Source organism: Roseococcus sp. SYP-B2431, from assembly GCF_004336745.1.
In the GTDB taxonomy this organism is placed as follows: domain Bacteria; phylum Pseudomonadota; class Alphaproteobacteria; order Acetobacterales; family Acetobacteraceae; genus Roseococcus.
Genome location: NZ_SJXD01000011.1, coordinates 56,188 through 111,650, shown reverse-complemented (window position 1 = coordinate 111,650; position 55,463 = coordinate 56,188). Strand labels below are relative to the sequence as shown.

Here is a 55,463-nt window from a genome sequence, read left to right as displayed (position 1 = left end):
CGCTCGATCACGACGTCGAAGGCGTCCATCACGGTGCCCATCGCTCCGGCGCCGAGGCGACCGCGTATCTCGTACTTGCCGACCTGCTCCGCCATGAACCCCGCCACCTCCCGGTTGCCGCGCAGACTACAGGCGATGGCGCGGCTTGCCAGCAGGGAAACTCGGCCTTCCGGGAGGCCGCGTCAGAACAGCGCCTCGAGTTCGCGACGCAGCGCGGGCGCCTCCGCCGGCGTCGCATGGGCGCAGAGCAGGCCGACGAATTCCGGCGCGGTGGCAGCCTGGGCGGCGGCCTTCTGCACGAGGATCTTCGCCAAAGGCCCGACCACATAGGCCAGCGCCTGGACGGCCGCGGCTCGGGTCGCCGGCGAAAGCTCGAAGCCGGGCGCCGCGGCGGAGGCCGAGCTGCGGGTCGGGATGCTTGTCGGCGGCGACGTGCGGGCCGCCGTTGCCGTTGCTGCCGCGGGAGGCGGAGGTGGCGCGGGCGCGGCGGCGTGCAGCCTGAGGAAGGCCATGCGCTCCTCCGCGGATTCGATCATGGCCGAACAGGCGCGCAGCAATTCCTCCTCGCTCGCCGAAGTCGCGACGGCGCGGCGCAGCAGCGTGACGGCGAGCGGGCCGAGCCGGCTCGCCAGGTCCACGCGCAGGCGATCGATCAGCCCGGGATCGAAGACGGCCAACGGCGGCGCCGTTGGGGCCAGCACGCGCGTGGCCTCGTCCGGCAGCACGCCGTCGGCCAGCGCCGTGCCCAGCGCCCCGGCGAAATCCGCGGCGGAGGCGAAGCGGAAGTCGCGGTCCTTCGCGAGGCCGCGTGCGAGCACCGCGCCGAGCGTCGTTCCCGCCAGGACGCCGAGCTCGGCCGGCTCGGGCGCGGTCAGGCGCAGCAGGGTCTCGGCGAGGCTGGGCGCCGCGAAGGGCGGTCGTCCCAGCTGGATCTCGTAAAGCATGGCGGCCACGGCGAAGAGGTCGATGCGGTGGTCCACCGGATGACCCATGGCCTGCTCGGGCGCCATGTAGCTGGGCGTGCCGACCACGCCGCCGGCCGCCGTCAGCGCCGAGAGCCCGAGCCGGGCGATGCCGAAATCGGCGATCTTCGGCAGGCCCTGCGGCGTCACCATGATGTTGCCGGGCTTGATGTCGCGATGGACCACCCCCAGCGCATGCGCGGCGCCGAGCCCGTCCAGCACCTGGAGCATGGCCCGGGTCAGGGTCGGCAGGGCGGCGCCGCGGCCCGAGGGATTGCCGCGCAGCTCCCGCAGGATGGCGGAGAGCGCCCGCCCCTGCACGAACTCCATCACGATATAGGGCGGGTCGGCGTCGTCGGCGAAGTCGTAGACGCCGACGATGGCGGGATGCGCGCAGCGGCCGGCGGCGCGCACCTCGGTGCGGAAGCGCTCCAGAAATTCCGGCCGGTCCTCCGGCTCCAGCAGGTCGGCGCGGATGGTCTTCACCGCGACCGTGCGGTCGATCAGCGGGTCGTGCGCCCTGTAGACGCGGCCCATGGCGCCCGCGCCCAGCTCCTCCACCGCCAGGTACCGGCCGAAGCGGGCCGGCGGCGCGGTCCCTCCGGTCATGCGCTCAGTCGCCCAGCATCTTCACGGCCTGGTCGAGGCTGCGCCGCATGCGGGTGAAGGCCCGGCCAAGCTCGGAAATCTCGTCCTTGCCGGTCGACTCGAAGCTGTCCCCCTCGCCGGCCTGGCCCAGGCTGACGGCCGTCGCCGCGCGGGACATGCGCGTGACGGGCCGGATCACGACCATGTGCAGCAGCGCGTTGAGCACGACCATCATGCTGAGGAAGGTGCCGAAGAGGATGGCCATGGCGCTGTGCAGGTTCCGACGGGCATTGCCGAGGGCGAGGTTCATCGGCACGGAGACGAGCTGGGCGCCGATGGTCTCGTTCATCCGCCAGCCGAAGCCGTTGGCGGTGCCGTAGACCTGGATCATCCGCGGCGGCGCGGCCTCCGGCGTGGAATGGCAGGTGAGGCAGGCCTCGTCGCGGATGGTGATGGGCCGCGACAGGGTCAGCACGCGGCCGGTCGGCGTCTCGCGCTCGCCGATCATCTCGGTCAGGCCGGGCGTGTTCCGGAAGGTGTTGATGAAGTCCGCCTCCCAGTCGAGCGCGCGGTCGTTCAGGTTGGTCGGGTTCAGCGCCGCTTCCTTGTAGGTGTAGTCGGGATGCTCGCCGCGAATGGTGCGGAGGTTCGTCTGCGCGGCATAGGATGGCACGGTCAGCGGGGCGATCCAGCCGGGATTGTTGCGCGTGACGATCGGTACGACGTCGCGCACGGTGTATTCCCGCACGGCGTTGGCGGCGCTCAGCATGATGCGCGCGTTCTGCAGCACCTCGTTGCGGGCCGTCGCGACGAATTGCCGGTCCAGGAAGACCCAGGCGGTGGCGAAGGCGAGGGCGAAGACCGCCAGCAGGCCGAGATTGAACTTCGTGCGAATCCCCATGGCGGGATCATGTCCTTCTCCGCGATCCATGCAAGCCAGGGAAAACCTCTAGTTCCCCCGTGGCGCGATGCGTGGGCGGGGCGTTGCCGCCGTGCCGCATGGGAAGATCGCCCGCCGTTCCTTGGGGAACAGGTACCGGCTCGGAATCCGGCCGAGGATGGGCTAGCGTCCTTTCGCAAAAGGGTGAGGTTCCGCCATGTCGTTCGCCGTCCAGACGTTCCGGGCCGCCGCCCTTGCCGGAGGGCTGGGGCTGCTCGCCGCCTGCGTGCCGCCCGCCCCGCCCGGCTCCCTCCGCTCCTCGCCGCTCGCCGCCGATCCGGGCGACCCCTGCGGGCCGCAGGTGGTGGTCTTCGTCTCGGCCGGCGACCTCTTCGGCGAGCCGCCGCGGCGCGCGGCCCCGCCCAGCCAGGAGGAGCTGGAGGCCGAGCTGGCGCGCGAGAACGTTGCGCTCGAACGGCTGCAGATCGCCTTCGACGCCCTGCTCTACTGCCGGTGGACCGAGGTGCGCCTGATCCGGGCCGATGCCGAATCCGGCACGATCCCGCCTGCCGAGGCGCCGCGCCGTCTCGCGACGGCCGAAGGCCGGCTCCGCCGCGATGTGGCCCAGGGCGGGCAGATCCGCGACAGCCTCGCGGCGCGGAGCGCGCGAATCGAGGCGGCGGTCGAGCGGGTCTCGCCCGGCACCCGGGCGGCGGTCGCGGCCGCCCGCGCCGGCGCGGGCGCCCTGCCGCGGGCGGTGGTCTCGGCACCCATCGTGCTGCGGCTGCGGCCAGACGCCGTCTCCCCGATCGTGGCTCGGCTGCCCGCCGGGGCCCAGGCGACGCTCCGGCCGGGACCCAACGGCTTCTCCTTCGCCGATTCCGGCCCGCAGGCGCGGGGCTATGCGTCGAGCTCGGCCTTCACCGTGATCCCCCAGGTGCGGGTGTCGAGCGGCTCGGCGGCGGCCGACCGGCTGCGCAGCCTGGCGGCGACCAACATCGCCCGCCGCGAGGCCTTCTCGCAGAGCATCGCCCTGGCCGACCGGTCGGGTCTCGAAGGAAGGTTCGAGCCGGCCAGCTGAGCCCGCGCGGTCGAGGGCCGCTCAGGCCGCCGTGGCGAGCTGAGCGGCAGAAAGATCCAGGCGCGCCTTCAGCGGCAGGTGGTCGGAGGCCAGCCGCGCGAGCGGCGTGCTGTGCGCCTCCACCGCCGAGACGATCCCCTGCGTCCCCAGGATGCGGTCCAGCGCCAGGAAGGGCAGCCGGGACGGGAAGCTCGGAGCGCCGCCGACCAGGGGGCCGAAGGCCTCCTCCAGCGCGACCAGGGAGGAGGGCACGCCCGGCCGCCATTCGTTGAGGTCGCCCATCAGGAGCGTGGGCATGGGCGTATGGGCCCGGGCATCGCCCTCGGCGATGGCGGCCAGCAGCGTCGCGGCCTGCATGGCCCGGTGGCGCCGCATGAGGCCGAGATGCGTCGCGATCACCCGGATGCGCCCGGCCGGCAGCTTGAGCTCGGCGATCAGGGCGCCGCGCGGCTCGGCGCCGGGGAGGTCGATCCGGCGCAGGCGCAGCAGCCGGCCCTCGCGGACCAGCAGGGCGTTGCCGTGCCAGCCATGGCCGCCCGGCGTGTCGGCCACCGGCAGCACGGTAAGGCCGGTGCGCTTCTCCAGCGAGGCGGCGTCGAGCAGGCCGGTGCGCTGGCCGAAGCGGCGATCGGCCTCCTGCAGGGCCAGGATGTCGGCGTTCAGCTCGGCGATGACGCCGATGATGCGGTTGGGATCAAAGCGCTTGTCCACGCCCACGCATTTGTGGACGTTGTAGGAGGCGGCGATCACGCAGCCCTCCGGCCGGGCCTCGGCCGGGTGATGGTTCACGGTGCCGCGCCGCCGCGCCAGCGCCCCCTGGAGCTGGCGAAGGGCGCCGTGGACCTCGATGGGGAAGCCGGTTCGGGGCGAACGGGGCGGAGCGGTCATCCAGTCTCTCTCGGTCCAGTCTCTACAGTATGGCCGCCTCTCGCGATGGCCGCCTCTTCGCTATGGCCGTGGCGTGGATTCGGTCACGGAGAATGGGCATCCGGGCGGCTCCTGCCAACCGGATTCCGGGGTTGAACGCCCGGAGGCGGCGAGGTTTTCATGTGCCGTCCATCCGGGCCGGCCCTTGCATCGGCTTCCGGTTCGCGACGATGCTATCCCCACAAGCTTTCCGGATGCCTCGCCATGCCCATGATCCTCGCCGCCAATGCCAATGCCCAGGGAAGCCATGTCGGCGAATGGCGACACCCGACTGCCTGGGACAAGCCCGCCGCCAATCTGGAGAACGCCGTCCGCCTCGCGCAGATCGCCGAGGCGGGCAAGATGGACCTGCTTTTCCTGGCCGACGGCAACGGCGTGCGGAACCTGGACAAGCCGGACCTCTTCGCCGCCACCGCCCCCTCCGATCGCCCCGGCATCTTCGAGCCGGTGACGCTGCTCTCCGCCCTTTCCATGGTGACGCGGCATATCGGCCTCGTGGCCACCGCCACCACGACTTATGACGAGCCCTTTGGCGTGGCCCGCCGCTTCGCCTCGCTGGACCATCTCAGCAAGGGCCGCGCGGGCTGGAACCTCGTCACCACCTCTAATCCGGGCGACGCGCTGAATTTCTCGCATGACGAGCACGTGGCGCGCGCCGACCGCTACGAGCGCGCGGGCGAGTTCGCGGAGATCGTGAAGGGGCTGTGGGATTCCTGGGCGGACGACGCCTTCCCGCAGGACAAGGCCTCGGGAAAATACCTCGATCCGAAGAAGGTCCATGCGCTCAACCACAAGGGCAAGCACTTCCGGGTCGCCGGCCCGCTCAACGCGCCCCGGCCGCCGCAAGGGCATCCCCTGATCTTCTCGGCCGGGCAGTCGGATGCGGGCAAGGAGCTCTCGGCCTCGACCGCCGATTGCGTCTTCGCCATCGAGGGCACGATCGAGAACGCGCAGAAGCTCTACGCCGACCTGAAGGGCCGGATGGCGAAATACGGCCGCCGGCCCGACGAGATGAAGATCCTGGCCGGGACCACCATCGTCGTCGGCGAGACCGAGGCGGAGGCCGAGCGCATCCTGCAGGAGCTGGAGGAGCTGGTCCCGGTCCCCGTCGGCCTCGACTACCTGTCGAAGATGGTCGGCGTGCGCATGGCCGACTACCCGCTCGACGGGCCCATGCCGGAGCTGTCAGGCGAGCATATCGGGCCCACGGCCATCGGCCACTCGATCGTGGCGATGGCCCGCGCCAAGGGGCTGACGGTGCGCGAGACCTACAAGACGGTCCTGCCGCAGATGGCCGGCAACATCTTCCGGGGCGATCCGGTCCAGGTCGCCGACAAGCTGGAGGCCTGGTACCGCGGCAAGGCCTGCGACGGCTTCATGATCGCCGCCCCCGTGGTGCCGACCGGCATGGAGCGCTTCACGCAGCTCGTGATCCCGATCCTGCAGAAGCGCGGGCTCTTCCGCACCGAATACGAGGGCCGCACGCTGCGCGAGAATCTCGGCCTCGCGCGGCCCGAAAACCGCTTCTTCGTGCCGGCGGGGACGGAGGCTATGGCGAAGTAGCGCCGTCGAGACCGAGGCGGCGGCAGAGCATGACCGCCGCCTCATAGGCCCTTGCCGCTGGTGCTCCATCCCTGGCGAAGCGTCTTCCGGTCCCAGGCGCTGGAGGGGATGGACCGTGCGGGCATCGCCTGGCGCGCCGCCTTCACCAGCGCCAGCATCGGGGGCATGCGCGCGGCCGTGGCGGCCGGCTTCGGGGTGGCGCTGCTCTCGGAGGGCAATCTCGGGGACGAGCTGCACGCCATCTGCCCGAGGCCGGCCTGCCGGCGATCGAGGATTCCGAGGTCGCGCTGTATGTGGTGGGCCGCCGCCCCTCGCCCAGCGCGAGGCTGCTGGCGGCAATGATCCTCGAACGCGCGGCAGCGGCCAGCACAAGACTTGAACGAATAGCTTCCCCTGCTAGCGTCAGCCATCCTGTGAGAGACGAGACATGACCCTTCCGATGCTGCCGCGCCGCGCCCTCCTCGGCACCCTCGCCGCCCCGGCCCTGGCCGGCCCGGCGGCCGCGCAGGCCTGGCCCGCCCGCCCGATCCGCGTGATTGTGCCCTTCGCCGCCGGCGGCACGACCGACCTGATGACGCGCCTCGTCGCCGAGCGGCTGGGCGGGCCGCTCGGCCAACAGGTGGTCGTGGAGAATCGGGGCGGCGCCTTCGGCATGCTGGGCGCCGACGCCGTCGCGAAGGCGCCGGCGGACGGCTACACGCTGCTCGGCGGCAGCCCGGGCCCGATGGTCGTGAACGGCTACGTCTACAAGTCGCTCCCCTATGACCCCGAGCGCGACCTCTGCGGCGTCTGCATGGTCGCCTCCGTGCCCTATGTGATGGCGGTGCCCACCTCGCTCGGCATCAATTCGGTGCAGGAGCTGATCGCGCGGGCGCGGGCCCAGCCGAACAGCATCAACTTCGCGACCTCCGGCATGGCCTCCCGCCTGACGGTCGAGCTGTTCCGCGCGCTGGCCGGCGGCGTGCCGATGGAGATGGTGCAGTATCGCGGGGGCACGCCCGCGCGGACGGACCTGCTGGCCGGCCGCGTGCAGCTCGTCATCGAGCAGGCACCCGCCTTCCTGGAGGATTTCCGCGCCGGCACGCTCAAGCCGCTGGCCGTGGGCGGCCGCCAGCGCTTCCGCCTGCTGCCCGACGTGCCGACCCTGCAGGAGGTCGGCATCGCGGGCTACGAGGCCGAGGCCTGGATGGGCTATGGCGCGCCGGCCGGCACGCCCATGGCGGTGCGACAGCGGCTGGCCGCCGAGATCGACCGCATCGTGAAGACGCCGGAGGTGACGGAGCGCCTGCTGTCCTGGGGCTCGGAGCCCGTCGGCGGCACGGTCGAGGACATGGAGCGCATCCTGGCCAGCGAGCGGCGCCGGTGGAGCGAGGTGGTTCGGATCGCGGGGATCGAGAAGGAATAGTTCCAGGCGGGCGCCGCACCCGGCCGCAAGGCGGCCGGAGGCCGTGCCCGGGGCCGGGCCGGAGGGCGCCAGCTACTTCAGGATCACCCGCTCCACATACCGCATGAAGTGCGAGGCGGGCGGCGTCTCCAGCCCCTTCACCTTCGCCTGCTCGTCGAAGCGGCGGAGCTGCACCGCCTCCCGGTGCTGCGGCACCGCCTCGAATTCCGCGATCTCGCCGGGCGACATCGGTCCGCCCTGGAGGCTCAGGCTCTGGACCGAATCCCGGGAAAGCCGGGCGAAGTAGTCCGGCTCCACCGCGCAGAGATAGCGCTTGGCGGCGACGTGCAGCCGGACGGGCTCCGTCACCTCCGGGCCGAACATGGAGGCGAGGAAGGCGTGGCCGAGCTCCTCATGCCTGTCGTCCACCCCGTCCTCGGCGGGATTGTCGCCGAGGTCGTGGACCATGTGGCCGATGTCGTGCAGCAGCGCCGCCGCGATCAGGCTCTCGGGGCAGCCCTGCCGCTCGGCCAGCCAGGCCGATTGCAGCGCGTGCTGGCGCTGGTTGATCTCGGCCAGGCCATACTGCCCGCCCGCCTTGAGCTCGATCAGCTCGGCGATTTGGGCGAGCCGCGGATCGCTCATCGGGGGCACCCCTGCTTCTGGAGGGCTCATCCTTACGGGCGAGTCCGCGCCCACTCAATCATCGCGACGATGACATTCAGGCGACAGGCATGGTCCGCGCCAGCGCGGGCATGGCCAGGACCTTGGCGTACCAGGCCTCGAGTTTCGGGCGCCCCGCGCGCCAGGGCTCGTTCGCGTAGCGGAAGTCGAGATAGCCGAGCGCGCAGGCGACGGTGATCTCGCCGATCGTCGTCAGCGAGCCGAACTGGCCGGCCTCGGCCTCCAGCTTGTCCAGCGCCCGCTCGACCTTGCCGCGCTGGGTCGCGATATACTCCTTGCGGCCGTCATCCTGCGGCAGCGCGATCTCGCGGCGGCGGGGCTGGCTGGCATCCATGATGCCGTCGCCGAGCGCCTGGAGCTGCAGTGCCTTCCAGCGCGCGGGTCCGGCTTCCGGGAAGAGCTTCGGCGCGAAGCCGATGCTGTCGAGATACTCGCAGATCACCGGGCTGTCGTAGAGCGCCACGCCCTCGGCCGTGACGAGGGTGGGGATCTTCCCCAGCGGGTTCAGGGCGGCGAGGCCGGCATCCGCCGTCTTGAGGCCCAGGTCGGAGAGCTGCCCGTCGATGCCGCGGAGGATCGCGCAGGCCATGGCCTTCCGCACGTAGGGGCTGGCGCCGGAGAAGGAGAGCTTCATGAGGGACGTTTCCACGGTTGTTGGCCGCGGAACTCTCCGCGCCGCGGCGCGATCCGGCAAGACGGCGATCTTCAGAAGATGCCGAGCGCCAGGCCGGCCGCCATGGCGGCGCCGAGGTCGCGGCAGGGTGCGAGCTGCGCGTCGGAGAGGCGCTTGGGCGCGAGGATGACCCCCGGCGTCTGCGCGCCGGTGAGGACGAGCACGGGCTCGGCCACCTCGCGCAGGCGCCAGCCCGTGGCGATGCGGCGCATCTGGCGGATGGCGCCCTGCCCATCCGTGCCGGCGCAGACCATCAGCGCGAAGGCCCGCCCCTGGATGCAGTCGAGCAGCGGGTAGTAGCAGCGGTCGAAGAGGTCCTTCATCGGGCCGGAGAGGGAGCCCAGGTTTTCCGGCGCCGCGAAGATATAGCCCTGGGCCGCGAGCAGATCGTCGGGGCCGGCCTCCTCCGCCTTCAGCAGCCGCGTCTCCGACTCGGACGCGGCGGCCTCGCAGGCGGCCTCCGCCATGGCTGCCGTGCCGCCGGTGCGCGAGTGGTGAAGGATCAGCAGCCGCGCGGCATGGGGGTGCAAGCTTGGTCCGACGGTCGTGCTCAAGCTCATCTCGCCCCTGGGGCGGCACCGCCCCCATCGCGGATACCACGACATGCGCCGGCGATCGCTGCCACGGTCGAGGGGCAAGGCCCCTCGCCCGGTCCCTCTACTGGATTTCCCGTCGCACGATCGCGGCCCCTTCGGCCATCGCCTTGAGCTTCCCGAAGGCGCGCTCACGCGGGAGATACTTCATCCCGCAATCCGGCGCGGCCACGATGCGCTCGGCCGGCAGCACCTTCAACGCCCGCCGCAGCCGCTCGGCGACGATCTCCGGCGTCTCCACCTCGGGCGAGCTGAGGTCGAGCACGCCGACCAGCACGGTCTTGTTCAGCTCCCGCAGCACGCCCAGGTCGAGATTGGGCTGGGCCGCCTCGATGGAGACCTGCTGCGCGATGGTCTCCGAGAGCTCCGGCAGGAAGGAGTAGCCGCTCGGCTTGCCGTCCACCATGGCCGCATAGCCGAAGCACATGTGCACGATGGTGGTGCCGGGGACGTCCTTCAGCGCGCGGTTGATGGCGGCAACGGCGAAGCGGCGCGCCTCCTCGGGGAAGGCCTGCATCCAGGGCTCGTCGAGCTGGATCACGTCCACGCCGGCGGCCTTGAGCTCCAGGATCTCCTCGTTGAGCGCGGCCGCGTAGTCCATCGCGAGGTCGGCCTCGTCCTTGTAGAACTCGTTCTTCGCCTGCCGCGTCATGGTGAAGGCGCCGGGCAGCGTGATCTTGAGCTGCCGGTCGGTGTTCGCGCGCGCGAACCTGATGTCCTCCACCTCGACGGCATGCGCGCGCTTCACGCGGCCGACGACGCGGGGAACGAGCGTCGGCTTGCCGGTGCGGCCGATGACCTCGCCCGGATTGGCCGCGTCGATGCCCTCAAGCGAATTCGCGAAGTGGTTGGAGTAGCTCTCCCGCCGGATCTCGCCGTCGGTGATGATGTCGATGCCGGCGCGCTCCATGTCGCGCATGGCGAGCAGGGTGGCGTCGTCCTGCGCGGCGTGCAGCCGCTCCTCAGGCACGCGCCAGATCTCGGGCGCGCGGACGCGGGGCACGAGCCGCTGGCGCAGCGCCTCCTGGTCCACCAGCCAGGCCGGCTGCGGATAGCTCCCCACCACGGTCGTGGGCAGGAGCGGAAGGGTGTCGGCCATGGGATGCGGTCCTATCGGTGGTCAGATGGCGGGCGCCGCGCGGCGCGGTACGGCCGAGGGGCGATGACGGGTGGCGGCATGCTCCAGCAGGCGCATCCCGAGGTCCAGCAGGACGCCGAGCAGCAGCACGAGCAGGATGCCGACATAGACGCGCGGGCTGTCCAGCACCGTGCGGTAGGAGGTGATGAGATAGCCGATGCCGGCCGAGGAGGTCAGCATCTCGGAGACCACCACGCCCACGATGACCAGCGCGCCGCCGAGTCGCAGGCTGGCGATGACGGTGGGGATGGCGGCGGGCAGCACGACGTGCCGCAGGCGCTGGGACAGGGTCGCGCCCATGCTGCGCGCGGTCACCAGCAGCTGCGCGTCGATCGTCTGGATGCCGGCGGCCGTGCCGAGGAGCGTCGGGAAGAAGCCGTAGAGGGAGGCGAAGGCGATCTTCGACTGCGCGCCGATGCCGAACCAGGCGGTGAAGACCGGATAGAGCACCACCAGCGGCACCGCATAGAGGCTGGAGACGACCGGCAGCAGCAGCCCGCGCAGCCGCGCGACGCTCCCCAGCAACGCCCCGGCCAGGATGCCGCCCCCGCAGGCGAAGACGAGCGCGACCGCCGCCTCGCTGAGCGTCACCGCCAGGGCCTCGGCGAAGATGCGCCAGTCGGCGATTGCGACAGCGATGGTCTGGCTGAGCGCCGGCAGGAAGAGCTGCGGCACCAGCCCCGCGCGCGGCAGCACCTCCCACAGCACCAGCAGGATTCCGCCGATCAGCCAGCGGATGGCGGAAGGGCTCACGCGGGATTTCCGGGCTGGGGGCTCCGGATCTGCCGCCAGATGCGGTCGCGCAGCTGGCCGAAGGTGGCGGTGGCCATCATCTCGTAGGTGCGCGGCCGCGGCAGCTCCACCTCGATGCGGTCGATGATGCGGCCGGGATGGGCCGACATGACCAGGACCTCGTCGGCCAGGTAGACGGCCTCGCTCAGGCTGTGCGTGACGAAGACCACCGTCTTGGAGGTCTGGGACCAGATGCGCAGCAGTTCCTCGCCCATCGTCATGCGGGTCTGCTCGTCCAGCGCGGCGAAGGGCTCGTCCATCAGCAGCACCGGCGGGTCCTGCACGAGGCCGCGCGCGATGGAGACGCGCTGCTTCATGCCGCCCGAGAGCTCGGAGGGGTAGCGCGCGCCGGCATGGCCGAGGCCCACGAGCTCCAGCATCGCGGAGGCCCGGTCAAGCCGCTCGGACCTGCCCAGGCCGCGCAGCATGAGCGGGAAGGCCACGTTGTCGATCGCGCTCAGCCAGGGGAAGAGGTTCGCGTCCTGGAAGACGACGCCCACGCGGTCCGGGTCCGGATCCAGCATGGGCCTGCCGTCCACGAGGATGGTGCCCTCGGTCTGCCGGCGCAGCCCCGCCATCATCATGAGCAGCGAGGACTTGCCGCAGCCGCTCGGCCCCACGATCACGGTGAAGCGCCCGGCCTGCACCGTCAGCGCGATGTCCTCCAGCGCGCGCGAGGCGACGCCGCGCGATTCATAGGTGTGGCCGAGGCCGATGACCTCGATCATCGGCCGCTCCGTCACCGCCCGCTCGCTCAGAGCTTGCTTCATTCGCATCCGCTCACAATCCGCGCTCTGAGATTTTGCCGAGAGCGTGATTCAGACTTTTCGGCCGGAGCGGCCTCAAGTCATCACGCTCTAGCTGCGCCAGTGGCTGCATCGGTTCTCGATCCATCGGATGAACTCGTTGATCACGATCGCCGTCACCGAGACGATCAACACGCCGGCGAAGAGCTGGCGCATCATGAAGCTTTCGCCCCAGCTCGCGATCTGCTGGCCGATGCCGCTGCGCGAGGCGTACATCTCCGCCAGGACCACGGCGGTGGTGGAGAAGATCACGGCCAGCCGCAGCGCCTCGAGCAGCACCGGCAGCATGCTCGGCAGGTAGACGTGGCGCGTGATCTGCGCGCGGGTCGCGCCGTAGGAGCGCGCCGTCAGCACATGCTCCTCGCGCACCGAGCGCACGGCGGCGGTCGCGCTCATCAGCACGATGAGAATGGTCGAGAAGCAGCCGAAGGCGACCTTCTGCCAGAAGCTGATGCCGAGGGTGAGGATGAAGAGCGGCAGGAAGATCGACTTCGGCACGCTGAAGAGGAAGTAGAGCAGCGGCTCGCAGACCTGGGCGAGCCGCTTGTTCTCCGCCAGCAGGATGCCAAGCAGGACGCCCGTCGGCACGGAGATGATCAGCGCCGCGCCGAGCTGCAGCCCGGTGGTCACGAGATCGCCATGGATCGCCGGGCGCTGCAGCAGCTGCAGCGCCGTGACGAAGACGGCGCTGAACGGCGGCAGGATCTCATCGTCCACCCAGCCGAGCCGCGGCAGCGCCTCCCAGAGTCCGAGCGCCAGCGCCAGCAGCAGCAGCCGCGCCGCCAGCATGGACGCGCGTGACATCAGCGGGTCGGAACCGGGCGGAAGCGCGTCGTGAAGACCTCCTCGACCGGGGCCAGGTCGGTCATGCCGATCATGCGCGCGAGCTCGAGCGAATAGGCCACCTGCGCCTGCTCGATCACGCCGTCGACCGAGAGCTTGAGGATGGTCTCCTGGTACTCGATCGTCGCGATCTCGGGCGGGATCTCGTTGTTGGTGGAGATGAGCTCGACCGCCGGGCCGCGATTCGCGCGCAGCCAGCCCAGGCCGCCATAGATCGCGTTCACGCCGCCCTGCACGGCCTGGGGCGTGTCGCGGATGATGCGGTCGCTGGCGATCCAGCCGGCGGTGGTGTGCTGCGGGATCGCCGTGCCGAAATCGATGAGGCTGCGCGCCTGGTTGGCCCGCAGGAGCTGGAAGCTCAGCGGCGAGTAGATCACCGCGGCGTCGATGTTGCGCGAGCGCAGGTTCGGCACGAGCCCGCCGCCGCCCACCGGCACGCGGTTGGTCGTGACCCGGCGGTCCACCTCGGTCCATTGCGCCAGCAGGTCCGAGCCCGAGCCGCGCGAGGTGATGCCGAGCTTCTTGCCCGCGAGTTCCGAGACCTCGCGGATGGGCGAATCCGTCCGCACCATCAGATGCCAGCCGAAATAGGCGAGCGCGCCGGAGGTCACGAGCTTGGAGCCGAAGCCGCGCCTGATGCCGGCCGCGACGAGCGAGGGCGGATCGAGGATCAGGTCCGCCGCGCCGGCGGCCAGCGCCTCGAAGCACTCCGCGCCGCCGCGGTAGATGGTGGTCTCGACGGCAAGACCTTCCTTTTCGAAGAATTTCTGCTGCTCGGCCGCGGTGGCGATGATGGTCGGCCAATAGGCCTTGGTCGGCACGCCGACGCGAAGGCGGGGGCGGGCCTGGGCCAGCGCCGGCTTTGCCAGGCCTGCGCCGGCAACTCCTGCGGCCAGCGCGCGGCGCGACAAAGCGAAGCCAGGCCGTGAGGCGGCGTGATCGGTCATCTCATTCTCCTTGCCCAGGGCACCCCGCCTGGTCGTGATGGGTCGTTCGGATGGCAGGTCTCCTGGCTCGCGGGTCGTCGATGCAGGCCCGGCCTTCCCGCGGCTTTCGCCGCAGTGGCCCGCCGCGCATCGCGCACGGCGGAAGGGCCAGCGTCTCGCCGCTGACAGTTGCGGGGGCAGCTGCCGACTTGTTCCGAGGAACTCACGGCATTCCCTTTTGACCCGCTTGCGCGGGACCATCCGGGGCCGTCGATATCGTCCCCGGCCGGAAGAGGCAAGGCGCCATCGGGACGGGCGGGCACGGACGGCGGCTGGCGCGCGACGGAGCGCATGATGTTTCCCCCAAGGGCCCCACGTCATGGAGGCTTGCGGGCAGGACCGTATCGTCAACCGATCCGTGCGGACAAGGGCACGGAATCCGTTACGGAAAGCCGACGAACACGTAGCCGAAGGTCCGCACCGCCTGGATGGCGACGAAGTCGCTCGCCTCCGGCTCGATCTTGCGCCGCAGGTTCTTCACGATCGTGTCCACGGCGCGGTCGCCGACGCGGAAGGGCCGGCCGAAGACCTGCCGGCACAGCTCGGCCCGGCTGACGGGATTTCCCTTCGCCGCATGCAGCATCTGCAGCGTCTCGAACTCCGCATTGGTCAGCGCGCAGACCGCGCCGCCCGGCTGCCTCAGCACCCGCCGCTCGGTGTCGAGATGCCAGCTCGGCCGCGCGGGCTCGACGGCCGGGGCGTCGCCCTCGCGGCGGCGGCGGCGCAGGACGGAACGGATGCGAGCCAGCATCTCGCGCGGCGTGATGGTCTTCTCCATCTCGTCATCCGCGCCGATCTCGAGGTTGACGATGCGGTCCATCGTCTCGGAAGCGCCGGTGACGATGATGCAGGGCACATCGGAGACGGCGCGGAGCCCGCGCAGAACGTCCGTGCCGGAGACATGGCCCAGCCGCTGGTCGAGCAGCACCAGGTCGGGCGCGAAGGTCGTGACGGCGGATTGCAGTTGCGGCTCGTCCTGCGCGGCCTGGACCGTGCAGCCGTGCAGGCCGAGATAGTCGCCGAGCAGTTGGGCGAAGTCCGGATCGTCGTCGACGACGAGGATGCGAGGAGGGCTGGAGGTCATCATGTTCATCATCCGATAGGCCTCAGTTCGGCTCGGCTTCGGGCAATAGGCGCGGGCGGAGCCTGTATCTCGGGCTCGGGCGGCGCGGTCTCGGCCGGAGCGGCGAGCCGCAGGCGGATGGCCACCTCGGCGCCGCCGCCCGGCCGGTTGCCGAGCGTGATCTCGCCGCCGAAGGCCAGGATCGTTCCATAGGCGATCGAGAGGCCGAGGCCGGTGCCCTGGCCCGGCGGCTTGGTGGTGAAGAAGGGCTCGAAGGCGTGCTGGACGATGCCCTCCGGCAGGCCGTGCCCCTGGTCGCGGACGAAGATCGACAGCCAGTCGGCGCCGCGCGGCCGCTCGACGGAGATGGTCACGATGCGCTGTCCGGCCGGCAGGTGGGCCATCGCGTCCCGCGCATTGACGAGAAGATTGACCAGCACCTGCTCCAGCGGGATGAGCCGCCCCTGCACGGGCGGCAGGTCCCGAAGATCGGGAACCTCCACCACCACCCCGTCCTTGCGCAGCGAGGCGCCCGCCACCTCCAGCGCGCCGCGGACCACCGCCTCGAGCGGGATGTCGTCGAGCGGCCCGTCGTCGGTCCGGGAGAAGGTGCGCAGGTGGCTGGCGATGTCACGCATCCGCTCCACCTGCCGGAGGATGTTCTCGATGTAGCGCTGCGCCTTCGAGAGGTCGCCCGGCTCTTCCAGATGCGCGAGGCTGATCTCGGCCGCGATGGAGATGGCCGAAAGCGGCTGGCTGATCTCGTGCGCGATGCTCGCCGCCATCTGCCCGAGCACGGTGAGGCGGGCGCCGGCCTCGGTCTGGGCCCTCATCTGCCGCTCCTCCTCGATATCGGTCACGACGCCGACCACCTCGGCCTCGGTGGACGAGAGCTGGGTCGCCACCCGGCAGCGCTCGCGGATCCAGAGCCCCGAGCCGTCCGGCATGCGCAGGCGGTACTCGCGGACATGCTCGCCGAACTCCGCCACCCGCCGGAAGAAGGCGCGCCGGGCCGCGGGACCGCCGGGCATGACGGGCAGGTCCGGCCCGCCGGTGATCCGGGGCATCTCCGGGCCGACCTCGTGATCGTAGAACCAGCCCTCGGCATCGACAGTGCCGCGATAGGTCGCGCTCGGCTGGGGGTCGAAGGTCAGGAGCAGGCGGGTGTGCTCGGCCTCGTCGCGCTCCAGGCTTTCCTGGACGCGGCTGCGCTCGGCCGAGCGAACGCGGCGGTCCAGGACGACGGCCGCGGCGGCGAAGGCGGCCATCATGGCGGCCAAGCCGACCGCGAGCGTCCAGAGCACCATCCGCTGCCGCTTCGCGGCCTGGGCGACCTGGGGCGCCGGGTCGATTCCGACCGTGACGACCATGGGCGTCCCCGGGATGCGGCGCCAGGCGGAATGCAGGGGCCGGCTGTCGATCGGGCTGAGGCCGCGGCGAAGCCCCTGCGGCTCCTGCATCGCTTCCATGGCCCTTGGCGGGAAGACCGCTCCGACATGCAGGCGCGGATTCTCGCTGCGGGCGAGGATGGCCCCGTCGCCGCGGAGGAGCGTGGTGACGCCGGGGTTTTCGCCCTGGGCCTCCCGCAGCCGCATCGAGAGCTGCTCGGCGTCGAAGACGACCGCGGCGTATCCGGCCAGCTCGCCCGCCGGGCTCCAGAGCGCGCGGCGGAGACAGATGACGGGCTGCTGCAGCGGCGCCGCACGGCGCGGCCGGCCGATCTGGATGCCGTCCGGGCCGCCGAGATGGTCCCAACAGGCGGTCACGGTGCCGCGGGCCTGCGATCCGGCGGCGGCGCCGGCGGACCAGACCGGCGCGCCGGCCGCGTCGAAGAGCATGAGATCGGTGAATTCGGGACGGCTCGGCAACATCTCCCGCAAATGGCTGTCGAGCGTCGCGCTCGGCACGGCCAGCCGGCGTGTGCGGGAGACGAGCAGGGACTGCGCCAGCGCCTGGAAATCCAGGACCGCCGCCAGGGCGCTCTCAGCCTGGATCGAGGCGCCCGCCTGGGCGACGCGCGCCAGGGCATCCACCCGCTCGAGGGCCAGCCGGTCGCTGGACGCGAGGGCGCGCCAGGCCATGGCCACCGCGATGCCGGAGCAGAGGACGAAGAGCCCAAGCAGCACGAGATAGGTGGCGGCCCTGTCCGTCAGCCGCGGGCCGCGCCGGAAGACCGCAGCCATCATGGCCGCATATCCTCGCGGGCCCCGTCGACCTCATTCCCGGTCACACGCCATCCCCCTCTCGTTCCCGGTGCGGAGCAGCGCATGCGGTTGCCGACTGGCGACACGCACATGCAGAAATTCTGCCGGCGGGCTGCTCGCATAGGTTGTATTCCTGCGCATAGGAAGATCTTTGTCGACTTCACGCTTACGCGATAGGTTAACTTGGCATGCTTTGAAGTCAACAAGCATTCGACTGCCTACGGTTGTAACGTAACATCCCAGGCCACAGTCGTGCGGAACGCAAAAAATTTGCTCGGGCGGTTAAACCGAATACCGAAAACGCAATCCGGACTGCAAAAGAATCCCATAACCAACTGGAATTCTTAGCAATGAAGATTCCCCAGCAGGGTCATTCCGGACCCTCCACAAAATCCGACATATCCCCCTTTGCACAACCTTTGCGGGCATTTCATTCCTTCACATACGAAAAACGGTAGGCCCTCCCCGGCGCCCGGAAGCTCTCCGGCGGTCGACAGGACGGACCGCGCCGCCCGACGCCGTTGCCCGGGGTCGAAGAGGAAAGGAGTTCCGGCCATGACCGCCAAGAAGCTTCGCGAGCCTCCCGTCAGCGCCGACGCGGCCGACCTCGCGCTGGGGGTCCGGCTGCGACAGATCCGCGAGGCGCGACGGATCTCGCGGCGGATCGTGGCAGCCGGCCTAGGTGTCTCGCCCCAGCAGGTCGAGAAGTACGAGACCGGGCTCACCCGCCTCTCGATCGGGCGGCTGCTGCGCTTTGCCGCGGTGCTGGACGTGGCGCCCGCGGCGCTGCTGATGAACCTTCATCCCGGTGCCGACAGCGGCAGCCCCGGCCCGGACGATCCTATCTTCGCCGACGCCTGCGCCGCCTTCGGGCACCTGGCCCGGATCCGCGAATCGGGCCTGCGTGAGGCTATGCTGAACGTGCTGGCGGTCCTCGCGGCCCAGGCCGGTCAGGGTGTGGCGGGAAGGCCGCGGCCTCCTTCGGACGAATTCGGACGGCCCTCCACGGATCGGAGCGAGGCGAACACGGCGCTGCAAGACCGCGGCTTCGCGCATGCACGGGCATCTTCCGCAACAAAACTCTACAACCTGCCGGGGCATAGGCGCTACCGCGAGCCGGAACCGGAAGATACAATCTCCTAGTGATTTCCCGAGCCTTCGCTCAACCATAGCGAGATGAGCATGCAGTTTCGACGCCCGGCGGCCGCTGACCTCAAGGGCACCGGCCCGTCGCGGAACCTCGGCGGAGCGCAGGCTGCCGGCCGGGCCCTGCTGGCGGCGTGCTTCGGCGCGTTGCTCGGCGGATGGCTTCTCGCGGCCGGCGCCCAGGCGCAGCCCTCGCCTCCGGCCGTCCAAGGACGTCCGGCCCCATCCGAGCCCATCCGGATCAAGGTCATCGGCGGCCTCGCGGGCGTGAGCCAGTTTCTACGGTACGAGGCGCCCTTCTGGCAGCAGCGGCTGCCCCAGATCACCCAGGGCCGGATGACGGCCGATATCGAGCCCTCCGACCGCAGCGGCATTCGCCCTGCCGAGATGCTGCACCTCATGCGCCTCGGCGTGGTGCCCTTCGGCACCTTTCTCCTTGCCACCACCGCCGCGGACGAGCCCGAGCTCGCGGGCGGGGACCTGCCCGTCCTGAACCCGGACATGGCACGGCTGCGCGAGAACATGCAGGCCTATCGCCCGCGCGTCGTGCGCAACCTGGCCGACAACTACGACATGGAGGTTCTGGCCATCTACGCCTATCCGGCCCAGGTGCTGTTCTGCACCCGCGCCTTCACGAGCCTCTCCGACCTCGGCGGCCGCCGCATCCGGACCTCTTCCGTGGGCCAGGCCGACATCGTCACCGCCCTCGGCGCCATCTCGGTCGTCATGCCTTTCGCCGAGACCGTGAGCGCCGTGCGGAACGGCCAGGCGGAATGCGCGATCACCGGCTCGCTGTCCGGCAATGCCATAGGCCTGTCGGAGGTCACGGCCCATGTCCACCGCATGGCCCTGACCTGGGGGCTCAGCGTCTTCGGCGCCCACCGGCCCAGCTGGAACGCGCTGCCGGCCGACCTGCGCCAGATTCTGCGCCAGGGCCTCGCGGAGCTCGAGTCCGAGATCTGGGCCGCGGCCGAGCGCGAGACGGAGGAAGGCTTCGCCTGCAACTCCGGCCAGCCCTCCTGCGCCGCCGGCCGGCCGGGAAGGATGCAGGTCGTCCCCGTCAGCGAGGAGGATGAACGGCGGCGCAGGGTTCTGCTGCGCGACGTGGTCCTGCCGAACTGGATCGAACGCTGCGGGCCGGCCTGCGCGGATGCCTGGAACGAAAGCCTCGCCAGCTCGGTCGGCATCCCGGCCCGCCCATGAGCGCGCGCCCGTCCAGCGCTGGGGCCATGGCTCCGGGGCGGCCGGCCGTCCCGGAGGATCCGCGCGCGACGACGGCGGCGCTGCCGAGCTCGGCACGCCGGATCCGCCTTTCCATCGTTCTCGGCATGAGCGTCCTCCTGATCGCCCAGGTGCTGGCCGTCTCCCAGTTCGTCACCAAGGGGCGCGACACGGCGATCACGGCCGCGACCGGCCTGGCCGAGCGCATCGGCCGCTCCGTCGAGGGAGCCGTGAACCGGGCTCTCGTGCAGGTGGACGCGACGATGCTCGGCCTGCCGCTCCTCCTCGCGCCGCTCACCGGCGAGCAGACGAGGAACATCGCGGGCGTGAATGCCGCGCTGCGCCAGATCAACACGCAGAACTTCGCCTTCCGCGACCTGCTGCTGGTCGGCCCCGACGGGCAGCCGATCGCCGCCGCGCTGCCGGCCTCGCGCCGGCGCTCGCTGCCCGTGCCGCTCGGGCCGAACTTCCAGGAGGCGGGGCTTTATGCCGGCGGCCTCGCGATCGGCGGCCCCGCCCTGAACCCGGCGACCGCCGAGTTCTCGCTCTTCTTCACCCGCACGCTGCAGCTGGCGAGCTTCGGCACGGTGCATGGGGTCGCGGAGGTGACCCTGTCCAGCCTAGCCACGCTGCTCAACGCCGGCGGCGAGGCTCCGGGTCTGCGCGTGTGGATCGAGCGCGCGGACGGAACCCTCCTCGCCTCCTCCCCGCAGGACAACGCCCTGCTGGGCCAGCGCATCGCCGATCCCGCGGAGCCCGGCCCGGCCACGATCCGGCCGTCGCGGCTGGATGGGCGCGAGGTGATCGTCGCCACCCGTCCCACGATCTACCCACATATCCGCATCGTCGCCGAGATGGACCTCGATCCCGTGCTGGCAGACTGGCGCGACGATCGCGATCGCGCGGCGCTCTTCTCCGTCGTGCTGACGCTGGTGCTGGTCGCGCTGATGATCTCGCTGCTGGTCTGGGTCACGCAGCGCAGCCGGGTGGAAACGGAGCGCCTGCGCTGGCGCCTGCGGCTGGAGAGCGCGCTGAACAGCATGTCCGACGGCTTCGTGATGTTCGACGCCGAGGACCGCCTGATCGTCTCCAACCAGAGCTACCGCGAGATGTACGAGCTGTCCGCTCCCTTCATCGAGGAAGGGGCGCGCTTCGAGGACATCGTCCGCGAGGGGGCGCGGCGCGGCCAGTACCCGCAGCTCAAGGGCGACATCGACAGCTTCATCCGCGAGCTGCAGGAGCAGCGGCGCGCCGGCGGCCTCATCGTCGAGCGGCTGCTGCCGGGCGGGCGCTGGATCCTGATCACGGAGCGCGTCATGCCCGACGGCGGCACCGTGGGCATCCGCACCGACATCACGGCGCTCAAGGCAGCCATGACGCAGCTCGCCGCGGCGCGCGACGAGGCGGAGAAGGCCACGGTGGCGCGCGGCATGTTCCTCGCCCGCATGTCGCACGAGCTCCGCACGCCGCTGAACGCCGTGCTCGGCTACGCGCAGATCGTGCTGCAGGACCAGAACATCCAGGGCGAATCCCGGGACCGGCTGCGCCTCATGCACGATGCCGCGGCTCATCTGCGCGACGTGGTGAACACGCTGCTGGACCTCACCAAGGCGGAGGCCGGCAAGCTCGAGCTGCGGCCGACGCCCACGGCGCTGCGGCCGCTGGCGGAGGCCTGCATCGCCCTCGTGATGCCCGAGGTGGAGCGCAAGCGCATCGCCATCGCGCTCGACATGGAGGCTTCGCTGCCGGCCACTGTCTCGGTGGATGCGATGCGGCTCCGGCAGGTGCTGATCAACCTGCTCTCCAACGCCGTGAAGTTCAGCCCGCAAGGGGGCCGCGTGGCGCTGCGGCTGCGTGCGACGCCGAGTCCCGGGATCGTGCGCTTCGAGGTGGAGGATTCGGGCCCCGGCGTCCCGCCCGAGCAGCGCGAGCGGCTGTTCCGCGATTTCAGCCAGCTCCAGGCCGGCTCCGACAATGGCACCGGGACCGGCCTCGGCCTCGCGATCTCGGCGCAGCTCGTGGCGGCGATGAGCGGCCGGATCGGCGTGGGCGACGGCGGAGGGCCAGGGGCGGCGCAGGGCGCCATGTTCTGGGCCGAGGTGCCGCTGCCCGCCGTGGAGAAGACCCCGGCGCCCCCGGCCATGCCGTCGCCGCCGCTGCCGGCGGCGGCGGCTCCTCCGGCGGAGGATGGGGACCGGCCGCTGCGCCTGCTCGTGGTGGACGACATCGCGGTGAACCGGACGCTGGCGCGGGTCATGCTGGAGCAGGCCGGCCACCAGGTGACGCTGGCCGCCGACGGCGGCGAGGCGCTGACGGCCGTCGAGGCCCACACCTTCGACGCCGTGCTGATGGACGTGCAGATGCCCGTGATGGATGGGCTGGAGGCGGCACGCCGCATCCGCCTGCTGCCCGGGGAAGCGCGGCGCGTGCCGATCATCGCGCTCACGGCCTCGGCCATGACCGACCAGGTGGAGGCCTGCCGCGCGGCCGGCATGGACGCCCACCTCGCCAAGCCGATCAACCGCGCCGAGATGCTGACCGCGGTCGCCGAGATCGCACGGCGGCGGCACGAGGGCGACGAGGGCTCGCCGCTTCCCGCCGCGTCGCTGGACCGGCTCCGCGCCGAGCTGGGCGCGGATGCGGGCCGCATCATCGCCGAGCTCGCCCGGGAGGCCCGCGACGGTCTGCGCCAGCTTCCCGCCGCGTCGCCGATCGCGACGGAGGTGGCCGCCGCCACGCATCGCCTGCTCGGCCCCTTGCGCGCGCTGGGAGCCGTGCCGCTGGCGGAGGCGACCGCCACGCTGGAGGCCGCCGCGCGCAAGGGCCTGAGCCTCGACGCGCCGCTGCAGGCCTGGCGCGGCGCCGCGACGGCGCTGGAACCTCATCTCGACGCGCTGATCCCGCGCGGCGGCCCGCCGATGACGGAGCCGCAGCCCGCGATGCACCATGGCTAACACCATGCAGGACAGCCGGCCCGCGCCCTCCCCGTCCCGGCGCCTGGCGCCGATGGAGGACGATCCCCTCGCCGACGCGTTGGCCATGGCCGGCATCGGCACCTGGCAGGTGGACATCGCCACGCGGAAGGTGCGCTGGAGCCAGGTGACCCACCGGATCCACGAATTGGCGGACGAGGGCGAACGCGACGTGGACGAGGCCCTGGGCTTCTACCCGCCGGAATCGCGCGACGAGATCGCCGCGGCCGTCGCCCAGGCCATGGCCGAGGGGCAGCCCTGGGACCGCGAGGTGCCCTTCGTCACGGCGCGCGGCCGCCGGCGCTGGGTGCGCGTCTGGGGACGCGCCGTGCGGCAGGACGGCCGCCCCGTGCGCCTCGTCGGCACCTTCGAGGACATCACCGCGCGGCGGGACATGGACGCCGCGATAGGGCTGGAATTCGCGCGCCGCACCGCCGCGGAGACGCTGCTGCACGAGGTGCTGGACGCGCTGCCCAACTCCGTCGTCGCCTATGACCGGGACGAGCGCGCGATGCACTTCAACCGCGCCCACTCCCGCATCTTCGACCGCACGGCGCCCTTGGTCGGCGTCGGCGCAGGGCTGGAGGAGGTGCTGCGCGCCGGCCTCGCGCAGGGCCAGTATCCCGATGCCGGCGATTCCCCCGCCGCGCGCGAGGAATGGCTGCGCGACCAGATCGCGGCGCATCGCACGCCTGGGCCCTCCCGCCTGCTGAAGCTGCCGGACGGGCGCTGGCTGCAGCAGCGCACGCGGCGCTTCGCCAATGGCTCCTTCATCTCGATCGGCACCGACGTCACCCGCGTGAAGACGATGGCCGAGACCGCGCAGCGCCGCGCCAGCGAGGATCCGCTGACCGGGCTCGGCAACCGGGCGCTGCTGCAGCGGCGGCTGAGCGGCCTCGTGGCCGCGCGCCGCGCGGAGGACCGGCCCGCGGCCTGCCTCGTCTTCTTCGACCTCGACCATTTCAGCGCCGTCAACGACACGCGCGGCCATGACTGCGGCGACGCCCTGCTGCGCGCGGTGGCCGTCCGGCTGCGCGACTTCCTACGCGCGGAGGACACCGTCGCCCGCCTGAGCGGCGACGAGTTCGGGCTGCTGCTCCCCGGCATCGCCAGCGCGACGCAGGCCGCCGCCTTCGTCCGGCGGCTGCGGCGCGAGCTGGAGCGGCCCTATGAGCTGGACGCGGCGCGGCTCTCGCCCTCCTTCTCCATGGGCGTCGCGCTCTACCCCGGCGATGCCGCGGATGCGGACGGGCTGTTCCGCTGCGCCGACACGGCGCTCTACCACGCCAAGCGCGAGGACGTCGGCGGCACCGCCTTCTTCGAGCCCGCCATCACGGCCGTCCTGGCGCGCCGCGCCCATCTCGCGGCCGCCCTGCGCGAATCCATCGAGGCCGGCGGGGTCGAGATCGCGCTGCAGCCCCAGACCCGTCTCGGCGACGGCGCGCATGTCGGCTTCGAGGCGCTGGCGCGCTGGTCGGACGGCGGGGCGCCGGTCCCGCCCGCCGAGTTCATCCCGGTCGCGGAGGAGACGGGGCTCATCGTGCCGCTGGGGTCGCGCGTGCTGGATCTCGCGCTTTCAGCCGTCACCCGGCTGCGCGGGCGCGGTCTGGATCCCGGCCGGGTCTCGGTGAACGTCGCGGCCTCGCAGCTGCTGATGCCGGACTTCGCCGGGCTGGTGCGCCGCAAGCTGCGCGCGCATGGCGTCGAGCCCGCCTGCCTGGAGATCGAGGTGACGGAGACGGTGCTGCTCGATCGCGCCACCGTCCGCATCGCGCAGGTGCTGGCGGAGCTGGAGGCGCTCGGCGTCTCGATCGCGCTGGACGATTTCGGCACGGGCTATGCCTCGCTGTCCCACCTCACCCGGCTGTCGGTCCACCGGCTCAAGATCGACCGGCGCTTCGTGCGCGACATCGGTGCGGGGGGCGTGCCGAACCCGATCGCGCGCACCGTGATCGGGCTGGCGCAGGGCCTCGGCATGCAGACGGTCGCCGAGGGCGTGGAGACCGCGGCGCAGCGCGACTACCTGGCCGAGCACGGCTGCGACATCATGCAGGGCTACCTGGTCGCGAAGCCGCTGACGCCCGAGGCGGCCGAGGCGTATCTGAGGCGCGCGAGAGAGCTGCCGCCGCCACGGGGGTGACCCTCCGGCGCCGGCTCCGGGAAGATGCAGGCGGCGAGGCATGCCGTCCCCGCCGCGATCCGGAATCGGGCTCGCGGCGGGGACGATCAGGTCATCGCGCCGATGCCGCGGCCACCCCATGCGCTTCGGCGCGGGGCGTCCGCGATGCGGCGAGGCTCTTGCCGGAAGCCGGTCAGATCCGGCCCATCACCATGAGCACGATGAGGATGATCAGCACGACGCCCAGCACGCCGACGCCGCCATGGCCGAAGCCATAGCCGTAGCCGCCGAACCGGCCGCTGAAGCCGCCGAGCAGGGCGATGATGAGGATGATGATCAGGATAGTTCCGAGCGACATAAGGCTTCTCCGCTGTTGATGCCGATCGGGCTGTCACCCCATCGCCGCCTCGCGAGCCGCGAGGTGGATGGGCAACGCGCCATGTCGGGCGGGGTTGCCCTGCTGTCAGGGTCTCAGCGTGAAGCGCACCGGGACCACGAGCTCCACCGGGTCGCCCGGCATTTCCACGGGCGGGGCGGGCAGCGGCGAGGCGCGGCGGATCATGGCCGCCACCGCCATGTCCAGATCCTCATGGCCTGAGCTGCGCTCGATCCGCCAATGGGCGACCGAGCCGTCGCGCCGCATGGCGAAGCGCAGCACGACGGTGCCCTCGGCGCGGCGCATCCGCGCGGAGAGGGGATAATCCTTGTGACGCTCCAGCGCGGCCATCAGCCGGCCCACATAGCTCACCGGTGGCCGGGCCGGCGCGGCCGGGGCTACGACGGGGGGCGCGGGCGCGGCGGCGGCCGGCGGGGCCTCCTGCGGCGGCACCGGGCGCGGCGGCGCGGCGGGCCGCGGACGCGGCGGAGGCGGCGGAGGGGGCGCGACGGCGCGCACCGTCTCGTCCGGCGGGGCCTGCGTGGGCGGCGGCGGAGGCGGGGGCGTTTCGGCGGCGTCCTCCGGCGGTGGCGGCGGCACGACGTCCTCGGAATCCGGCGGCTCGACGGCCAGGGGCTCGATCAACGGCGTCGGCGCGATCTGCTCGGGCGGGGGCATGTCGGGCGGCGGAGGCTCCGCGGCGGCCTCGGGCGGAGGCGGCGGCTGGACTGCGTCCGGCGGGGGTGGAGGCGCCTGGTCCGGCGGCGGGGGCTGGACGGCCTCGGGAGGCGGCGGGGGCGTGTCGTCGGGCGGCGGGGGCTGGACCGCGTCCGGCGGCGGAGGCGGCGCGGCCTCGGGAGGCGCTTCCGTCGGCGCGGCTTCCGGCTGCGCGGCCTGGGTCTGCTCGGTGACCTCGGTGGGCTCCGAAGCCTCCGAGGGCGCCGGTTCCGCCAGGGGCGAGATCTCGATCTCGCTCGATTGCGGCTCCAGCGGTTTGGACTGCGTCCACCACACCATCGGGCCGACCACGGCCGCGTGCAGTAGGATCGCCGCCGCCGTCGGCAGGGCGAAGCGGCGCGCATGGGCCGTCGGACGGCTCAGGACCGCTTCCTCGGGCAGCAGGTGCTGGGCCGAGAAATCGGGCACGGGTCAGCGGGCCTGCACGGCGGGGCCGGCGGGCTCGGCCTCGGCGATGAGCGAGACGCGCGCGACGCCCGCGGCCGTCACCTTGCCCATGACGCGCATCACGTCGCCGTAGGGGACGCTTCGGTCGCCGCGGACATAGACGGGCCCATCATTCGCCTCCGCCTCCCGCATGGCGCGGATGCGGTCGGTGAGATCGGCCTCGGCGACTGGTTCCGAGCGGAGGAAGACCTGGCCCTCGCGGTTGACGCTGACCACCACGGGGGGTGCCGTCTGCGACACCCGGGCGGCGGCGGTGCGCGGGAGCTGCACGGGCACGCCCACCATCATCATCGGGGCCGCGACCATGAAGATGATGAGCAGCACCAGCATCACGTCGACGAAGGGCGTGACGTTGATGTCTGACATCGCCGTGCCGGCGCTGTCCTCGTCGTCGTCGCCCGAAGGGCCGGAGGTGCTCATCGCCATGCCGGCGCTACTCCGCCAGTTGCTGGCGCGGCGTGCGGCTCAGGCGCAGCGCTAGGTCAGAGGCGGCGCTCATGGCTTCCTGCCGGGCGCCCGTCAGCCCGCCGACGAAGCGGTTGTAGGCCATCACGGCGGGGATGGCGGCGACGAGGCCGATCGCGGTCGCGAAGAGCGCCTCGGCGATGCCCGGCGCCACGACGGCGAGGCTCGTGTCGTTGCTGGCGGCGATGCCGGTGAAGCTGTTCATGATGCCCCAGACCGTGCCGAACAGCCCCACGAAGGGCGCCACGGAACCGGTGGTCGCCAGGATCTGCAGCCCGGGCTCGGCCAGCCGCACGGATTTCAGCACGGCCTTGCGCATGGCGCCGTCGAGCCGCGCGCGGAATTCCCCGTCCGTCTCCTGCAAGCCCTGGCCGAGGCGCCATTCCGGCAGGCCGGCGCGCAGCGCGACGGAGGTGAGGTCGGCCGCGCCCTCATGGAGGATCGAGGGGTTCACGGCGGCGCCGGCCAACGCCCGCGCCTCGCGCCGAAGCCGGCCGAGGGCGAAGCTCTTCTCGATGATGACCGCCCAGCAGGCGATGGAGGCCAGCGCCAGGCCGATCATCACCGCCTTGACGACGGGATCGGCCGCGAGAAACAGGCCGAGGGGCGAGAAGTCGTGCGGAACCGGGTTCATCAGGCGGCGATCACTTCTCGAAGTTCACGCCGCTCACGCGCGAGGCCAGCGCGGCCCGGCCCACGCAGGCGTTGCGCGCATCGGCCTCCTGGCTGCCGCAGGCGAGGATGTCGTTCAGCAGCACGCTGCCGACCGTGTCGCATCCCTGGCCGGTGAGGTCGAAGAGGCGCACCACGGTGCGGCCCGCCGGCAGCGGCCCGGCATCGACGGCCAGGCGGCGCGAGACCACGCCATCCTTGCCGAAGATCACGAGGTCGAGCCGCAACGGGTCGAGCGCCTCGCCACCGCCGCCATTGTTGAGCACCATCCAGACGCGGCAGGCGCCCTCGCGGGCCTCGAGGCGGTTCAGCTCGATGCGGAGGGGCGACGGGGTCTGGGCGGCAAGGGGCGAGACGCCCGCAAGCAGGAAGAGGGCGGTGAGGAAGCCGCGAAACATGGGATTGGTCCTTCGGCCGGGGCGGGACCGGCAGATAGCCCCAATTGAGAACCAATTGCAATTCGCGGCGGCGCCATATGAGCGCGCGCTTTTCAGTATTCGTATTCCCAGGTGACGCCGAGCCGATCCCCGCCGGGCCCGGTGGAGGTCTGCGCGTCCAGCCGCAGCCGCGGCGTCAGCTCCACCTGCACGCCCACGCCCGGCGTGCCGCCGCTGGTTCCCTGCCGCACGCCGACATAGACGCCCGGCGCCACATACCGCCCCGCCTCCAGCGAGGCCCCCCGGCCGCCGTCGCTGCCGACGCCGAGCCGGTCCAGCCCCGCCGCGCTCCGCAGCCGGTCCAGCACGCCGGAGCCGGCGGGCATGATGCCCGCGAGCTGCGCCACCGCCTGAGCGATGCTGGCCAGCTCGAAGGGCGACAGCTTGCTCGTCTCGCGGTCGAAGAGCAGGCGGGCGAGGGCCTCGTCCTGCGGCAGTTCGGGATCGGCGGTGACCTTGATCTCCGGCGCGGCCGGGGTTCCCTTCACGGTCAGGCTGATCGTGTGGGAACGGCTCCGCGCCGTCGCGAGGAAGTCCAGGCTGGGCGAGAAGGTTCCCGCATCGAAGCCGACGACCCCCCGCGTGAACTGGAGCTGCCGGCCGACCATGTCGAAGGTGCCGCGCCGCATGCGCAGCCCGCCCGAGGGGACGGGCGCCGCGACGGTGCCGCCGATGGTGATCTCGCCGCCCAGCTCAGCCTCCAGCCCGCGGCCGCGGATGAAAATCGCGCGCGGCGCGGCGATCACGAGGTTCAGCGTCATGGGCAGGGACGGGCGCGCTACGGCCGTCGCCGCGCGCGGCGGCGCGGGCGGGCGGCGGCCGGGCGGCAGCGGCCCGATCTCGCGCACCGGCCCGACGCTGGGGACGCTCCCGCCGAGCTGCTCGGGGATGCGGATCTCGGCGCGCTGGATGGTGACGCGGCCATCCAGGCTGCCGCCGTCGGTGAGCGGGCCGCGCAGGGTGATGTCGGCATCGATCGTGGCGTCGCCCGTCTCGCCGGTGACCGGGCGGGCGTCGTTGGCCGTGAGGCGGATCTCGGCGGGGATGCCGGCGCCCATCGGCTCCACCCACCCCTGGGCCGAGATGGTGCCGCCGCCGACCGTGCGGCCGCTGAAGGAGGAGATGACCAGCCGCTGGCCCTGGGCCGCCAGCCGGGCCGAGAGCGCGTCCAGCCGCACGCCGTAGATCGGGTTGGAGTAGCGGCCGTCGGACAGCACGACGGTGCCGGCCAGCTGCGGCTCGGCGGCCGTGCCGCTGGCGCGCAGGTCGATCGCGGCGCGGCCCTGGAAGCGGTCGGCGCCGCCGGCCAGGAAGGGCCGCGCGAGCTGTCCGAGATCGAGCCGGCCGCGCGCCGAGGCCTCGAAGGGCGCGGCGGGGCCGATCCCGCTCGACTGCGCGGCCTCGATGTTCAGCTGCACGCCCGGCCCGGCATTCACCTGCGCCTGGGCGCGGAAGGCCTGGCCCTGCATGCGGGCGGTGGCATTGATATTGGCCGGCGGGATGGAGGCCATCGAGGGATCGGCCGCGCGCAGCCCGGCCACGCGGATATTCGCGTCCACCTGCGGCGCGCCGCTGGGCCCCGCCGCGTTCACCTGGCCGGAGACAGTGCCGGTCACGAAGCCGCCGCTGAGCGGGGCCAGCGGGACATTCGCGATGTCCGCCCGCGCGGTGACGTTGCCGTCGGCGAGCCGCCCGTTCAGCGCCAGGGTGCCGCCGCGCCGGCTGGTCAGCCGCGCCGGCTGCAGCGTGAGCTCGCCCGTCTCCGTCACCAGGATCCGCGCCGGCGCGGCGAGGCGCAGCGCATCCTGCGCCGCCCGGGCCTCCAGCCGCGTCAGCGTGATGACGTTGAGCGCGCCCTCCTGGCCGAGATTCCCGGCGAGATCGAGCCCATAGGCCGGCGCGGTCACGCCCAGCCGGAAGTTCAGCGCGGCCAGCGTGCCGGTCATCTCGACCTGGGCCGTGGCGCGGGTCGCGCCCACGCCGACGCCTGCGCCGTTGATCCGCAGCTCGATGCCCTGAGCGGCCATGCCGGTGGCGCCCGGGATGGCGCGCGCCTGGAGGTCCACGGTCAGCCGCCCCGCGAGGCCCATGCCCAGGGGCGCGAGGTCCGGCGCATCGAGGCGCAGCGCGCCGTCGAAGGGGCCGGTGGGCAGCGCGCCGGCCGCATGACCGTCGAAGGCGATGCCGGCATAGCTCCCCTCGAGACGGCTGACGCGCAGCGTCTCGCCCTCCTTGCCGGCGGCGAGGTCGAGGCGCAGCGGCTTGCCGTCGAGCCGGCCCGTCGCGGAGGCCGTCACCTGCTGCAGGCTGGCCTGGGCCGTGATCTCGAAGCCCTCCGCCAGCCGGCCGGCCGCCACGAGGCGATCTGTGCGGATGCGCGCCTGCACCTGCGGCGCCTCGGCGGTGCCGGTGAGGCGGCCCTCGGCCGAGACGGTGCCCTGGACCTGCGGAGGGTCGCGCGCCTCCAGGTCGAAGGCGACGTCGAAGGGCGAGGCGGCCGGGCCACGCACGGTGGCGCGGATGCGATCGGCCTGGAGGGTGGCGTCGACCAGCCTGTTCTCGCCGCGCACGGTGGCGGTGAGGGTCACGGCCTGGCCGAGCATCTCGTCCACCGCCCCTGCCCCTTTGAAGCCGGTGCCGGAGACGCGCAGATCAATCTCGGGCACGGAGACCGTGCCGCCCACCTCGCCCTCCAGCGCGAGCGTGGCCCAGCCCGTGCCCTCGGGCAGCAGGCCGGCGAAGGTCTCGGGCGGCGCGGGATCGACCCGGAAGCGCATGGCGAGCGCCTGCGAGCCGCTGAGCGTGCCGCTGACCTCGGCGCGGCCTGCCGGCAGGACCACGGTCAGCCGCTCGATCGCGATCGCATTGTCCGGCGCCCGGCGCAGCGAAAGGCTGGGCGTGACGCGGTCGGCCAGCGCGCGCTGGGCCTCCGGCACGAAGGGCCCGGGCATCACCGTGCCGTCCAGGGTCAGCGTCGTCGCGCCGTCGGGCGCGACGGAAAGGCGGCCGCCCAGCTCGGCGCTGCTGGCGCCCAGCGATGCCGTGAGCTTCCAGTCGGCGCCGGAGAGCGGGCCGGAGAGGTCGATCCTGGCGTCGAGGGGTGCGTCCGGCTGGCCCGCCAGCGCGGCGACCAGCCCGCCCGGCGGCTCGGAGGCCTCGACCTGGGCGGTCAGCGCCTCGTCCTGAAGAGTGACATGGGCGAGGACATGGCCGGGACGATCCAGCCGTGCCGCCGTGAGCGCCGTTTGCAGGCGCTGCCCCTCCAGCGACAGCGAGCCGCTGAGCGACAGTGCCGCCGCCTGCCCGGCCACGGGCTCAGCGATCTCGATGCGCTCCACCTGCAAGGCGTCGATCCTGATGGCGACCGGCAGCTGGGGCAGGCTCGGAATGGCGATCGGCGTCGGCCCGGCCGGCGGCGCGTTCGGATCGGAAGGCGGCAGGCGATGCAGGGCGATGCGGCGCGCCTGCACCGCGGTCAGCGTCGCGCGGCGGTCGAAAAGGTCGCGCCAGGCGAGGTCGATGCGCGCCTCCTCGATCTCCAGCCAGGGGCCCTCCGCGTCGCGCATGGCGATGCGCCGGACCGCGAGATGGCCGGGCAGCGGCCCGGAGACGCCCTCCAGCTCCAGCCCCGGCACGAATCGCATGGCCAGGCCGGCCGCGGCGTTCAGCCCGAAGGGGGTCGCCAGCGCGCCGATCAGCAGCACGGGGATCAGGATCAGGATCCCGAGGGCGATCGCGAGCCAGCGCATCAGAAGGCGTGCCCGATGCCGATATAGAAGCCGAAGGACCCGCTGCCCTGCTGGCGGATCAGCGGGATGGCCACGTCCGCGCGGATCGGCCCGATCGGCGTGTAGTAGCGCGCGCCCACGCCGGCGCCGACGCGGATCTCGTCGGTCGGCGCGCCGGCGCTGGTGCCGACGGCGCCCGCATCGACGAAGGCCACCGCCCCGTAGGAGGAGCCGAAGCGCTGCCGCAGCTCGACCGACCCCTCCAGCAGGCTCGCGCCGCCGGAGGGCCTGCCGCGCGCATCCCGAGGGCCGATGGACTGGAAGTCGTACCCGCGCACCGAGCCGCCGCCACCGGCATAGAAGCGCTGCGGCGGCGGCACCGTGCCGGCGGTGGCGTTCAGCAGGCTGCCGAAGGCGCCGCGCAGGGCCAGGATCGTCCGCCCGCCGCCCGACAGGTCGAAATAGGTCGATCCCGAGATCCGCAGCGGCACGAAGACCTGGCTTTCGGTGAAGGCGTAGGAGGGCGTGATGCTGGCCAGCGCGCGGATGCCGCGGCGCGGGTCCAGGGCGCTGTCCGTGCTGTCGTAGCGGAGCTGACCGGTGAAGCCGGCGATCTGGTAGGATTCCAGCGTGCCGCCCGAGGGCGCGGACTGGCCCACCTCGCCGACCGGGCCCGTGGAGAGGGTCCAGCGATCGCTCAGCCGGCGCTCGTAGAGCAGGCTGAAGATGGCGGCGTCGCGGTCGTAGCTGTCCAGCCGGTCGCGCACATAGGAGAGGCTGCCCACGGCCGTGCCGGCGTAGCCGAGCGGCAGGGGCTGCCGCCAGATGACGGCGGCCCGGGCATTCATGCGGTCGGCCTCGCTGCCGATCCGGCTGCCCTCCAACTCGACGCGCAGGTTCTCCGCGCCGCCGAGCAGGTTCCTGTGCTCCCAGGAGAGCCCGAGCCGCGCGCCGAAATTCGTCTCGTAGCCGGCCGAGGCGCTGATGGCGCGGAAGGGGCGCTCGCGCACGGTGACCGTCACGGGAAGCCGGCCATTCGCGTCCAGCGCCGTCGCCTGGTCGATCCGGACCTGGGAGAAGGGCCCCAGCGCCGAGATGTCGGCGCGCGCCTGGGTGAGCCGGGCGGGCAGGTAGCCGCGCTCGGCCAGGCGCAGGGCGGCGACGCGGCGCACCACCTCGGGGTCCACGCGCTCAGTGCCGGCGACCTCGGGCATGGCGAAGTCGGCGCGGGGCCCGGGCTGCTCGGTGAAGGTGACGTCCATGGCGCGGGCGCCGTGGTCCACGGTGACGGAGCGGTCGATGCGGGCCAGCGGCCGGCCGTCCTCGCGCATGGCGTTCCAGGCGGCCTCCTGCGCGGCGATGACCGTCTCGGCGCGGGCCGGGGCGCCCGGGGTGACGGCCACCGGCGGGCCACCGCCCAGGGTCTGGATATTGCGGAAGGTGTAGCGCGGGCCCGGCGTCACGCGGATCTCAAGCGCCAGCGGCGCGGGCTGGGCGGCCAGCGCGGCGGGGTCGAGCGCGCCGCCCCTCTCGGCGACGCCGGGCGCCACCACCTCCACCTGGCCTGCCCAGTAGCCCTCGCTCTCCAGAGCGGGGCGGAGCTTCTCGGCCTCGGCGCCGATCCGGGAGACGACCCCCTCGGCATCCGTCGGCGCGCGCTCCTGCAGGGCGATCAGCCCCGAGGACAGGCGCAGGACGCGGTCGAGATTGTCGTCCCCGGTCGGCTTGACGGTGGCGCGGTAGGGGAGGTTTGGCGCGTCGGTCGCCATGGGCGCGGGATCGCCCTCGGGCTGCGCGCGAAGCGGCTCGATGGTAGACGCCAGCAACGCCAGGAAGGTCCAGCCGACCCATTTGCGCGAAATCCCGGGGGACAAGCACCTCTCCTTCCCGAACGCGCCTCAGGCACGCAGATTGCGGTCAACTTTCAACACCAGGAATGGTTCTTGGTTGCCCGCATAGCCGGAAGCCGCGGCGAGCGCCTCCCCCCGGCCTCAAAACACATCGTCGGCGGCGCGTGAACAGGCGCAGGCGCCGGGGATGACCGGGACGGGACGGCCCATTGCCGGCACGTCCCGCCGCGCCTTACCGGAGCGGGAAGCCCATGGCCTTGAGCACGCCGCTCAGCTTCTCGCGGCCGGCGAGGCCCCTGAGCTTGCCCATGCGGTTCAGCACGCGGCCGCTCCAGGTGGTCTGCGCCATCTCGAAGCGGCCGGAGAAGGCAGAAAGCTTCGCGTCGTAGGCGGCGACATGCGCCGGCTCTTCCGCGTGATCGTAGGTGCCGTGGTGCAGGATCGCAGCCTGTGGGAGGCGTGGCTTCACCTCGTTGGTAACGCCTGGCGCCGGATAGCCCACGCACAGACCGAAGACCCCGACCACGCCCTGCGGCAGGCCCAGCAGCTCGCCGACGCGCGCCGGATCGTTGCGCATCGCGCCGATATAGACAGTGGAAAGCCCGATCGCCTCCGCCGCCACCACGGCGTTCTGGGCCGCCATGGCGGCGTCGATCGCCCCGATCATGAAGGTCTCGATATAGGGCAGCACCTCGAGCTCGGCGCCGTTGGCCCTGGCCAGCCGCTCGTTGCGCGAGAGGTCGGCGAGGAAGACCAGGAAAAGCGGGCATTGCTCGATGTGCTTCTGGCCGCCGGCGATGCGCGCGCATTCGGCCTTCACCGCCGGATCGCTGACCGAGACGACGGACCAGGTCTGCATATTGGAACTGGTGGCGGCCGATTGCGCCGCGGCGATCAGCGTCTCCAGCGTGCCCTCGGGCAGCGCGTCGGGCCGGTAGCCGCGCACCGAACGGTGCGAGAGCAGCAGCGCGATGTGCTCGTTCCAGGGGCCGGCGGCGGGGATCGCGTCGGCGCCGTAGCGCAGGGCGAGCGCGTCTTCCTTCGACAAGGCGGCGGGCGACAATGCGGCGGGGGTGTTGATGTCCATGGGCGTCTTCCCGGAAGGCTGAGCCACCAGTGTGGCGGTGCAGCATCCGGGCGGCAAGGTGCGGCCTCCGGCGGCCGCCCGGCCAGATGCTATTCGGTCGACAGGGACAGGGCATTGCCTCGATACTCGAGGACATGACGAGCGGACCACTGGCAGCCCTGGAACGAAGAGTGCGGGAGGAGCTGACGCTGCTCGATCCGCAGTCCCGGCCATGGCGCCCGGCCGAGGATGATGTGCTGGACGTCCTGATTGTCGGCGCCGGTCAGGGGGGGCTGTCCATCGCCTTCGCGCTTCGCCGGCTCGGCATCGCCAATATCCTAATTGTCGACAGGTCGCTACCCGGCCTGGAGGGACCGTGGCGCAGCTTCGCGCGCATGCCGACGCTGCGGACCTACAAGCACCTGACCGGCCCGGACCTCGGAATCCCGAGCCTCACGCCGCGCGCCTGGTTCGAGGCCGTCCATGGGGCCGCCGCCTTCGCGTCCGCCACGCGGATCCCCACGCCGGACTGGGCCGCCTATCTCGACTGGTACCGCCGCATGACCGGCGCGCGCGTTCAGAACGGCGTCGAGGTCACGAGCCTGCGCCCGGATGCCGAAGGGGTGACGGTCGAGACCGGACAGGGCCCGTTCCGCGCGCGCCACGTCGTGCTGGCCAACGGCATGGATGGCGCCGGCGCCTGGCACGTCCCGCCCGAGGTCGCGGCGGCCCTGCCCCGTTCCGCCTATGCCGACACGGCCGAGCCGATCGACCCCGCCGCGCTCGCCGGGAGGCGCGTGCTGGTCCTCGGCGCCGGCGCCTCCGCCTTCGACGCCGCGCTCGCGGCCGAGGCCGCCGGCGCCGTCTCCGTCCGGCTGCTGGCCCGGCGCCCGGAGCTGCGGCGCGCCAATCCCTTCATCTGGATGGAGCAGGACGGCTTTCTCCACTTCTTCCGCTCGCTGGACGACGCGACCCGCTGGCGCTTCGCCCGGCATTTCCACCGGTTCGGCCAGCCGCCGACCGAGGCCACGCTGGAGGCCGTCGCAGCCTCGGACACCGTTTCCGTCCTGGCCGGACGAGGCGTCACCCGATGGCGCTGGAACGGGGAGATCCAAGCAGAACTCACCTCGGGCGAAGCGCTGGCGGCGGACTTCCTCATCCTGGGGACCGGGGTCCAATGGGGGCTGCCGCTCCGCCCCGAGCTGGCCGCCATCGCGCCCGCCACCCTTCTCTGGCGAGACCGCGCGCCGCCCGGCGAGGAGGAGCCTTCGCTCGCGGCCCAGCCCTATCTCGGCGAGGATTTCGAGCTGCTGGAGCGCGAGCCGGGGGCCCTGCCCGGCCTCTCGCGCATCCGGCTCTTCAACTACGCCGCCCTGCCGAGCATGGGCCTCACCGGCTCGGCCATCGCCGGCCTCCGCTGCGGCGTGCCGCACCTCGCGCGGGGGATCGGGCGGGACCTGTTCCGCGCGGAAGCCGGCGCTCAGCTCCGCTCGCTGGAGGCCTTTCTCCGCGGCGAGGAGCTGCCGCCGTTCGACTCGCCCGCCGCGATCGCGGCCTTGGAGGCGAAGCCGCGGATGAGCCGGGCGATCTCCGCCTCCGCGCCGGCGCCGTCGCGCGCGACGATCCGGCCGATCAGCGGCGAATAGGTCCGCGGATTCAGGAAGGCGGGATCCTGCTCCGACTGGCTGAGGCTGTGGATCAGCCGCAGCTCGGCCGCCAGCGGCTCGAAGGCGGCGGCCAGCCGCGCATTTCCGGCCAGCCGGACAAGGCCGACATGGAAGGCCAGATTCGCCTCGATCAGCGCGCCGGGGCTCCGATTCTCGAAGGCCCGGGCATATTGCGCCTCGAGCGCGGCGAGACGCTCCGCCAGATCCGGCAGCGCGACGTCGGGCAGCGCGACCAGCGCACTCACCGCGAATTGCTGCAGGCAGCGCCGCAGCTCGGCCACCTGCCACACATCCTCGGGGGTATACGCGCGGACGAAGACCCCCTGCCCCGGCACGGCCGTCACCAGCCCCTGCGCCTCCAGCCGCCGCAGCGCCTCGCGCAGGGGCGCGCGGCTGATGCCCATGCGCTTGGCCGTGGCGGCCTCGAAGATGCGCTCGCCCGGCTTCAGCGCGCCGCCGAGGATCAGCGCGCGCATCTCCGTCTCGGCGCGATCGGCAAGGTTGGGCGGGAGGGCATCCATGCCCCCTCATCCTCCATCCGGGCCGCGTTCGTCAAAGGAAACCTGTCGACAGGTCGATCGGGATCGGCTTGACTACGGCCCGGCGAATGCGAGGTGCGGTCATGGCCGTGATGTCCCCCGGCGAGTTCAAGCTCGCGACGATGATGCAGCGCTTCCCCATGGAGCCGCTGCCGGTCTTCGAGGATCCGGGCGAGCAGCTTTCGGTCTGGGGCGGCGAGTGGGGCTGCAACAGCGACTGGGGCACCCTGCGCAAGGTGCTGATGCATCGGCCGGGCGCCGAGATGGCCACGGTGGACACCTCCAGGCCGCTGGACATCGGTGGCTTCGGCGACCCCGATACCGGCTGGTACTGGATGGGCCAGGCGCCGCCCGATCTCGCCGCTATGCAGGAGCAGCACGACCACTTCGCGGATGCCCTGCGCGAGGAGGGCGTCGAGATCGCCTATCTGGACGGGGTGCGCCCGCACCTCATGAAGTCCATCTACACGCGCGACGCCATGATCGCCGTGCCGGGCGGCGCCATCGTCTGCCGGCTGGGGCCGCGCGTGCGCCGCGGCGAGGAGCTGGAGATCACGCGCGCCCTCGCCCGCCTCGGCATGCCCATCCTGCGCACGTTGCACGCCGACGCGGTGATGGAGGGGGGCAGCTTCGTCTGGCTGAACGCGACGACCGCCGCGATCGGCCTCTCCTGCCGGGGCAACGCGCAGGCGGCCACGCAGATCGAGGAGGTGCTGCGCCCGATGGGCGTTCGCCTCATTCGGGTGCAGTGCCCGGGCTACCGGCTGCATCTCGATGGCGGAATCGTGATGTGCGGCCGGGACGCCGCCATCATCAACCAGAACCTGCTGCCCTTCAGCTTCATCGAGGAGGTTCGCGCGCTCGGCATCCGCCTGGTCGAGCTGCAAGCCGACGATCCGACCGATGCGGGGAATTGCCTGGCCATCGCCCCCGATCGCGTGATCATGTCGGCCGGCATCACAGATGCCACCTGCGAGGCGGTGGAGCGGCTCGGCATCCGGGTGCGGCGGCTCGACTACCGGAAGGTCTGGGCCGGCGGCGGCGGGCTGCACTGCTCCACGGCGCCGCTGCTGCGCGACCGCGTTTAGGAAGGGGAAGCTACATGAGGATCAGGATTCAACGGCTCGCGGCGGCGCTGCTGCTGACCGCGGGCATCGGCGCCTCGGCCCAGGCCCAGGAGGCCGGGACGCTGCGCATCGCCATGACGGCGGCCGACGTGCCGACGACCAACGGCGCGCCCAACAACGGCTATGAAGGCCTGCGCTGGTTGGGCTATCCGATCTTCGAATCCCTCGTGCTCTGGGATCTCTCGCGCAGCGACGCGCTGGCCGGGGTGCGGCCCGGCCTCGCGGAATCCTGGGAGCAGGATGCGGCGGACCCGACCAAGTGGCGCTTCAAGCTGCGCGCCGGCGTCACCTTCCATGACGGCACGCCCTGGAACGCCGACGCCGCGATCTGGGGGCTTGACCGCTTCTACCGGCAGGATGCGCCGAACTACGACCCGCAGGGCTCCGCCTTCACGCGGCCGCGCACGGCCGGCTTCGCGAGCTATCGCAAGATCGACGACATGACGATCGAGATCAGCAGCGAGCGGCCGCTGAGCTACTTTCCCTATGTCGTTCCCTATATCCTATTCTCCTCGCCGCGCGCCTTCGAGGCCGCCGGCCGCGACTGGGCGCGCGTCGGCAACGCGCCGGCGGGCACGGGCCCCTTCCGCATCACGCGCTTCGTGCCGCGCCAGTCGGTCGAGCTCACGCGCAACGACAACTACTGGGATACGGCGCGCCGCCCGCGGCTGAACCGCGTGGTCCTGCTGCCGGTGCCCGATGCCAACACGCGCATCGCCGCGCTGCGCTCGGGCCAGGTGGACTGGATCGAGGCGCCGCCGCCGGATGCGCTGGCGCCGCTGCGCTCGGCGGGCTTCAACGTGGTCACGAACTCCTACCCGCATGTCTGGCCGTGGATCCTGGCGGCCGGCAAGCCGGACAGCCCGACCGCCGATGTCCGCGTCCGCCAGGCGCTGAACTACTGCCTGGACCGCGACGGGCTGGTCAGCATGCTCAGCGGCATCGCCGAGCCGGCGGTCGGCTTCTACAATGCGAGCAACCCGCTCTTCGGCAGCCCGCAGAACCGCTACCGGCTGGACGCCGCGCGGGGCCGGGCGCTGCTGGCCGAGGCGGGCTACAACGCCCAGCGCCCGCTGCGCATCAAGGTCGGCATCTCCAGCTCCGGCTCGGGGCAGATGCAGCCGCTGCCGATGAACGAGGCCATCCAGCAGAACCTGCGCGAGAATTGCGGCGTGCAGGTCAACTTCGAAGTGGTGGAGTGGACGGTGCTGCTCGGCACGCTGCGCGCCGAGCCGACGGCGCCGGGCTGGCTGGGCGCGGATGCCTCCAATGTCAGCCTCGTCTCCTCCGATCCGTTCCAGATGGCGCGCTGGTTCCTCTCCGCCAATTCGTCGCCGCGCGGCAGCAATGCCGGGCATTGGCGCGACGAGGCCTTCGACACGGCGATGGCCGAGGTGGAGCGGGCGCGCACGCCGGAGGAGGCCGCGCCGGCCATTCGCCGCGCGCATGAGCGGCTCGTGGACGGGGCGCCCTGGCTCTACATCGTGCACGACACCAACCCGCGCGCGATGAGCCGGCGCGTGCACGGCTTCGTCTCGGCGCAGTCCTGGTTCCAGGATCTGGTGACCGTCGAGGTCCGCTGACCGGCCGGGTGGCGTCGAATCTTCGGCGCCACCCCCTGTCCATCCCTCCCGGCCTTGGCGAGGATGTCGCCGGCAGTTGGGAGACGTGGCTTGAAGCTTTCCGATGCGGTGTCCGCGCAGGCACCCCTGGTGCGGCGCCTGCTGGACGGGGTCGCCACCATCGGCGCCGATCCGCCCGGCATCACCCGCGACGCCTATGGGCGCGGCGAGAACGAGGCGCAGGCGCTGATCGCCGAGGCGGGGCGCGCCCTGGGGATGACGCCGTCCATCGACGCCGGGGCCAATCTCTCGCTGCGCTGGGATTCCGGCCGGGACGCGCCGCCGGTGCTGATCGGCTCGCATCTCGACAGCGTGGTCCAGGGGGGCAATTTCGACGGCGCGGCGGGGGTGATCGCCGGCATCGGCGCCGTTGCCGCGTTGCAGGCCGCGGGTCTGGCGCCGAAGCGCGACATCGAGGTGCTGGCGCTGCGCTGCGAGGAGGCGGTGTGGTTCGGCCTGGGCCTGATCGGCAGCCGCAGCCTGCTGGCGCGGCTTCCCGCCGGCGCGCTCGAATTGCCGCATGCCCGCAGCGGCCTCACCCTGGCGCAGAGCATCGACCGCTGCGGCGGCCATTCCGCACGCCTGCGCGAAAACACGCCGCTGCGCGACCCGCGCTCCCTCGGCGCCTATCTCGAGGTGCATATCGAACAGGCGCCGCAGCTCGTCGAGGCGAATGCGCCCGTGGCCGTCTGCCTCGCCAACCCGGGCAATGTGCGGCACCCCTTCATCCGCATCACGGGCGAGGACGCGCATACCGGCCTGCCCCACCGCTTCCGCCGCGACGCCGCGCTGGCGGGCGCCGACCTCTCGCTGGCGCTGGAGCGCCTCTGGCTCGAGGAGGAGGCGGAAGGCCGCCCCATGGCCGTCACCATCGGCCGCTTCCACACGACGGCCGCCCGGCACAGCCTGACCGCCGTCTCCGGCGGCTTCGAGCTGAGCCTCGACCTGCGCGCCTATGACGCAGCGCACCTCGCCGCGCTGGAGAAGCGGCTCGACGAGATCGCCGCCAGGGTCGCCGCGCGCCGCAACGTCGAAATCGTATTGGGCGAGCGCAGCGCCGCCTCGCCCGGCCCGATGGATCCCGCCATCGTCAAGGGCTTCTCCGCCGCCGCCCGGCGCTGCGGCATCGAGGCCCCGCGGCTCAACAGCCCCGGCAGCCACGATGCCAATAACTTCGCCGCGGCGGGCGTGCCGACGGGAATGCTGCTCGTCCGCAACCGGAACGGCAGCCACAACCCGCACGAGGCGATGGACACGCCAGACCTCATGGCGGCGATCGGCGTGCTGGCCGAGTTCCTGACGGCTTAGCGGCCCAACCCACGACGCTCTCCGCCGCCCGGCGTCCAGCCTTGCGCTGCCCCGGCGACGAAGGGGGCAGGCCGAGTGCCGGAGCCGTTGGACGGCGCCACTTCACCGAGGAAAAGCTCGTCGGCTGCAGGATCAGGTTGCTGATGGTCGCCACGATGGCGCCATCCTTCTCGGTCTCGGCACGCTTGGCGATCCATTCCGGATCGGCCTGGAAGGCGGCCCACTTCGTCTCGCGCTCGGCCAGCGATTCCCACTCCAGCAGGTAGTAGAGGTCCTGGTTCGAATCACCGATGGCGACCGTCCAGAAGCCCGCCTGCCGGATGCCGTGCTTCTTCCAGAGATCGAGGGTGATGGTTTCGAAGCGGCGCAGCAGGTTCGGCAGCCGGCCGGAGATGCAGTGGTAGATGCGAAGCTCGTGAATCATGTCGTCCCTCCCAGGATGCCCCGACGATGCGGGCCGACACGGGACTTGTCGAGCCGGGTAAAGCATGGGCCGGGGCCGAGCGGCGCCGATCGGGCCAATCTGGAAGACCGCGGACTGTGCGAGTTCCTGGGCAGGTGGGAGCAATGCTGCCACAAAAATCGGCAGCTCGTGCAAACCCGATGCGGTTCGGGCGTTTGCCAGAGACGGCGGTGGAGGTGCCGCCCGGAGAACAGGAACGCCGCATGGATTCCCATATGGAGGCAATCTCCCGCACCCTCTCCCCGCAGGCCTGGATCGAGCGCTACGTCACGCGGCTCGTCGAGCTGTCCGCCGGGGAGATGGAGCCGCCGATGCCAGATCCCGAGCTGCGCGCCTTCGCCCTGACCTGCGCCCGCGGCGGCTATCCCGCCTTCCGGAACGACGACCCGGCCGAATGCGCCGAGGCGGAGTTCATGGAGTGGCGAACGGACGCGATCTGATCAACTGGCGAAGGCCGCCGGGATCAGCATGAAGTCCGGCCCGTCGGACCCCGTCGGCGGATAGAGCTGGTAGCGCCATCCCGGCGGCGTCAGCTCATTGAGAACCGCCCTCGCGACGGCGCCCCGATCGCCCGCGGCGTCGCGCGAGCGACGCTCGATTTCGGACCGCAGCATCGACATGATCGCGCGCGACCTGTCCCAAAGATTCTGTTCCATCAACCCCTCCGGCGCGACAAACGGCGGACCGCGCGCAGGGTTGCGACCCCGTGCGGATTTTCGCCTGAAATGCCGGCGGACGGCCCTGACCGCGAAGGCGGACGCGCGCGGGCGCGTCCCGGGAGATTGAACCCGGGGCCGGATCCCCCTAGGCGTCGGAGCGGGAGCAGCGGAGCGGGCGGGGATGGCGATGAGACGATGGGCGTTGCTGGTGGCCGGGTTGGGGCTGGGCGGCTGCGCGGTCGAGCCCTGCGAGGTGACGGTCGACATGGACGTCGCGCGGATCATGCAGTGCGGCGCGAGGCCCCTGCCCGGCGCCGATCCGGTCGGCGGCATCTCCGCCTGGGAGGTCCCCGGCCGGCCGGAGCGGAACGAGGTGACCATGGCCTATGTCGAGGAGGGCCGGGTCGTCGGCACCCGCACGAGGCTCGGCCTGTTCGGCCGCGGGCTGCCCTCCGGCGCGGCGAGGTAGCCTCAATCCTCCGCGCGGAAGCCGGAGCGGGCGACGATCGGCTCCCAGCGGCGGAACTCGGTCGCGATCCGTTCCCGGAAGGCGCCGGACGCTTCCGTGGCGGGCCGATATTCCTGCGACGCCAGCACCTGCGCGACGGCGGGCGAGCGCAGCGCCGCTTCCGCCCCCTCCCACAGGGCCCGGGCCGCGGTATCTGGCGCGTCGGCGGGCAGGAACAGCCCGAACCACTGCTCCTCCGTCAGCCCCGGCTGGCCGAGCTCGGCGAAGGTCGCCAGGGCGGGCAATCCCGGGGAGCGCTGCGCCGCGGTGCAGGCCAGCATCCGCACCCGCCCGGCTCGATGCAGCTCCGCCACCTCGCCCACCACGCTGATCGTCGCGTCGATCTGCCCGGCCATGAGGTCGTTCAGCGCCGGCACGGTGCCGCGATAGGGGACGTGGACCATGTCGATCCCCAGCGCCTCGCCGAGCCGCAGCCCGATGAAGTGCCCGACCGAACCCGCCGCGGGGCTCGCAAAGGTCACGCTCGGGCGCGACTTCGCCCAGCGCGCAAAGCTCTCCAGATCCTGCGCCGGATGGTTCGCCGCGACGGCGAAGCCGTAGGAGAAGAAGCAGACGGGCGTGACCGGCAGGAAGTCCGCCGCCTCGTAGCGCAGCCGGCCTGGATACAGGTGCGGCAGGATGGTGAACTGCCCGGCCGGCGAGAGCAGCACCGTCCCGCCGTCCGGCGCGGAGGACTTCGCCACCTCCACCGCAAGGCGGCCGCCGGCCCCGCTGCGGTTCTCCACGATCACCTGGGGCGCATAGACGTCGCGGAGCCGGTCGGCGAGAAGCCGGCCGACCAGGTCCGCCGAGCCGCCGGGGGCGAAGCCCACCAGCAGCCGCGCGGGGCGGTCGAGCATGCGCGCCTGGGCGGTCGACGCCAGAACGGGCTCGGCCAGGAACGGCGCGGCCAGTAGCGCGCGGCGGTGCAGTCGCATCACAATCTCTCCCGGTTGAGGCCTGTCGCCTCGATGATCCGCGCCCAGCGCGGGATATCGGCCTCGATCAGCCGCGTCATGCGCTCCGGCGGGCCGCCCTCGGGCAGGGCGCCGGCATTCTCCAGCCGCTGCCGCACCTCGGGCGTCTCGAGCGCGGCGGCCAGCGCGCGGTGCAGCGCGGCGACGATGTCCTGCGGGGTACCGCGCCGGACGGCCAGTCCCATCCAGGAGCCGATGTCGAAGTCCGGATAACCCAGCTCCTGCATGGTCGGTACGTCCGGCAGCTGGTGCGCGCGGCGCGCGGTGGTCACGGCGAAGGCCTTGATCGACCCACTCCGCACCAGCGGCGCGGGCGCCGGCACCGCGTCCACCATCACGTCCACTCGTCCGGCGGTGAGGTCGGCGAGCGCGGGCGGGCTGCCGCGATAGGGCACGCTGACCCAGCGCACGCCGAGCCGCTCCTGCAGGAACTCGGCCGCGAGCTGCGGCACCGAGCCGCCCGGGCTCGCGCCCGCCATGCTGAGCCCGCCCGCCGTGCCTCGGGACAGCGCCGCCAGTTCCGCGAGGTTCCCGGCCGGCAGGTCCTTGCGCGCGACCAACACGATCGGAGTATTGGCGAAGATGATGACCGGCTCGATCTCGGCCAGGGGATCGAAGCCCGCGTTGCGGAACAGCGTCGGCGAGACCGTCAGCGGCCCGCCCGAGGCGACGGCGAGCGTGTAGCCGTCGGCCGCCGCGCGGGTGACGTTCTGCATGGCCGGGATGCCGCCCGCGCCACCGCGATTCTCCACGACGAAGCCCTGGTTGAAGGCCTTGCTCAGCGCATCGGCCATGACGCGGCCGGCGAGGTCGATCGCGCCGCCCGGGGCGAAGGGCACGACGATGCGCACCGGCCGCGAGGGCCAGGCCTCCTGGGCCTTCGCCTGCCATGCTCCCATGGCCGGCGCAGCGGCCAGCAGGCCGCGCCGCGACATTCTCATCCGAACCTCCATTGGCGAAGGACGCCGTGGAAACGCCCGGTGCCTGGTTTCCAGCCGCTCTCCGGCAGCCCTGTTCCCTCGTCGAGACTGACTCACGCCTCCGGCCACGCCGCCTTCGACGCGGCCCGGCGCTAACGCACGATCAGATTCAGCACCGCCTGCCGCCGCTCCACGCGCACGGCATGGAGCGCCCGCCGAAGCGCGGCCGGCACCTCCGCCGGATCGGTCACCTTCTCGCCATAGCCGCCGCTCGCCTCGACCAGCTTTTCGTAATCCGGCGAGGGGTCGAGGGTGGCGAGCGGCATGCGGTTGGCGCGCGAGGCATGCCCGTCCGGATAGACGCTGAGCGTCGCCCCGCGCACGGCGCCCCAGAGCGAGTTGTTGAAGACGATGGTGAGGATCGGCAGGTCGGTCGCGCGACTGACGAAATGCGCGGGCGTCGGGTTGGAAAACATATAGGCGCCATCGCCGACCGTCGCGATCACCGTCTTCTCCGGCGCCGCGAGCTTGGCGCCGAGCGCGGCGCCGACCGCCCAGCCCAGGCCGCCGGCCGGGCTGTAGGAGAAGAAGCTGCCCGGGGTCTCGAAGCTCAGCTGGTCGAGGACCAGCGGATATTCGTTCACCAGGATGGTGTCGGCATCGATCGACTGGTCGATGCAATGGGTGGCCCAGGCAAAGGAGATGGGCGACTTGGCCTCTGCCTCGCCCCGGACCTTGGCGGCGCGGTCGAGCAGCGCCTGGTGGTGCGCCGTCACCTTCGCGCGGCGCGCGTCGATCTCCGGGCCTTCGAGCCTGCCGAGGAGGCCGTGCAGCGCGGCGAGCGCGGGGCCGGCGGCGCCGGTGATCGCGAGGTCCGCATGGAAGCCGCGCACCGGATAGCGGGCGAAATGCGGGTCGGTGCCGAGATGGACGATGCGCGCCGCCGGGTTCGGCGAGGTCTTCGTCGGCATCCAGGGCACGTCGCAATCGGAGACGATCACGAGATCCGCCTCGGGCAGCAGGGCGCCGGGGTCGAAGCCGCAGGCCATGGGATGCGAGCTGGGCAGGCCGAGGTAGCGCGGGCGGTTCTGCACGACCGGGATGGCGGCCGCCTCCGCCAGCGCGGCGAGGACCGGCACCTCGGCCGGGTCGCGGCCCAGCTCGGCCGTGATGATCAGCGGCGCCTTCGCCTCGCGGATCCAGGCGGCCAGCGTCTCCAGCGCGGCGGTGTCGGCGCGGGGCGGCACCGCCGGCTGCGTGCGCGTCCGCGGCAGCGGCTCCGCGCCCGCCGCCGGCATGGCCAGCACCTCGCGCGGGAGCGTCAGGTAGACCGGCCCGCGCGGCTCGCTCTGCGCCAGGGCCACCGCGCGGTCCACCACGATCTCGACCTGCTGCGGCAGGCGCAGCTCGTAGTCCCACTTCACCAGCTCGCGCAGCATGCCGGCCTGGTCGAACATCTCCTGCGCCCAGTTGATGAGGTTGGTGCGCGCGCCGGTCATTCCCTCCTCCAGGATGGGCGTGCGGCCCGCGGTGAAGAGCATGGGGATCTGCGAGCGGCAGGCGTTGTAGATGCCGTTCAGCGAATTGGCCGTGCCGAGGCCCACATGCACCATCACGGCCGGCAGCTCGCCGCTTACCATGTGGTAGCCATGGGCCATGGCGACGGCGACGTTCTCGTGCGGGACGATGACAGGGACCGGCAGCTCCGGCGCGCCCTCGCCGGCGCGGGCATAGGCCTCGATGATCGGCGCGAAGTCCGTGCCGCCATTGCCGAAGAGGTACCTCACGCCGCGCGAGGCCAGGAGCCTCAGGTAGCTCTCGGCCACGATGGTGGTTTCGGCAGGGACGGAATGGTCCAAGTCTGCGGTCTCCATGGATGGGCCGGAGCGGCCGGCGACGGAAGCTTCCATCATCTAGCTCTCTTAGCAAGCTATCTCTGCATTCAATATACGAAATTCCCGACGGCCCCTCGCCGTCCGGCGGCCGGAGCGCGCGACCCGCCGTCCAAACACTTTCCGAGATAGCTTTTTCGACTATCATGATGAGACCGGACGAGAGGACATCATGGCCGATACCAGCACCGCCGCACCCAGCTTCGGGCCGCAGCCCCCCTCCGGCCGGCTCGCCGGCCGCCGGATCCTCGTGACCGGCGCGGCCTCCGGCATCGGCTGGAAGATCGCCGAGCTCTTCGCGGCCGAGGGCGCCGCGCTCGCGCTGCTGGACCGCCAGGAAGAGGCTCTGCGGCGCTGCGCGCGCGCGGCCGGCGGCATCCCCCTCCCCTGCGACGTGTCGGACGAGACCTCGGTGAACGCCGCCGTGGCGCAGGTGGCGCGGGAGCTGGGCGGGCTCGACGGCGTGGTGAACTCCGCCGGCGTCTCGCGGCCGGGGCTGATCGCCGACGTGTCCATGGAGGCCTGGCGCGAGGTGATCGGCATCAACCTCATCGGCCCGCACATGGTCGTGAAGGCCGCCCTGCCCTGGCTGCGCGAGGCGCCCTGGGCGACCATCGTGAACATCGCCTCCGGCCAGGGCCTCCAGCCCGCCGGCCCGGCCAACCACGCCTATGCCGCCTCTAAGGGCGGGCTCATCAACCTGACGCGCTCGCTCGCGAAGGAACTCGCGCCGCGAATCCGCGTGAACAGCGTCTGCCCGGGGATGGTCGAGACGCCGCTCACCGAAGGGCGCAGCGGCGACGGCAGCCAGTATGCGCTGAAGCGCAACGGCTCCGCGCTCGAGGTCGCGCAAGCCGCGCTGTTCATGAGCTCGCCGGAATCCGCCTTCGTCACCGGCACCGCGCTGGCGGTCGACGGTGGCCGCACCTTCCACTGACATCGGCCATTGAGCCTGCCATGAGCATCCCCACCCTGCTGATCCCCGGCCTCAACTGCTCGGCGACGCTGTTCCGTCACCAGATCCCGGCGATGTGGCGCCTCGGCCCGGTGATGGTGGCCGATCATCGCGGCGCAGACAGCATCGCGGGGCTGGCCGACCTCATCCTCGCCGAGGCGCCGGACCGTTTCGCGCTGGCCGGCCTTTCCATGGGCGGCTTCATCGCCTTCGAGATCCTGCGCCGCTGCCCGGAGCGCGTGACTCGACTGGCGCTGCTTTCCACCAGCGCGCGCGCCGAGGTGCCGGGCGGCCCCGGCGGGAAGATCCGTGCCGAGCGCATCCGGATGGCCCGCGAGGGCCGCTTTGCCGAGCTGCCGCCGCTGCACTACGCCAACAACGTGCATCCCTCGCGCCAGACGGATGACGCACTCCGCGCGACGCATCGCGGCATGACGGAGGATGTCGGCCCCGCCGGCTACATTAACCAGCAGACCGCCAACATGAACCGCCCCGACTCGCGGCCGACGCTCCAGGCCATCGCCTGCCCGACGCTGGTGCTGGTCGGCGACGAGGACAGGCTGGCGCCGAGGGAGCACGCAGAGGAGATGGCCGCGGGCATCCGGGGCTCGCGCCTCGTCGTCGTCCCGGTCTGCGGGCACCTCTCCACTCTCGAGCAGCCGGAGGCGGTCACGGCGGCCCTGCTCGAATGGCGCTCGCTTCGCGCCGCGGCCGGCTGAGGCGGAACCGGGGGGACGACCGTATCGCAATTTCGACTTGCGCCGCTTCACTTCGTCACATAGGTATTTTTCCAAGAAGAACGCCCGGCGCAGCACCCATCCCCAAGCGGAGATTTCCATGGCCCATGACCTGATCGCCCCACGCCGCGCCCTGCTGGGCGGGCTGCTCGCCGCCCCCGCCGTGCTGAGCGTCGCCCGTGCCCAGGACTATCCTGACCGCCCGGTCCGGTTCGTGGTCCCCAACCCGCCCGGCGGCGCCTCGGACATCCTCACGCGGCTGCTGGCGCGCGAGCTGCAGGAACGCCTGGGCCAGCCCTTCACCGTCGAGAATCGCTCGGGCAGCAACGGCATCATCGGCCTCGACAACGTGGCGAAATCGCAGCCGGCCGGCTATTCGCTGATCGTGGCGACGGTCTCGCAGCTGCTCTGCAATCCCTTCGTCTATCGCTCGATCCCCTACGACCTCGATCGCGACTTCACGCCGATCGGGCTGGTCTGGGAGTATTACAACCTCGCCGCCGTTCCCTCGCGCGCCGTGCCCGCGCGGAACATGGCGGAGTTCATCGCCTGGGCGAAGGCGCAGCGCGAGCCGATCCCCTATGGCTCCAACGGCATCGCGACCTCGCCCCACCTGCTGGGCGCGCTCTTCATGGAGCAGAACGGGCTGGACGGCCTGCACGTGCCCTTCCGCGGCGCGGCCGAGACGGCCCAGGCCATGCTGCGCGGCGACCTGCGCTTCACCATCACCGACGTGGCCTCGCTCAGCGCCTATGTCCGCTCGGGCGACTTCGCGCCGCTGGCCGTCACCGGCGGCACGCGCTGGCCGACGCTGCCGGAGGTGCCGACCATGGCCGAGGTCGGCATGCCGCAGCTGGAGGCGACGGTCTGGACGGGCGTGCTCGCCTCGGCCGGCATGCCGCAGGCCGCGGTGACGAAGCTTTCCGGCGCCATGCATGCCATCCTCTCCGAGCCGGACTTCCAGCAGCGTGTCCGCACCGCGGGCGCGAATCCGCTGCTTCCCGATCCGGAAGCCCTGAAGCGCAAGATCGCCGACGAGCGTCCGCGCTGGGGCCGTATGGTGCAGCTCGCCAATGCCCGACTCGATTGAATGCGTCTTGAAATAGCTTTTTAAGATAGGTATTAGAGATGCGCGCAGCGGATTGCGCGCATCTCCCTTCGGAAGGACATCTCCATGAGCAGCGCGAACCCGCCGGCCGTCCAGGACTGCATCGTCAAGGATGGGGCCCAGCACCTGAGCGCCGTCCGCGACGGCCGTGCCGTCTACCTCAACGGCAAGCTCGTGGGCGATGTCACCGCCCACCCGGCCTACCGGAACGCCATCGGCTCGGCCGCCATGCTCTACGACCACCAGGCCCGCCCCGAGAATATCGAGCGCATGACCTTCGATCTCGGCGGCGGCCGGCGCGTCAACCGCGCCTGGCAGCATCCGAGGAGCTACGGGGAGATGGTGGAGCGCCGCAAGGCGCTGGTGGAATGGGCCGAGCTCACCTGCGGCTTCCTCGGCCGCTCGCCCGACCACGTCGCCTCCTCTGTCTCCGCGCAGTACATGGGCGCCGAGGTTTTCGACCGCCACGACCCCGCGCGCGGCAAGGCCTTCCGAGACTGGTACGAGCACGCGCGCGCCAACGACCTCTTCCTCACCTACGTCATCAACAACGTGCAGGGCGACCGCTCCAAGGCCTTCGGCGACCAGGGCGAGGGCGCGGAGGACATGATCGCGCGAATCGTCGACGAGGACAGCTCCGGCATCACCATCCGCGGCGCCAAGCTCTTCGCGACCTCGGCCATCATGGCCAACGAGATCTTCGTGGGCTCCGGCCAGCCGCTGAAGCGCGGCGAGGAGGACATGGCCTTCTCCTGCGCCCTGCCGATGAACGCCAAGGGCATGAAGCTGCTCTCCCGCCGCAGCTTCGAGGAGGCGGCGACCAGCGAATACGACCACCCGCTCTCCTTCCGCTACGACGAGAACGACGCCCTCATCTTCTTCGACGACGTGAAGGTTCCCTGGGAGCGCATCTTCGTCTATCGCGACACCGACATGTGCCGCGCCCAGCTCCACGACACCGGGGCCCATGTCTACCAGAATTACCAGGCGCAGATCCGCCTCTCGGTGAAGCTGCGCTTCCTGGTGGGCCTCGCCCGCGGGGTGGCGGAGACCATCGGCACCGTGAACATGCCGCCCGTGCGCGAGCAACTGGGCAAGCTGGCCTCGCAAGCCGCGCTGATCGAGGGGATGGTGCTGGGCATGGAGGCCGGCGGGCAGATGGTCGGCGAATACTACCTGCCGAACAAGCACCTGCTCTACGCAGCCCAGGTCCAGTCGCAGGAGATGTACCCGCAGGTGATCCAGGTGATCCGCGAGCTGGCCGGCGGCGCCTTGCTGATGCTGCCTTCGTCGGTGGAGGATTTCTCGCATCCCGAGCTGTCGCGCGTCATCGCGGCGACGCAGATCTCGCCGGCCATGACGGGCGAGGAGCGGGTGAAGCTGATGAAGCTGACCTGGGACGCCGTGGGCACGGAATTCGCCTCGCGCCACCTGCAATACGAGATGTTCTACGCGGGTGGGCAATACGTCACGCGCGGGCACAGCTACCGCACCTACGACTGGGGCCGCGCGACGGGCATGGCCAGGAACGTCACCCAATCCTACCAGCTCGCCGACTTCCTGAAGAAGAGCGATCAGGCCGCCTGAGAAGGAGATCCCATGTCCGTCTCGCACGACGCCGCTGCCGCGGGCTGCCCTTTCCATGCGGGGCGGGTCCCCGACTATCCGACGCGCCGCAGCGGCTGCCCGCTCGACCCGCCGCCCGAGCTGCGGGAGCTGCGGAAGACGCAGCCCATCGCGCGGGTGAAGATGTGGACGGGCCAGGAAGCTTGGCTCGTCACGCGCTACGAGGATGTGCGCGCGCTGCTCGCCGACCCGCGCGTCAGCGCCGACAATTCCAGGCCCGGCTATCCCGGCGCGAATCCGGGCATGGCCATGGTGCGGGCCAAGTATCCGAGCTTCATCACCATGGACGCGCCGCAGCACCCGTATTTCCGGCGCATGCTGACGGCCGACTTCACGGTGAAGCGCATCGAGGCCATGCGGCCGCGCATCCAGTCCCTGGTGGACGAGCGGATCGACGCCATCCTCGCCAAGGGCCCGCCCGCCGACATCGTGCATGAGCTCACGCTCGCCCTGCCGATGATCATGATCTGCGACCTGCTGGGCGTGCCCTATGAGGACCAGCACTACTTCCACGAGAAGGGCATGGTCATCGCCAACGGCAAGACGCCGCCGGCCGTGGCCTCGGCGGCGATCGTGGAGCTCTGCGACGGCTATATCGGCTCGCTGATCGACCGCAAGAACGCCGATCCGGGCGAGGACATGTTCAGCCGGCTGGTCGTGACCCAGCTGCGCCCCGGGCACATCACCAAGCAGCAGCTCATCGGCATCGGCCGCCTGCTCCTGGTGGCGGGGCACGAGACCTCGGCCAATACCATGTCGCTCGGCCTGCTGGCGCTGCTCGAGCATCCCGAGCAGCAGAAGGCGCTGGTCGAGGATCCCTCCCTGCTGAACGGCGCCATCGAGGAGATCCTGCGCTACGTCGACGCGGCCCATGCAGGACGCCGCCGCACGGCGATCGAGGACATCGAGATCGGCGGCGTCACCATCCGCGCCGGCGAGGGCATCATCTGCCACAACCCGGCCGCCGACCGCGACCCGGAGGTCTTCCCCGATGCCGACCGCTTCGACATCCGCCGCGACGCGCGGGGCCATGTCGCCTTCGGCTTCGGCGTGCACCAGTGCCTCGGCCAGCCGCTGGCGCGCGCGGAGCTGCAGATCGCCATCGGCACGCTCATGCGGCGGATTCCGACAATGCGCCTCGCGGTGCCGGTCTCCGAGCTGGACTTCAAGGAAGACAACTTCGTCTACGGCATCGAACATCTGCCGGTCGCTTGGTAGGGGGAATTCAGCGATGCGAGTGACCATCGAAGAAGACAAGTGCTGCGGCGCCGGCCAATGCGTGCTGGCGGCCCCGACCGTCTTCGACCAGCGCGAGGAGGACGGCATCGTCATCCTGCTGGACGAGACGCCGCCGGACGACAAGCTGGCCGAGGTCCGGCAGGCGATCCGCCTTTGCCCGGCGCTGGCGATCAAGGTCGAGGTGTGAGGCGCGTCGTCATCGTCGGCGCCTCCGCGGCGGGGCTGGCGGCGGCGGAGACCCTGCGGGCCGAAGGCTTCGGCGGCACCATCACCCTCGTGGGCGAGGAGCGGCACGCGCCCTACGACCGGCCGCCTTTGTCCAAGCAGCTCATGTCGGGCGCCTGGGAGGCCGGGCGGCTGGCGCTGCGCGACCAGGCGGCGCTCGACGCGCTCGGCGCCGAATGGCGGCTGGGTGTGCGGGCCGTCTCGCTGGATGTCGCCGCGCGGCGGGTGACTCTCGAGAATAACGACGGCCTCGATTTCGACGGGCTGATCCTGGCGACCGGCGTTCGTCCGCGCCGGCTGCCGGGGCGCATGCCGGCCGGGGTCCACGTGCTGCGCGGCCTCGACGATGCGCTGGCGATCCGTGACGCGCTTGCGGCGAAGCCTCGCGTCGCCGTGATCGGCTCCGGCGTGCTGGGGACGGAGTTCGCCGCGACCGCGCGGGGGCTGGGCTGCGAGGTCACGCTGGTGGGCCAGGCCGCGCTGCCCATGGCCCGGCAGTTCGGCGCGCGCATCGGCGAGATGATCGCGCAGCGGCATCGGGAGGCGGGCGTGGCCCTACTGCCGTCCACGCAGGTCCTCAGAATCGAGGGCGCGGATCACGTGACCGGCCTGCGCCTCCCCGGCGGCCGGATCCTTCCGGCGGAGCTGGTGCTGGTCGCCATCGGATCGGTGCCGACGACGGGCTGGCTGGCCGGCAGCGGGCTCGACCTCGCCGATGGCGTGGTCTGCGACGCCTTCTGCCAGGCGGCACCCGGCATCTACGCGGCGGGCGACCTCGCATCCTGGTGGCATGAGGGCTATGGGCGGCGGCTTCGCATCGAGCATCGCATGAATGCCTCCGAACAGGGCGCCGCTGCCGCGCGCAACCTGCTCGGCGCGCGGGAGGCCTTTCGGCCGATCCCCTTCCTCTGGTCCGATCAGTTCGACGTGAAGCTGCAGAGCTACGGGCTCTTTCCTCCGGGGGGCGAGATCGAGATAGAGCCCGATGCCGCGGCGCCGGGGCGCTTCGTCGCCCTGTGCCGGGTCGAGGGGCGGCTGGTCGGGGCGCTGGGCTGGAACGCGGTTCGCGCGCTGCGTCAGGCGCGCCAGCGCCTCGCGGGAGCCCTGATGGCCGACGCCTAGGCTGGTCTTCGCGCCCTCGGAGGCAAGGCGGGTGACGGCGCCTTGCACGCGCGCGCGGATGATCCCAAACATGCGGGAACCGCGGCGTGCCCCTGCGATCGCGGAGGGAGAAGACGCATGACGCCCATCCGCCAAGCCTTGCTGGCCCTCGCAGCCGTGACCATCGGGTGCGCGGCAGCCCGGGCGCAGGACTATCCCAACCGGCCCGTCATCATCGTCGCGGGCGGGGCTGCCGGCGGCCCCACCGACGTGGTCACCCGGATCGTGGCGGAAAGCATGACGCGCCACATGCCGCAGCCCGTCCTGGTCGAGAATACGGCCCCTGCCCATCTCGGTGCCCAGCGCGTCGCCCAGGCGCGGCCCGACGGCTACACGCTGCTGATGAGCAATGTGGGCCTGGCGGCCGGCGCGACGCTGTTCCGCCGCCTCGCCTATGACACCGCCGCGGACTTCGCGCCGCTCGGCCTCGTGTCCGATGCCGCGATGACGGTGATCGCACGGCCCGGCTTCCCGGCAGAGAACTTCGCCGGGCTGCTCGGCGAGCTGCGGCGGCGCGGCAACGAGCTGAACCTCGGCACCGCGGGCCTGGCCTCGGCCGCCAATCTCTGCGGCCTGCTGCTGCAAGGTGCCGCGGGCAACAGGGCAACCATCGTCGCCTTTCGCGGCACCGCTCCGGCCATCACCGAACTCATGGCCGGGCGCCTCGACCTGCTCTGCGACCAGGCGACCAACACCGCGCCCTTCATCCGCGACGGCAGGATCCGCGCCTTTGCCGTGACCAGCTCCGCCCGCCTGCCCGGGCTGCCGGATATACCCACCACGACCGAGGCCGGTGCGCCCGCCTTCGTCATGACCACCTGGCACGGCCTCTATGCACCGGCGGGCACCCCGGAGGCGGTGCAGGAGCGGATATCCACCGCGTTGCAGGCGGCGCTCCGCGAGGAGCGGCTGCGTTCGCGCTTCGCCGACCTCGTCACCGATCCCGCCACGCCGGACCGAGCGAGCATCGCCCTTCATCGCCGCTACCATATCGAGGAGATCGCGCGCTGGCGGCCGATCATCGAGGCGGCAGGCGCCTTTGCCGACTGAGGGCAGCACGAGGGCCGCGGGGTGCGCTGGGGATGGGTTGGAGGCGGCGGCCGCCTCGTTGTGACGCGGAGGCCTGTCGAGTTCAGTAGCCCTTGGCGAGGGCCTGATGTGTTCCGGGTTGCGGTGCCGGTCAGGGTGCCTGCTTCCTGACGCGGGCCTTCGCGCGTTCCTGCGCTTGGCGTTGCGGACGGGGCTTGCCAGCAGAAATGGAAACACGAAAGGAACTGGCGGAGGGGATGGGATTCGAACCCACGATAGGACTTGACATCCTATAACGGTTTAGCAAACCGCCGCCTTCGGCCACTCGGCCACCCCTCCGCAGGGCTTGAAGTTCACACGACGTATGCGAGCCGGTTGATACAGGGCCGTTTCCGCGCCGTCAAACCGGCCTTTCGAGTCTTCAGCTCAGCGCCACCTCGAAGCCCTTGGCCGTCGCCGGCCGCGCCATCATCCGCGCGTACCAGGCGCCGACATTCGGCAGGTCGTCGAAGGAGACCTGGTGCCGCTCGTGCCGCCAGGCCCAGCCGAGGATGGCGAAGTCGGCAATGCTCGGCTCGCCTTCCGTCGCCACGAAGTCGCGGCCGGCCAGGCGGCGGTCCAGCACGCCGTAGAGCCGCTTCGTCTCCTTGTGGTAGCGGTTGAAGCCATAGTCGCGCGCCGGACCCTCGGGCTGCATCAGGAAGTGATGCACCTGGCCCGGCATGGGGCCGAAGCCGCCCATCTGCCACATGAGCCATTCCATCACGGGGATGCGGGCGCGGAGGTCCTTCGGCATGAACTTCCCGGTCTTCTCAGCGAGATAGTAGAGGATCGCGCCGCTCTCGAAGACGGTGATCATCTTCCCGCCCGGCCCGTCCGGATCCCGGATCGCCGGGATGCGGTTGTTCGGCGAGAATTCCAGGAAGCTGGGCTCGAACTGCTCGTCCCTGCCGATGTTCACGGTCTTCACCGTATAGGGCAGCCCCATCTCCTCCAGCGCCACGCTGATCTTGCGGCCATTGGGGGTGTTCCAGCTATGCAACTCGATCGTCATGGCGTGCCTTTTCGTGGACGGGTGTTTCCACCACCTTATGGCTGGAATGCGCCGCCCGGAAAGCCGGGCCCGAAAGGATCACGCCGATGCAGACGCCCACCCGCCCCTCCGACGACATGGTCGCGCGCATGCGCTACGACGCGGCCAGCCGCTCCGTGGTGGCCGCCTATCTGATCTGGTTCTTCCTGGGCTATGGCGGCGTGCACCGGATGTATCTGGGCCGCTGGGGCTCGGGCCTGGTCA

51 protein-coding genes, 1 tRNA gene, 1 pseudogene and 1 riboswitch (2 of these 54 only partly in view) are annotated in these 55,463 nt (G+C 71.7%); of the genes and pseudogenes, 23 read left to right on the top strand and 30 right to left on the bottom strand.

The features are described from left to right. From EJV46_RS01955 to EJV46_RS01945, 3 genes are all read right to left on the bottom strand, one after another. A protein-coding gene (locus EJV46_RS01955; RefSeq protein ID WP_131546903.1) for a serine/threonine-protein kinase crosses the window boundary here: on the bottom strand, positions 1-95 show its 5' portion. 2,017 nt of this gene lie to the left of the window's left edge; only the first 95 of its 2,112 coding nucleotides appear in the window; its start codon is at positions 93-95; the stop codon falls past the left edge of the window. Positions 96-182: 87 nt separating this feature from the next. Next, entirely contained in the window at positions 183-1,571 is a 1,389-nt protein-coding gene (locus tag EJV46_RS01950; protein WP_131546902.1) for a serine/threonine-protein kinase, read from the bottom strand. A 4-nt stretch (positions 1,572-1,575) separates the two neighbouring features. Then, positions 1,576-2,451: a DUF3365 domain-containing protein gene (locus tag EJV46_RS01945; RefSeq protein WP_131546901.1), complete on the bottom strand. Its 876-nt coding sequence runs from the start codon at positions 2,449-2,451 to the stop codon at positions 1,576-1,578. Between the two features lie 196 nt (positions 2,452-2,647). Between EJV46_RS01945 and EJV46_RS01940 the strand changes: the two genes are divergently transcribed. Further along, the gene (locus EJV46_RS01940) at positions 2,648-3,511 is read left to right on the top strand and encodes a hypothetical protein (RefSeq protein ID WP_131546900.1); all 864 of its coding nucleotides are present in this window, start codon (positions 2,648-2,650) and stop codon (positions 3,509-3,511) included. A gap of 21 nt (positions 3,512-3,532) precedes the next feature. Here the strand turns inward: EJV46_RS01940 and EJV46_RS01935 are convergent, their stop codons facing one another. Then, positions 3,533-4,399, bottom strand: a complete 867-nt coding sequence (locus tag EJV46_RS01935) for an endonuclease/exonuclease/phosphatase family protein (RefSeq protein ID WP_131546899.1) — start codon at positions 4,397-4,399, stop codon at positions 3,533-3,535. Positions 4,400-4,642: 243 nt separating this feature from the next. On the opposite strand from EJV46_RS01935, the gene EJV46_RS01930 reads away from it, so the two are divergent. From EJV46_RS01930 to EJV46_RS01920, 3 genes are all read left to right on the top strand, one after another. Continuing rightward, positions 4,643-6,001, top strand: a complete 1,359-nt coding sequence (locus EJV46_RS01930) for an LLM class flavin-dependent oxidoreductase (protein ID WP_131546898.1) — start codon at positions 4,643-4,645, stop codon at positions 5,999-6,001. Positions 6,002-6,061: 60 nt separating this feature from the next. Next, complete coding sequence (locus EJV46_RS01925) at positions 6,062-6,343, top strand: LysR substrate-binding domain-containing protein (protein ID WP_240782439.1); 282 nt, start codon at positions 6,062-6,064, stop codon at positions 6,341-6,343. Between the two features lie 85 nt (positions 6,344-6,428). Further along, positions 6,429-7,406 carry a tripartite tricarboxylate transporter substrate binding protein gene (locus EJV46_RS01920; protein ID WP_131546896.1) on the top strand — a complete coding sequence of 326 codons (978 nt, stop codon included), beginning with the start codon at positions 6,429-6,431 and terminating at the stop codon, positions 7,404-7,406. Positions 7,407-7,478: 72 nt separating this feature from the next. Here EJV46_RS01920 and EJV46_RS01915 read toward each other — a convergent pair whose 3' ends face one another. The 10 genes from EJV46_RS01915 to EJV46_RS01870 all read right to left on the bottom strand — a co-directional run bounded on the left by EJV46_RS01915 (position 7,479) and on the right by EJV46_RS01870 (position 17,149). Beyond that, positions 7,479-8,030 carry a phosphonate degradation HD-domain oxygenase gene (locus EJV46_RS01915; protein WP_131546895.1) on the bottom strand — a complete coding sequence of 184 codons (552 nt, stop codon included), beginning with the start codon at positions 8,028-8,030 and terminating at the stop codon, positions 7,479-7,481. A gap of 76 nt (positions 8,031-8,106) precedes the next feature. Continuing rightward, positions 8,107-8,703, bottom strand: a complete 597-nt coding sequence (locus tag EJV46_RS01910; RefSeq protein ID WP_131546894.1) for a glutathione S-transferase C-terminal domain-containing protein — start codon at positions 8,701-8,703, stop codon at positions 8,107-8,109. A gap of 71 nt (positions 8,704-8,774) precedes the next feature. Further along, positions 8,775-9,272 (bottom strand): flavodoxin family protein, encoded by a 498-nt coding sequence (locus EJV46_RS01905; RefSeq protein ID WP_206020678.1) that lies wholly within the window; start codon positions 9,270-9,272, stop codon positions 8,775-8,777. 127 nt (positions 9,273-9,399) lie between these two features. Continuing rightward, positions 9,400-10,434 (bottom strand): cobalamin-independent methionine synthase II family protein, encoded by a 1,035-nt coding sequence (locus EJV46_RS01900; RefSeq protein ID WP_131546892.1) that lies wholly within the window; start codon positions 10,432-10,434, stop codon positions 9,400-9,402. 21 nt (positions 10,435-10,455) lie between these two features. Then, complete coding sequence (locus tag EJV46_RS01895) at positions 10,456-11,226, bottom strand: ABC transporter permease (RefSeq protein ID WP_131546891.1); 771 nt, start codon at positions 11,224-11,226, stop codon at positions 10,456-10,458. Continuing rightward, positions 11,223-12,035, bottom strand: a complete 813-nt coding sequence (locus tag EJV46_RS01890) for an ABC transporter ATP-binding protein (protein WP_240782360.1) — start codon at positions 12,033-12,035, stop codon at positions 11,223-11,225. The genes EJV46_RS01895 and EJV46_RS01890 overlap by 4 nt, the downstream gene beginning before the upstream one ends. A gap of 87 nt (positions 12,036-12,122) precedes the next feature. Further along, the gene (locus EJV46_RS01885; RefSeq protein ID WP_131546889.1) at positions 12,123-12,875 is read right to left on the bottom strand and encodes an ABC transporter permease; all 753 of its coding nucleotides are present in this window, start codon (positions 12,873-12,875) and stop codon (positions 12,123-12,125) included. Further along, positions 12,875-13,861: an ABC transporter substrate-binding protein gene (locus EJV46_RS01880; RefSeq protein WP_131546888.1), complete on the bottom strand. Its 987-nt coding sequence runs from the start codon at positions 13,859-13,861 to the stop codon at positions 12,875-12,877. Before EJV46_RS01880 ends, EJV46_RS01885 begins: the two co-directional genes overlap by 1 nt. 34 nt (positions 13,862-13,895) lie before the next feature. After that, a riboswitch (cobalamin riboswitch) is annotated at positions 13,896-14,117 on the bottom strand. 165 nt (positions 14,118-14,282) lie between these two features. Next, entirely contained in the window at positions 14,283-14,987 is a 705-nt protein-coding gene (locus EJV46_RS01875) for a response regulator transcription factor (RefSeq protein ID WP_165585282.1), read from the bottom strand. A 5-nt stretch (positions 14,988-14,992) separates the two neighbouring features. Further along, positions 14,993-17,149, bottom strand: coding sequence for an ATP-binding protein (locus EJV46_RS01870; RefSeq protein WP_131546886.1), 2,157 nt, complete (start codon positions 17,147-17,149; stop codon positions 14,993-14,995). A 573-nt stretch (positions 17,150-17,722) separates the two neighbouring features. On the opposite strand from EJV46_RS01870, the gene EJV46_RS01865 reads away from it, so the two are divergent. From EJV46_RS01865 to EJV46_RS01850, 4 genes are read left to right on the top strand one after another with little or no spacing between them, the layout of a single operon-like run. Next, the gene (locus tag EJV46_RS01865) at positions 17,723-18,310 is read left to right on the top strand and encodes a helix-turn-helix domain-containing protein (RefSeq protein WP_131546885.1); all 588 of its coding nucleotides are present in this window, start codon (positions 17,723-17,725) and stop codon (positions 18,308-18,310) included. 39 nt (positions 18,311-18,349) lie between these two features. Next, the gene (locus tag EJV46_RS01860) at positions 18,350-19,516 is read left to right on the top strand and encodes a TRAP transporter substrate-binding protein (RefSeq protein WP_165585281.1); all 1,167 of its coding nucleotides are present in this window, start codon (positions 18,350-18,352) and stop codon (positions 19,514-19,516) included. Then, positions 19,513-22,488 carry a PAS-domain containing protein gene (locus EJV46_RS01855; RefSeq protein WP_131546883.1) on the top strand — a complete coding sequence of 992 codons (2,976 nt, stop codon included), beginning with the start codon at positions 19,513-19,515 and terminating at the stop codon, positions 22,486-22,488. The genes EJV46_RS01860 and EJV46_RS01855 overlap by 4 nt, the downstream gene beginning before the upstream one ends. After that, entirely contained in the window at positions 22,481-24,646 is a 2,166-nt protein-coding gene (locus EJV46_RS01850) for a bifunctional diguanylate cyclase/phosphodiesterase (RefSeq protein ID WP_131546882.1), read from the top strand. The genes EJV46_RS01855 and EJV46_RS01850 overlap by 8 nt, the downstream gene beginning before the upstream one ends. A 172-nt stretch (positions 24,647-24,818) precedes the next feature. Here the strand turns inward: EJV46_RS01850 and EJV46_RS01845 are convergent, their stop codons facing one another. The 8 genes from EJV46_RS01845 to EJV46_RS01810 all read right to left on the bottom strand — a co-directional run bounded on the left by EJV46_RS01845 (position 24,819) and on the right by EJV46_RS01810 (position 34,425). Further along, entirely contained in the window at positions 24,819-24,983 is a 165-nt protein-coding gene (locus tag EJV46_RS01845) for a DUF3309 family protein (protein WP_131546881.1), read from the bottom strand. A 105-nt stretch (positions 24,984-25,088) separates the two neighbouring features. Next, a complete protein-coding gene (locus EJV46_RS01840; protein ID WP_131546880.1) occupies positions 25,089-26,147 on the bottom strand; it encodes an energy transducer TonB in 1,059 nt (352 codons plus the stop codon). A gap of 3 nt (positions 26,148-26,150) precedes the next feature. Next, positions 26,151-26,612, bottom strand: a complete 462-nt coding sequence (tolR, locus tag EJV46_RS01835; protein WP_165585280.1) for a protein TolR — start codon at positions 26,610-26,612, stop codon at positions 26,151-26,153. Between the two features lie 7 nt (positions 26,613-26,619). Next, positions 26,620-27,285 carry a MotA/TolQ/ExbB proton channel family protein gene (locus EJV46_RS01830; protein WP_131546879.1) on the bottom strand — a complete coding sequence of 222 codons (666 nt, stop codon included), beginning with the start codon at positions 27,283-27,285 and terminating at the stop codon, positions 26,620-26,622. 10 nt (positions 27,286-27,295) lie between these two features. After that, positions 27,296-27,721 carry a Tat pathway signal protein gene (locus EJV46_RS01825; RefSeq protein ID WP_131546878.1) on the bottom strand — a complete coding sequence of 142 codons (426 nt, stop codon included), beginning with the start codon at positions 27,719-27,721 and terminating at the stop codon, positions 27,296-27,298. 92 nt (positions 27,722-27,813) lie between these two features. Then, positions 27,814-31,509 carry a translocation/assembly module TamB domain-containing protein gene (locus tag EJV46_RS01820; protein ID WP_131546877.1) on the bottom strand — a complete coding sequence of 1,232 codons (3,696 nt, stop codon included), beginning with the start codon at positions 31,507-31,509 and terminating at the stop codon, positions 27,814-27,816. After that, on the bottom strand, positions 31,509-33,362 hold the full coding sequence (locus tag EJV46_RS01815; protein ID WP_131546876.1) for an autotransporter assembly complex family protein: 1,854 nt from the start codon (positions 33,360-33,362) through the stop codon (positions 31,509-31,511). The genes EJV46_RS01820 and EJV46_RS01815 overlap by 1 nt, the downstream gene beginning before the upstream one ends. A gap of 208 nt (positions 33,363-33,570) precedes the next feature. Further along, positions 33,571-34,425 carry an NADPH-dependent oxidoreductase gene (locus EJV46_RS01810; protein ID WP_131546875.1) on the bottom strand — a complete coding sequence of 285 codons (855 nt, stop codon included), beginning with the start codon at positions 34,423-34,425 and terminating at the stop codon, positions 33,571-33,573. A gap of 86 nt (positions 34,426-34,511) precedes the next feature. On the opposite strand from EJV46_RS01810, the pseudogene EJV46_RS23135 reads away from it, so the two are divergent. Next, a pseudogene (locus EJV46_RS23135) lies at positions 34,512-35,306 on the top strand (NAD(P)-binding domain-containing protein); the annotation flags it as partial. Positions 35,307-35,884: 578 nt separating this feature from the next. On the opposite strand, the gene EJV46_RS01800 reads toward EJV46_RS23135, so the two are convergent. Beyond that, on the bottom strand, positions 35,885-36,592 hold the full coding sequence (locus EJV46_RS01800) for a GntR family transcriptional regulator (RefSeq protein ID WP_131546873.1): 708 nt from the start codon (positions 36,590-36,592) through the stop codon (positions 35,885-35,887). Positions 36,593-36,693: 101 nt separating this feature from the next. On the opposite strand from EJV46_RS01800, the gene EJV46_RS01795 reads away from it, so the two are divergent. The 3 genes from EJV46_RS01795 to EJV46_RS01785 all read left to right on the top strand — a co-directional run bounded on the left by EJV46_RS01795 (position 36,694) and on the right by EJV46_RS01785 (position 40,667). Next, complete coding sequence (locus tag EJV46_RS01795; protein WP_131546872.1) at positions 36,694-37,698, top strand: dimethylarginine dimethylaminohydrolase family protein; 1,005 nt, start codon at positions 36,694-36,696, stop codon at positions 37,696-37,698. 14 nt (positions 37,699-37,712) lie between these two features. Continuing rightward, on the top strand, positions 37,713-39,320 hold the full coding sequence (locus EJV46_RS01790) for an ABC transporter substrate-binding protein (RefSeq protein ID WP_131546871.1): 1,608 nt from the start codon (positions 37,713-37,715) through the stop codon (positions 39,318-39,320). 90 nt (positions 39,321-39,410) lie between these two features. Then, on the top strand, positions 39,411-40,667 hold the full coding sequence (locus EJV46_RS01785; protein ID WP_165585279.1) for a hydantoinase/carbamoylase family amidase: 1,257 nt from the start codon (positions 39,411-39,413) through the stop codon (positions 40,665-40,667). On the opposite strand, the gene EJV46_RS01780 is transcribed toward EJV46_RS01785, so the two are convergent. After that, a complete protein-coding gene (locus EJV46_RS01780; protein ID WP_131546869.1) occupies positions 40,624-41,091 on the bottom strand; it encodes an NIPSNAP family protein in 468 nt (155 codons plus the stop codon). The two genes, EJV46_RS01785 and EJV46_RS01780, sit on opposite strands and share 44 nt — an antisense overlap. Before the next feature lie 242 nt (positions 41,092-41,333). Between EJV46_RS01780 and EJV46_RS01775 the strand changes: the two genes are divergently transcribed. Continuing rightward, positions 41,334-41,570 carry a hypothetical protein gene (locus EJV46_RS01775; RefSeq protein WP_131546868.1) on the top strand — a complete coding sequence of 79 codons (237 nt, stop codon included), beginning with the start codon at positions 41,334-41,336 and terminating at the stop codon, positions 41,568-41,570. Here the strand turns inward: EJV46_RS01775 and EJV46_RS01770 are convergent, their stop codons facing one another. Next, a complete protein-coding gene (locus tag EJV46_RS01770; RefSeq protein WP_131546867.1) occupies positions 41,571-41,786 on the bottom strand; it encodes a hypothetical protein in 216 nt (71 codons plus the stop codon). Positions 41,787-41,970: 184 nt separating this feature from the next. Between EJV46_RS01770 and EJV46_RS01765 the strand changes: the two genes are divergently transcribed. Beyond that, positions 41,971-42,258, top strand: a complete 288-nt coding sequence (locus tag EJV46_RS01765; protein ID WP_131546866.1) for a hypothetical protein — start codon at positions 41,971-41,973, stop codon at positions 42,256-42,258. Between the two features lie 2 nt (positions 42,259-42,260). On the opposite strand, the gene EJV46_RS01760 is transcribed toward EJV46_RS01765, so the two are convergent. The 3 genes from EJV46_RS01760 to EJV46_RS01750 all read right to left on the bottom strand — a co-directional run bounded on the left by EJV46_RS01760 (position 42,261) and on the right by EJV46_RS01750 (position 46,053). Then, positions 42,261-43,235: a tripartite tricarboxylate transporter substrate binding protein gene (locus tag EJV46_RS01760; RefSeq protein ID WP_131546865.1), complete on the bottom strand. Its 975-nt coding sequence runs from the start codon at positions 43,233-43,235 to the stop codon at positions 42,261-42,263. Continuing rightward, positions 43,235-44,209, bottom strand: a complete 975-nt coding sequence (locus EJV46_RS01755) for a tripartite tricarboxylate transporter substrate binding protein (RefSeq protein ID WP_165585278.1) — start codon at positions 44,207-44,209, stop codon at positions 43,235-43,237. Before EJV46_RS01755 ends, EJV46_RS01760 begins: the two co-directional genes overlap by 1 nt. A gap of 137 nt (positions 44,210-44,346) precedes the next feature. Continuing rightward, positions 44,347-46,053, bottom strand: coding sequence for a thiamine pyrophosphate-requiring protein (locus tag EJV46_RS01750; RefSeq protein ID WP_165585277.1), 1,707 nt, complete (start codon positions 46,051-46,053; stop codon positions 44,347-44,349). A 205-nt stretch (positions 46,054-46,258) separates the two neighbouring features. Here EJV46_RS01750 and EJV46_RS01745 point away from each other — a divergent pair, with 205 nt between their 5' ends. From EJV46_RS01745 to EJV46_RS01710, 8 genes are all read left to right on the top strand, one after another. Further along, positions 46,259-47,023, top strand: a complete 765-nt coding sequence (locus tag EJV46_RS01745) for an SDR family NAD(P)-dependent oxidoreductase (protein WP_131546862.1) — start codon at positions 46,259-46,261, stop codon at positions 47,021-47,023. 20 nt (positions 47,024-47,043) lie between these two features. Then, a complete protein-coding gene (locus EJV46_RS01740) occupies positions 47,044-47,760 on the top strand; it encodes an alpha/beta fold hydrolase (protein ID WP_131546861.1) in 717 nt (238 codons plus the stop codon). A 118-nt stretch (positions 47,761-47,878) separates the two neighbouring features. Continuing rightward, the gene (locus EJV46_RS01735) at positions 47,879-48,868 is read left to right on the top strand and encodes a tripartite tricarboxylate transporter substrate binding protein (protein ID WP_131546860.1); all 990 of its coding nucleotides are present in this window, start codon (positions 47,879-47,881) and stop codon (positions 48,866-48,868) included. Between the two features lie 84 nt (positions 48,869-48,952). Further along, complete coding sequence (locus EJV46_RS01730; RefSeq protein WP_206020677.1) at positions 48,953-50,473, top strand: 4-hydroxyphenylacetate 3-hydroxylase family protein; 1,521 nt, start codon at positions 48,953-48,955, stop codon at positions 50,471-50,473. Positions 50,474-50,485: 12 nt separating this feature from the next. Further along, positions 50,486-51,730, top strand: coding sequence for a cytochrome P450 (locus EJV46_RS01725; protein WP_131546859.1), 1,245 nt, complete (start codon positions 50,486-50,488; stop codon positions 51,728-51,730). A 13-nt stretch (positions 51,731-51,743) separates the two neighbouring features. Further along, on the top strand, positions 51,744-51,938 hold the full coding sequence (locus tag EJV46_RS01720) for a ferredoxin (protein WP_131546858.1): 195 nt from the start codon (positions 51,744-51,746) through the stop codon (positions 51,936-51,938). Beyond that, the gene (locus EJV46_RS01715) at positions 51,935-53,098 is read left to right on the top strand and encodes an NAD(P)/FAD-dependent oxidoreductase (RefSeq protein WP_131546857.1); all 1,164 of its coding nucleotides are present in this window, start codon (positions 51,935-51,937) and stop codon (positions 53,096-53,098) included. The genes EJV46_RS01720 and EJV46_RS01715 overlap by 4 nt, the downstream gene beginning before the upstream one ends. 117 nt (positions 53,099-53,215) lie before the next feature. Then, positions 53,216-54,187, top strand: a complete 972-nt coding sequence (locus tag EJV46_RS01710) for a tripartite tricarboxylate transporter substrate-binding protein (protein WP_131546856.1) — start codon at positions 53,216-53,218, stop codon at positions 54,185-54,187. Between the two features lie 225 nt (positions 54,188-54,412). Here the strand turns inward: EJV46_RS01710 and EJV46_RS01705 are convergent. Both EJV46_RS01705 and EJV46_RS01700 read right to left on the bottom strand, forming a co-directional pair. Further along, positions 54,413-54,505 (bottom strand) — tRNA-Ser (locus EJV46_RS01705). An 82-nt stretch (positions 54,506-54,587) separates the two neighbouring features. Next, complete coding sequence (locus tag EJV46_RS01700; RefSeq protein WP_131546855.1) at positions 54,588-55,220, bottom strand: glutathione S-transferase family protein; 633 nt, start codon at positions 55,218-55,220, stop codon at positions 54,588-54,590. An 86-nt stretch (positions 55,221-55,306) separates the two neighbouring features. On the opposite strand from EJV46_RS01700, the gene EJV46_RS01695 reads away from it, so the two are divergent. Continuing rightward, positions 55,307-55,463, top strand: partial view of a TM2 domain-containing protein gene (locus EJV46_RS01695; protein ID WP_165585276.1) — the 5' end (the start) only. The gene runs 158 nt beyond the window's last position; only the first 157 of its 315 coding nucleotides appear in the window; it begins with the start codon at positions 55,307-55,309; the stop codon falls past the right edge of the window.

What these genes read in the sequence shown, in the direction of transcription:
- EJV46_RS01945 (WP_131546901.1), bottom strand. Translation starts at nt 2,451, where the DNA reads ATGGGGATTCGCACGAAGTTCAATCTCGGCCTGCTGGCGGTCTTCGCC.
- EJV46_RS01875 (WP_165585282.1), bottom strand. Translation starts at nt 14,987, where the DNA reads ATGATGACCTCCAGCCCTCCTCGCATCCTCGTCGTCGACGACGATCCG.
- EJV46_RS01710 (WP_131546856.1), top strand. Translation starts at nt 53,216, where the DNA reads ATGACGCCCATCCGCCAAGCCTTGCTGGCCCTCGCAGCCGTGACCATC.
- tolR (WP_165585280.1), bottom strand. Translation starts at nt 26,612, where the DNA reads ATGGCGATGAGCACCTCCGGCCCTTCGGGCGACGACGACGAGGACAGC.
- EJV46_RS01880 (WP_131546888.1), bottom strand. Translation starts at nt 13,861, where the DNA reads ATGACCGATCACGCCGCCTCACGGCCTGGCTTCGCTTTGTCGCGCCGC.
- EJV46_RS01850 (WP_131546882.1), top strand. Translation starts at nt 22,481, where the DNA reads ATGGCTAACACCATGCAGGACAGCCGGCCCGCGCCCTCCCCGTCCCGG.
- EJV46_RS01870 (WP_131546886.1), bottom strand. Translation starts at nt 17,149, where the DNA reads ATGATGGCTGCGGTCTTCCGGCGCGGCCCGCGGCTGACGGACAGGGCC.
- EJV46_RS01910 (WP_131546894.1), bottom strand. Translation starts at nt 8,703, where the DNA reads ATGAAGCTCTCCTTCTCCGGCGCCAGCCCCTACGTGCGGAAGGCCATG.
- EJV46_RS01790 (WP_131546871.1), top strand. Translation starts at nt 37,713, where the DNA reads ATGAGGATCAGGATTCAACGGCTCGCGGCGGCGCTGCTGCTGACCGCG.
- EJV46_RS01830 (WP_131546879.1), bottom strand. Translation starts at nt 27,285, where the DNA reads ATGAACCCGGTTCCGCACGACTTCTCGCCCCTCGGCCTGTTTCTCGCG.
- EJV46_RS01740 (WP_131546861.1), top strand. Translation starts at nt 47,044, where the DNA reads ATGAGCATCCCCACCCTGCTGATCCCCGGCCTCAACTGCTCGGCGACG.
- EJV46_RS01765 (WP_131546866.1), top strand. Translation starts at nt 41,971, where the DNA reads ATGGCGATGAGACGATGGGCGTTGCTGGTGGCCGGGTTGGGGCTGGGC.
- EJV46_RS01855 (WP_131546883.1), top strand. Translation starts at nt 19,513, where the DNA reads ATGAGCGCGCGCCCGTCCAGCGCTGGGGCCATGGCTCCGGGGCGGCCG.
- EJV46_RS01735 (WP_131546860.1), top strand. Translation starts at nt 47,879, where the DNA reads ATGGCCCATGACCTGATCGCCCCACGCCGCGCCCTGCTGGGCGGGCTG.
- EJV46_RS01725 (WP_131546859.1), top strand. Translation starts at nt 50,486, where the DNA reads ATGTCCGTCTCGCACGACGCCGCTGCCGCGGGCTGCCCTTTCCATGCG.
- EJV46_RS01820 (WP_131546877.1), bottom strand. Translation starts at nt 31,509, where the DNA reads ATGCGCTGGCTCGCGATCGCCCTCGGGATCCTGATCCTGATCCCCGTG.
- EJV46_RS01775 (WP_131546868.1), top strand. Translation starts at nt 41,334, where the DNA reads ATGGATTCCCATATGGAGGCAATCTCCCGCACCCTCTCCCCGCAGGCC.
- EJV46_RS01770 (WP_131546867.1), bottom strand. Translation starts at nt 41,786, where the DNA reads ATGGAACAGAATCTTTGGGACAGGTCGCGCGCGATCATGTCGATGCTG.
- EJV46_RS01865 (WP_131546885.1), top strand. Translation starts at nt 17,723, where the DNA reads ATGACCGCCAAGAAGCTTCGCGAGCCTCCCGTCAGCGCCGACGCGGCC.
- EJV46_RS01900 (WP_131546892.1), bottom strand. Translation starts at nt 10,434, where the DNA reads ATGGCCGACACCCTTCCGCTCCTGCCCACGACCGTGGTGGGGAGCTAT.
- EJV46_RS01730 (WP_206020677.1), top strand. Translation starts at nt 48,953, where the DNA reads ATGAGCAGCGCGAACCCGCCGGCCGTCCAGGACTGCATCGTCAAGGAT.
- EJV46_RS01885 (WP_131546889.1), bottom strand. Translation starts at nt 12,875, where the DNA reads ATGTCACGCGCGTCCATGCTGGCGGCGCGGCTGCTGCTGCTGGCGCTG.
- EJV46_RS01935 (WP_131546899.1), bottom strand. Translation starts at nt 4,399, where the DNA reads ATGACCGCTCCGCCCCGTTCGCCCCGAACCGGCTTCCCCATCGAGGTC.
- EJV46_RS01810 (WP_131546875.1), bottom strand. Translation starts at nt 34,425, where the DNA reads ATGGACATCAACACCCCCGCCGCATTGTCGCCCGCCGCCTTGTCGAAG.
- EJV46_RS01745 (WP_131546862.1), top strand. Translation starts at nt 46,259, where the DNA reads ATGGCCGATACCAGCACCGCCGCACCCAGCTTCGGGCCGCAGCCCCCC.
- EJV46_RS01755 (WP_165585278.1), bottom strand. Translation starts at nt 44,209, where the DNA reads ATGTCGCGGCGCGGCCTGCTGGCCGCTGCGCCGGCCATGGGAGCATGG.
- EJV46_RS01795 (WP_131546872.1), top strand. Translation starts at nt 36,694, where the DNA reads ATGGCCGTGATGTCCCCCGGCGAGTTCAAGCTCGCGACGATGATGCAG.
- EJV46_RS01700 (WP_131546855.1), bottom strand. Translation starts at nt 55,220, where the DNA reads ATGACGATCGAGTTGCATAGCTGGAACACCCCCAATGGCCGCAAGATC.
- EJV46_RS01780 (WP_131546869.1), bottom strand. Translation starts at nt 41,091, where the DNA reads ATGATTCACGAGCTTCGCATCTACCACTGCATCTCCGGCCGGCTGCCG.
- EJV46_RS01760 (WP_131546865.1), bottom strand. Translation starts at nt 43,235, where the DNA reads ATGCGACTGCACCGCCGCGCGCTACTGGCCGCGCCGTTCCTGGCCGAG.
- EJV46_RS01825 (WP_131546878.1), bottom strand. Translation starts at nt 27,721, where the DNA reads ATGTTTCGCGGCTTCCTCACCGCCCTCTTCCTGCTTGCGGGCGTCTCG.
- EJV46_RS01720 (WP_131546858.1), top strand. Translation starts at nt 51,744, where the DNA reads ATGCGAGTGACCATCGAAGAAGACAAGTGCTGCGGCGCCGGCCAATGC.
- EJV46_RS01915 (WP_131546895.1), bottom strand. Translation starts at nt 8,030, where the DNA reads ATGAGCGATCCGCGGCTCGCCCAAATCGCCGAGCTGATCGAGCTCAAG.
- EJV46_RS01890 (WP_240782360.1), bottom strand. Translation starts at nt 12,035, where the DNA reads ATGAAGCAAGCTCTGAGCGAGCGGGCGGTGACGGAGCGGCCGATGATC.
- EJV46_RS01800 (WP_131546873.1), bottom strand. Translation starts at nt 36,592, where the DNA reads ATGGATGCCCTCCCGCCCAACCTTGCCGATCGCGCCGAGACGGAGATG.
- EJV46_RS01845 (WP_131546881.1), bottom strand. Translation starts at nt 24,983, where the DNA reads ATGTCGCTCGGAACTATCCTGATCATCATCCTCATCATCGCCCTGCTC.
- EJV46_RS01950 (WP_131546902.1), bottom strand. Translation starts at nt 1,571, where the DNA reads ATGACCGGAGGGACCGCGCCGCCGGCCCGCTTCGGCCGGTACCTGGCG.
- EJV46_RS01860 (WP_165585281.1), top strand. Translation starts at nt 18,350, where the DNA reads ATGCAGTTTCGACGCCCGGCGGCCGCTGACCTCAAGGGCACCGGCCCG.
- EJV46_RS01920 (WP_131546896.1), top strand. Translation starts at nt 6,429, where the DNA reads ATGACCCTTCCGATGCTGCCGCGCCGCGCCCTCCTCGGCACCCTCGCC.
- EJV46_RS01940 (WP_131546900.1), top strand. Translation starts at nt 2,648, where the DNA reads ATGTCGTTCGCCGTCCAGACGTTCCGGGCCGCCGCCCTTGCCGGAGGG.
- EJV46_RS01930 (WP_131546898.1), top strand. Translation starts at nt 4,643, where the DNA reads ATGCCCATGATCCTCGCCGCCAATGCCAATGCCCAGGGAAGCCATGTC.